Annotated in this window: 45 protein-coding genes (1 of these 45 running past the window's edge); 8 read left to right on the forward strand and 37 right to left on the reverse strand. The window is 34.4% G+C overall.

Annotation, left to right across the window (positions count from 1 at the left end; genetic code table 11):
- Positions 1 to 853: 853 nt before the first annotated feature.
- The 29 genes from ACFQ13_RS07520 to mnmE form a co-directional block, all read right to left on the reverse strand.
- On the reverse strand, positions 854 to 3,181 hold the full coding sequence (locus ACFQ13_RS07520) for a T9SS type A sorting domain-containing protein (RefSeq protein ID WP_386115806.1): 2,328 nt from the start codon (positions 3,179 to 3,181) through the stop codon (positions 854 to 856).
- Positions 3,182 to 3,292: 111 nt separating this feature from the next.
- On the reverse strand, positions 3,293 to 4,894 hold the full coding sequence (locus tag ACFQ13_RS07525) for a tetratricopeptide repeat protein (RefSeq protein ID WP_386115809.1): 1,602 nt from the start codon (positions 4,892 to 4,894) through the stop codon (positions 3,293 to 3,295).
- A 343-nt stretch (positions 4,895 to 5,237) separates the two neighbouring features.
- Positions 5,238 to 5,879 (reverse strand): DUF6266 family protein, encoded by a 642-nt coding sequence (locus ACFQ13_RS07530; RefSeq protein WP_386115812.1) that lies wholly within the window; start codon positions 5,877 to 5,879, stop codon positions 5,238 to 5,240.
- A gap of 125 nt (positions 5,880 to 6,004) precedes the next feature.
- On the reverse strand, positions 6,005 to 6,517 hold the full coding sequence (locus tag ACFQ13_RS07535; protein WP_386115815.1) for a DUF6943 family protein: 513 nt from the start codon (positions 6,515 to 6,517) through the stop codon (positions 6,005 to 6,007).
- Between the two features lie 1,111 nt (positions 6,518 to 7,628).
- Entirely contained in the window at positions 7,629 to 8,081 is a 453-nt protein-coding gene (locus tag ACFQ13_RS07540) for a heavy-metal-associated domain-containing protein (RefSeq protein WP_386115818.1), read from the reverse strand.
- A 36-nt stretch (positions 8,082 to 8,117) separates the two neighbouring features.
- Positions 8,118 to 9,893, reverse strand: coding sequence for an efflux RND transporter periplasmic adaptor subunit (locus ACFQ13_RS07545; protein WP_386115821.1), 1,776 nt, complete (start codon positions 9,891 to 9,893; stop codon positions 8,118 to 8,120).
- Positions 9,883 to 10,374, reverse strand: a complete 492-nt coding sequence (locus ACFQ13_RS07550) for a DUF305 domain-containing protein (RefSeq protein WP_386115823.1) — start codon at positions 10,372 to 10,374, stop codon at positions 9,883 to 9,885. Before ACFQ13_RS07550 ends, ACFQ13_RS07545 begins: the two co-directional genes overlap by 11 nt.
- Positions 10,375 to 10,395: 21 nt before the next feature.
- Positions 10,396 to 11,124 (reverse strand): heavy-metal-associated domain-containing protein, encoded by a 729-nt coding sequence (locus ACFQ13_RS07555; protein ID WP_386115825.1) that lies wholly within the window; start codon positions 11,122 to 11,124, stop codon positions 10,396 to 10,398.
- Between the two features lie 3 nt (positions 11,125 to 11,127).
- Positions 11,128 to 12,363, reverse strand: a complete 1,236-nt coding sequence (locus ACFQ13_RS07560; protein WP_386115827.1) for a TolC family protein — start codon at positions 12,361 to 12,363, stop codon at positions 11,128 to 11,130.
- Entirely contained in the window at positions 12,350 to 16,066 is a 3,717-nt protein-coding gene (locus ACFQ13_RS07565; protein WP_386115830.1) for an efflux RND transporter permease subunit, read from the reverse strand. The genes ACFQ13_RS07560 and ACFQ13_RS07565 overlap by 14 nt, the downstream gene beginning before the upstream one ends.
- 270 nt (positions 16,067 to 16,336) lie before the next feature.
- Positions 16,337 to 16,750 (reverse strand): HYC_CC_PP family protein, encoded by a 414-nt coding sequence (locus ACFQ13_RS07570; RefSeq protein ID WP_386115833.1) that lies wholly within the window; start codon positions 16,748 to 16,750, stop codon positions 16,337 to 16,339.
- A gap of 62 nt (positions 16,751 to 16,812) precedes the next feature.
- On the reverse strand, positions 16,813 to 18,765 hold the full coding sequence (locus tag ACFQ13_RS07575; protein WP_386115836.1) for a heavy metal translocating P-type ATPase: 1,953 nt from the start codon (positions 18,763 to 18,765) through the stop codon (positions 16,813 to 16,815).
- Positions 18,762 to 19,124: a DUF3703 domain-containing protein gene (locus ACFQ13_RS07580; RefSeq protein ID WP_386115838.1), complete on the reverse strand. Its 363-nt coding sequence runs from the start codon at positions 19,122 to 19,124 to the stop codon at positions 18,762 to 18,764. Before ACFQ13_RS07580 ends, ACFQ13_RS07575 begins: the two co-directional genes overlap by 4 nt.
- A gap of 54 nt (positions 19,125 to 19,178) precedes the next feature.
- Positions 19,179 to 19,595, reverse strand: coding sequence for a Fur family transcriptional regulator (locus ACFQ13_RS07585; protein ID WP_386115841.1), 417 nt, complete (start codon positions 19,593 to 19,595; stop codon positions 19,179 to 19,181).
- 2 nt (positions 19,596 to 19,597) lie between these two features.
- Positions 19,598 to 20,803: an efflux RND transporter periplasmic adaptor subunit gene (locus ACFQ13_RS07590; protein WP_386115843.1), complete on the reverse strand. Its 1,206-nt coding sequence runs from the start codon at positions 20,801 to 20,803 to the stop codon at positions 19,598 to 19,600.
- A 4-nt stretch (positions 20,804 to 20,807) separates the two neighbouring features.
- A complete protein-coding gene (locus ACFQ13_RS07595; protein WP_386115846.1) occupies positions 20,808 to 25,142 on the reverse strand; it encodes a CusA/CzcA family heavy metal efflux RND transporter in 4,335 nt (1,444 codons plus the stop codon).
- A 122-nt stretch (positions 25,143 to 25,264) separates the two neighbouring features.
- On the reverse strand, positions 25,265 to 25,660 hold the full coding sequence (locus ACFQ13_RS07600; protein WP_386115849.1) for a hypothetical protein: 396 nt from the start codon (positions 25,658 to 25,660) through the stop codon (positions 25,265 to 25,267).
- 63 nt (positions 25,661 to 25,723) lie between these two features.
- Positions 25,724 to 27,835 carry a Piwi domain-containing protein gene (locus tag ACFQ13_RS07605; RefSeq protein WP_386115852.1) on the reverse strand — a complete coding sequence of 704 codons (2,112 nt, stop codon included), beginning with the start codon at positions 27,833 to 27,835 and terminating at the stop codon, positions 25,724 to 25,726.
- A 17-nt stretch (positions 27,836 to 27,852) separates the two neighbouring features.
- The gene (locus ACFQ13_RS07610) at positions 27,853 to 28,770 is read right to left on the reverse strand and encodes an Abi family protein (RefSeq protein ID WP_386115854.1); all 918 of its coding nucleotides are present in this window, start codon (positions 28,768 to 28,770) and stop codon (positions 27,853 to 27,855) included.
- A gap of 201 nt (positions 28,771 to 28,971) precedes the next feature.
- Entirely contained in the window at positions 28,972 to 32,235 is a 3,264-nt protein-coding gene (locus ACFQ13_RS07615; RefSeq protein WP_386115856.1) for an Eco57I restriction-modification methylase domain-containing protein, read from the reverse strand.
- Between the two features lie 7 nt (positions 32,236 to 32,242).
- Entirely contained in the window at positions 32,243 to 32,542 is a 300-nt protein-coding gene (locus tag ACFQ13_RS07620) for a helix-turn-helix domain-containing protein (protein ID WP_386115859.1), read from the reverse strand.
- A 155-nt stretch (positions 32,543 to 32,697) separates the two neighbouring features.
- Positions 32,698 to 34,449 (reverse strand): DUF3987 domain-containing protein, encoded by a 1,752-nt coding sequence (locus ACFQ13_RS07625; protein WP_386115862.1) that lies wholly within the window; start codon positions 34,447 to 34,449, stop codon positions 32,698 to 32,700.
- Positions 34,446 to 35,354 (reverse strand): BT4734/BF3469 family protein, encoded by a 909-nt coding sequence (locus ACFQ13_RS07630; protein ID WP_386115865.1) that lies wholly within the window; start codon positions 35,352 to 35,354, stop codon positions 34,446 to 34,448. Before ACFQ13_RS07630 ends, ACFQ13_RS07625 begins: the two co-directional genes overlap by 4 nt.
- The gene (locus tag ACFQ13_RS07635) at positions 35,341 to 35,637 is read right to left on the reverse strand and encodes a helix-turn-helix domain-containing protein (protein WP_386115868.1); all 297 of its coding nucleotides are present in this window, start codon (positions 35,635 to 35,637) and stop codon (positions 35,341 to 35,343) included. Before ACFQ13_RS07635 ends, ACFQ13_RS07630 begins: the two co-directional genes overlap by 14 nt.
- Positions 35,634 to 35,933: a helix-turn-helix domain-containing protein gene (locus ACFQ13_RS07640; RefSeq protein WP_155087805.1), complete on the reverse strand. Its 300-nt coding sequence runs from the start codon at positions 35,931 to 35,933 to the stop codon at positions 35,634 to 35,636. The genes ACFQ13_RS07635 and ACFQ13_RS07640 overlap by 4 nt, the downstream gene beginning before the upstream one ends.
- A gap of 160 nt (positions 35,934 to 36,093) precedes the next feature.
- Entirely contained in the window at positions 36,094 to 37,041 is a 948-nt protein-coding gene (locus ACFQ13_RS07645) for a DUF6617 family protein (protein ID WP_386115871.1), read from the reverse strand.
- The gene (locus ACFQ13_RS07650; RefSeq protein WP_386115874.1) at positions 37,041 to 38,135 is read right to left on the reverse strand and encodes a phage integrase SAM-like domain-containing protein; all 1,095 of its coding nucleotides are present in this window, start codon (positions 38,133 to 38,135) and stop codon (positions 37,041 to 37,043) included. The genes ACFQ13_RS07645 and ACFQ13_RS07650 overlap by 1 nt, the downstream gene beginning before the upstream one ends.
- 6 nt (positions 38,136 to 38,141) lie before the next feature.
- Positions 38,142 to 38,561: a helix-turn-helix domain-containing protein gene (locus tag ACFQ13_RS07655; protein WP_386115876.1), complete on the reverse strand. Its 420-nt coding sequence runs from the start codon at positions 38,559 to 38,561 to the stop codon at positions 38,142 to 38,144.
- Positions 38,562 to 38,724: 163 nt separating this feature from the next.
- Positions 38,725 to 40,131 carry a tRNA uridine-5-carboxymethylaminomethyl(34) synthesis GTPase MnmE gene (mnmE, locus tag ACFQ13_RS07660; protein ID WP_386115879.1) on the reverse strand — a complete coding sequence of 469 codons (1,407 nt, stop codon included), beginning with the start codon at positions 40,129 to 40,131 and terminating at the stop codon, positions 38,725 to 38,727.
- A 155-nt stretch (positions 40,132 to 40,286) separates the two neighbouring features.
- Here mnmE and ACFQ13_RS07665 point away from each other — a divergent pair, with 155 nt between their 5' ends.
- On the forward strand, positions 40,287 to 41,423 hold the full coding sequence (locus tag ACFQ13_RS07665) for a redoxin domain-containing protein (RefSeq protein ID WP_386115882.1): 1,137 nt from the start codon (positions 40,287 to 40,289) through the stop codon (positions 41,421 to 41,423).
- Positions 41,424 to 41,544: 121 nt separating this feature from the next.
- Here the strand turns inward: ACFQ13_RS07665 and ACFQ13_RS07670 are convergent, their stop codons facing one another.
- Positions 41,545 to 42,198 (reverse strand): rhomboid family intramembrane serine protease, encoded by a 654-nt coding sequence (locus tag ACFQ13_RS07670; protein WP_386115885.1) that lies wholly within the window; start codon positions 42,196 to 42,198, stop codon positions 41,545 to 41,547.
- A 60-nt stretch (positions 42,199 to 42,258) separates the two neighbouring features.
- Between ACFQ13_RS07670 and ACFQ13_RS07675 the strand changes: the two genes are divergently transcribed.
- A complete protein-coding gene (locus tag ACFQ13_RS07675) occupies positions 42,259 to 43,149 on the forward strand; it encodes a lysophospholipid acyltransferase family protein (RefSeq protein ID WP_386115888.1) in 891 nt (296 codons plus the stop codon).
- A gap of 223 nt (positions 43,150 to 43,372) precedes the next feature.
- Here ACFQ13_RS07675 and ACFQ13_RS07680 read toward each other — a convergent pair whose 3' ends face one another.
- Positions 43,373 to 44,878: an aminotransferase class V-fold PLP-dependent enzyme gene (locus ACFQ13_RS07680; protein ID WP_386115890.1), complete on the reverse strand. Its 1,506-nt coding sequence runs from the start codon at positions 44,876 to 44,878 to the stop codon at positions 43,373 to 43,375.
- A 79-nt stretch (positions 44,879 to 44,957) separates the two neighbouring features.
- Positions 44,958 to 46,346, reverse strand: a complete 1,389-nt coding sequence (gene glmM, locus ACFQ13_RS07685) for a phosphoglucosamine mutase (RefSeq protein ID WP_386115893.1) — start codon at positions 46,344 to 46,346, stop codon at positions 44,958 to 44,960.
- A gap of 79 nt (positions 46,347 to 46,425) precedes the next feature.
- Between glmM and ACFQ13_RS07690 the strand changes: the two genes are divergently transcribed.
- The 4 genes from ACFQ13_RS07690 (at position 46,426) to ACFQ13_RS07705 (ending at position 52,052) form a co-directional block, all read left to right on the forward strand.
- Entirely contained in the window at positions 46,426 to 47,031 is a 606-nt protein-coding gene (locus ACFQ13_RS07690; protein ID WP_386115896.1) for an acyl carrier protein phosphodiesterase, read from the forward strand.
- Positions 47,032 to 47,242: 211 nt separating this feature from the next.
- Positions 47,243 to 50,500, forward strand: a complete 3,258-nt coding sequence (locus ACFQ13_RS07695) for a S41 family peptidase (RefSeq protein WP_386115899.1) — start codon at positions 47,243 to 47,245, stop codon at positions 50,498 to 50,500.
- A gap of 85 nt (positions 50,501 to 50,585) precedes the next feature.
- Positions 50,586 to 51,317 carry a hypothetical protein gene (locus ACFQ13_RS07700; protein ID WP_386115902.1) on the forward strand — a complete coding sequence of 244 codons (732 nt, stop codon included), beginning with the start codon at positions 50,586 to 50,588 and terminating at the stop codon, positions 51,315 to 51,317.
- Between the two features lie 384 nt (positions 51,318 to 51,701).
- Complete coding sequence (locus tag ACFQ13_RS07705) at positions 51,702 to 52,052, forward strand: hypothetical protein (RefSeq protein WP_386115905.1); 351 nt, start codon at positions 51,702 to 51,704, stop codon at positions 52,050 to 52,052.
- Between the two features lie 134 nt (positions 52,053 to 52,186).
- Here ACFQ13_RS07705 and ACFQ13_RS07710 read toward each other — a convergent pair whose 3' ends face one another.
- The 4 genes from ACFQ13_RS07710 to ACFQ13_RS07725 form a co-directional block, all read right to left on the reverse strand.
- Complete coding sequence (locus ACFQ13_RS07710; RefSeq protein ID WP_386115908.1) at positions 52,187 to 53,002, reverse strand: T9SS type A sorting domain-containing protein; 816 nt, start codon at positions 53,000 to 53,002, stop codon at positions 52,187 to 52,189.
- 184 nt (positions 53,003 to 53,186) lie between these two features.
- Entirely contained in the window at positions 53,187 to 53,948 is a 762-nt protein-coding gene (locus ACFQ13_RS07715) for an NYN domain-containing protein (protein WP_386115911.1), read from the reverse strand.
- A gap of 336 nt (positions 53,949 to 54,284) precedes the next feature.
- A complete protein-coding gene (locus tag ACFQ13_RS07720) occupies positions 54,285 to 54,431 on the reverse strand; it encodes a hypothetical protein (RefSeq protein ID WP_181858371.1) in 147 nt (48 codons plus the stop codon).
- Between the two features lie 361 nt (positions 54,432 to 54,792).
- Complete coding sequence (locus ACFQ13_RS07725; protein ID WP_386115914.1) at positions 54,793 to 55,233, reverse strand: DUF2452 domain-containing protein; 441 nt, start codon at positions 55,231 to 55,233, stop codon at positions 54,793 to 54,795.
- Positions 55,234 to 55,333: 100 nt separating this feature from the next.
- Here ACFQ13_RS07725 and ACFQ13_RS07730 point away from each other — a divergent pair, with 100 nt between their 5' ends.
- Entirely contained in the window at positions 55,334 to 55,522 is a 189-nt protein-coding gene (locus ACFQ13_RS07730; RefSeq protein WP_114309055.1) for a hypothetical protein, read from the forward strand.
- A 213-nt stretch (positions 55,523 to 55,735) separates the two neighbouring features.
- Here the strand turns inward: ACFQ13_RS07730 and ACFQ13_RS07735 are convergent, their stop codons facing one another.
- Positions 55,736 to 56,350 carry a fumarylacetoacetate hydrolase family protein gene (locus tag ACFQ13_RS07735; RefSeq protein WP_386115917.1) on the reverse strand — a complete coding sequence of 205 codons (615 nt, stop codon included), beginning with the start codon at positions 56,348 to 56,350 and terminating at the stop codon, positions 55,736 to 55,738.
- Positions 56,351 to 56,705: 355 nt separating this feature from the next.
- Here ACFQ13_RS07735 and ACFQ13_RS07740 point away from each other — a divergent pair, with 355 nt between their 5' ends.
- A protein-coding gene (locus tag ACFQ13_RS07740; RefSeq protein ID WP_386115920.1) for an AsmA-like C-terminal region-containing protein crosses the window boundary here: on the forward strand, positions 56,706 to 57,671 show its 5' portion. Its footprint extends 1,905 nt past the window's final position; 966 of the gene's 2,871 nt are visible here — the first part of the coding sequence; it begins with the start codon at positions 56,706 to 56,708; its stop codon lies off the right edge, out of view.

Consider the following 57,671-nt stretch of genomic DNA (forward strand, 5'->3'; position numbering starts at 1 on the left):
TTATAATTATACCCCAAACGTCAGTTCGAGTGGAATTGCACTTTTTAGCAATTTTATATCGAGAACCAATTAAAAAACAAATACCTATCAACGCTTCTCGATACAATTTGCTCATACTTCACAAATCACTCGAAGGGACGGAAAAGTTACATTAGAGCTAGAAAACAAAATAGTAATTACACCCCAAAACGTCAGTTCGAGTGAAATTGCATTTTTTAGCAATTTTGTATCGAGAACCAATAATAAAACCAGTACCACTCTGCGCTTCTCGATACTATTTGCTCATGTTTCGCAAATCACTCGAAGGGACGGAAAGTTTATAGTAGCACTAGAACACAGAATAGTAATTACACCTCAAACGTCAGTTCGAGTGAAATTGCGCTTTTTTGCAATTTTGTATCGAGAACGAAATTTAAAACAAATATCAATCAACGCTTCTCGATACAATTTGCTCATACTTCACAAATCACTCGAAGGGACGGAAAAGTTACATTAGAGCTAGAAAACAAAATAGTAATTACACCCAAAACGTCAGTTCGAGTGAAATTGCATTTTTTAGCAATTTTGTATCGAGAACCAATAATAAAACCAGTACCACTCTGCGCTTCTCGATACTATTTGTTCATGCTTTACAAATCACTCGAAGTGACGGAAAAATTATAATAGCACTAGAACACAGAATAGTAATTACATCCCAAACGTCAGTTCGAGTGGAATTGCTTTTTTTGCAATTTTGTATCGAGAACCAATTTTAAACCATACGACTTCATAAAAAAAAGGAACCCTAATTTAGCATCTTAACGATACCAAATTTAATGGGTTCCTCTTCAGTACAAGGGATAGTAATTAGGGATTAACGTGTTTTAATAAGTCGTTTTGTAAGACTTCCTGAAGTCGTTTTCACCTTCACCAAATACACACCAGTAGATAAATCACTGACGTTAATTTCCGAATTAGGATTATTTACCTGTTTTACTTTTTGTCCGGAAACCGAATAAATACTTACCGATTGCACGGCTTGTTCCGTTTTAATTGTAAAACTGTCTTTAGTAGGGTTAGGATAAAATGTTATCGGATTACGATTTAAAAGTTCTGAATTTACAGATAATGTAGACAACTCAATAGAATACTTCATCAGTCCTAAATCTTGAACTCCAAAATACACATCTACATCTGTATCTGAAAAGACAAATGCTGACGTTAAAGTAAAAGGGTGATTTAACATTTCAGCACTAATTTCACTCCAAGTTTGGCCTAAATCTGTACTCAATATAATTTTTGCTTTTGAAACCGGTAAGGGTACATTATAACCTTCAGAATAATAGGTCACGGCCACAATAGTCTCATCATCCACTGTAGAAAAGGCTACTTTATTTGTAAATTCCGAAGAAATTGAAACCCAAGAGTCCCCTTTGTTTTGAGATAAATAAATCCCATTTGTTGTAGATAGCACCAACTGATTTGCGTTTAACGGATTTTGAGCAATATCTATAATAACATGGTCACCGAAACCTAAAGTTTCAAGTCCAGAATTGCTTAAGGTCCAAGTCGCTCCATCATCTGTAGACTTATAAAAATTAATACCTTGACTCATAAACACTGTAGAGGCACTTTCACTATCTACCTGAACCGCTGTAATAACTTCTCCTTCTGATGGAACAGCTACAACTTCATCAACAATATTATCTAAATCGGCCAAGTTCAATTTATGCAACTCTATCCCCGTAGACATCCAAGTAATATCCGTATTCGCTATAGACGTAGAGACATCTTCAAGTATTAAGAAAAACATAGAGCTTGCAATAGCTACTGGGTTGGCGCCATGGTCTGAACTCACATTTATATAAGAGGTGTTTAAAGCTCTATTCCCACTAAATACACGACCAGGAACCACAGGATCTGCAATTGTTTTTACCGCAGAACCAAATCCTTGAGTTAGGGATTGTAAATAGTACTCATCTTCTGTGTCATTTTCGATATCGATATGATTAAAACCAGAACGTAAACCGTAATACACATGGTTTTCACTAGCAGAGGTATAAGCTGTTACGGTCCCTGTTGAATTTACAAAAGGATTCTCAACCTTAGTCAATGTTACCCCTCCATCAGTACTTAAAAACGGATAAAAATTGGTCGTTATTAAAATTTCATCTGTAGTAAAAGGATTAAAAGAGGCACTTAACCCGTAATAATAAGTTTCTGGATCTATCGTCGTATACACATGGTTAGTCCATGTTACACCATTATCCGAAGATTTTACAATTTCATTTTCTTCCAATACAATAATTTCATTCGCATTATTAGGGTTAAACACTATTTTATTAATATGATCTGTAGACATTGAGGTCCAAGTAATAGGTACAATAGCCCAAGTATCACCGCCATCTGAAGAACGGTATAAATCCTCAACATGAGTATCGTACCCATAACTAGTTCCTAATAAAATATCATCGGCATTATCCGGATTAAAAGCAATAGCATCATAGGTATTTCCTGGTATTTTATTCTCCCAATTTAATCCTGAATCTAAAGACACATACAACCCTCCTAGTTCTCTAGATGTTGCTCCACCACGCATTAAAAACAACTTAGTATCGTCATTTGGAGCTATACTAACATTATTTATAGAAACATTATCATGTAGTGGACTATAGTAAACAGAATTCCAATTCACTCCGCCATTAGTGGTGTAAAAAACTTCATGCGTATATGCACCAAGTAAAGAATAAGTGGTGTGCATTAAAACCACATCGTTGTCGCTGTTTGAAATATCATAAGACTCAATTAAAATATCGACCTCAAAATCATTAGGTGGAGAAAATGTTTGTGTAATAGAGGCCGTAGCCAAATCGAAAATGGCAATTTTGTTATAGGTCGTCCCCTCTGCCCTAACATTAAAACTTAGTGCAGTCCCCGCATTAATAAGTTTTAAATCTTTTAATACCGCATAGTTATCTATAGGATCTGAATATAGAATACTCCATGTATCACCCGCATCTAAAGAGGTAACAATATGATTGGTTTGCGTTAAGGCATACAACACATTTTCTTGCGTTTCACTATAAGTGACATCGAAAATTTGTCCATAAGCTTGGGCGGCTTCAAATTCAACTTGCGCATGGCCTTGAGTTGAAATGAATACTCCAAAGAAAAAGAAGAGTAAAGTAATTTGTTTTTTCATGATATCTTTAATTTAGATTAGGGTGCTAAATATAGAGCCATCACAGCATAAGAGGTCAATTTAAAGCGTGACATTCCGTGACATCGATACGCTTTTAGCGTGACATCCTTTTTAAATCTTAGATAAATAGGTATGAAGTGTTGTGTCTTCAGGAATATTTAACTTATTAGAAATACGCTCCTTACGCTTTCTACAAGACTGCGGTGTAATGTTTAAAAGCGAAGCAATTTCTTTATTAGTTAAATTCATATATAAATAAGTGATAAATCGAATATCACTTGGAGTAAGTGTATCATGTTTTTGTCTTAATCGGTCTAAAAAACCTGGATTGACTTCCTCAAAATGGGTAAAAAAGCTATCCCATTGGGTGTCTGTTTTAAGATGCTTTTTTAATTCTCTTATCTGTTTTTTCAACTCTGGGTTATCCGATATTTCCTTGTGTTTGGATAAGGATTTAATCACCTCTTCTATTAAACTATTTTTGCTGGAAAGGTACAAGGCCTTAGCTGTGAGTTTCCTGTTTTTTACTTCCAATTCGTTTTTAAGGCGCTCTTGTTCTAAAAGGGCTAAAGTTTCTTGTTCTCTCAGCTGCTTTTCAATAAGCAAATAGTCACTTTTTTCCTTGGCCAACTCAAGGTCTACAATTGTTTTGCGTTGTTTATGTTTTATTGAATTGCTTCTTAAAACCCAAAGAATAAAGGTGATCAGTAATAGAGAAATTCCGATTATACTATATAAAAACCGACGCTCTTGGCGCATAATTTCCTTGCTTTCTGACAACTCGTGCTTATAATTTTGAATTTGAAATTTGACCTTTTCATTTTCGAACAACTTTCTATTTCGCATTAGGGTCAATGAATCTGAAGCCATTATCACTGAATCTTTATAAACCAAAGCTTTCTCTAACACTCCCATTTTGCCATACAAGTCTGATAAATATCCGTATACCTCAGAGCGATTTTCCATGCTAGTATTTAAATTTCTGGCTTTAAGACCATAGGAAAGCGCTTGAGATAAATGGTTTTGCTTTTCATGGATTTCCGCTAAAATTAAATAGACAAAGACTTTATTTTCTATTTGCGATACGTCTTGAAGTTGCGATAATAAGTTTAAGGCAATTTTTTCTGAAGTAGTAAATTGCTTTTTCAGTAAAAACATCTCCGACTGTGCCATTTTAGCTTGAATGAACACTGTAGGGTCTTCCTTTAATAAAGGTAAAGCTTCTTCAATATAACTTTGAGCCGAATCGGGCTGCTTCATTTTATTAGACACTAAAGCCAAATTCACAGCATAGTACCCCACTTTTACACGATCTTTAATGGCCTTTGCCTTTTGGTAAGCCTTCTGAAAATAATGCTTAGCCTGTTCATTATCAAGCTCCTTAAAATACAAAATACCAATATTATTGAGCACCGTCATTTCTTGGCGTGGTCCTAAATGTTCTATCGCCACTTCATAAGCCTGCAAATAAAATATAACGGCTTCACCATAATCTGATAACAAATAATAATTGGCTCCTATATTTAGTGTAGACCGAAAAACTTGCTCATACCACTGATTTTTCTTCGCAATAGACTCTAATGATAAAAGTAATTCAATGGATTGTGAATGCTTTTTCTGAAACATAAGGTCAATCCCCTTATCAATTTGCTGATCTAAAATCTCAGGTGTTTCGGCCTGTGAAAACAAGGAAAGAGAAAGAACTAAAGCCATACAGCTTAAATAGATACGAAACGCTTTGGGCATATAATCTTAGCTTTTTTGCTAAATGTAAATAATTTTTAAGAAACAAGAGAAACGGATTCTTAAATCTGAAAAATTATGTGAGCTTGTATTTTAGGTTATGGAAAGATTGTTTACCTCCTAAACCACTACTTCCCAATACAATATTTAACTAACCCTATATTCATTGGTACTATTGCATTTGGGCAACAAATAGCATACAAAAAACACATAATAAGAGAAGATTAGTAACAACTATTAACAAATAGCTGAACAAATATAACATAAAAAAAACCGCTCGATTAGAGCGGTTTCTAAATAAAAACACCAAGCATTAATTAGCTGTACCAGAGCCTAAATAAATACTGTTTGATACTTGACTACCATCAGCAGTAATAAACGCCATAAATAGCTCTACTGTATCTCCTGCATAAGTTGTTGGGATTGGAACAATTTGAGTACCTACTGTTCTGTCCGCACCATCAAGTAAAGAAATAGATTCCTTTTTTGATGGATTATAAACCATCAACATTGCCTTGTCAGTAGCATTTGCGTTACCTTCAGCAGAGTTATCATCCCAACCAAAAGTTACTTCTCCAGAAGTTGATAAATCAGACGTTGGGTTTAATACACCAGATAAACCTCCACGACTCACTAAAGCGTTTGGATAGTCAACAACAAAGTTAGGTTCAGTACCTGTAATTGCATTATTCAATACATACGACATCGCTGCATTAAATTCTGTTTTCTTAACAGCTAATCCTTTATAACCTAACTTAATAAAAGGCTTTACAGCCTGTAAAAATTCTAAAGTGGCAGTAAACTTTGTTCTTTGGTTTACTTGACCAACAGTTCTTGGATTGGCTACACTTGAAGGTTTAATTCTAATGTAGTCAATTCCTTTCCAGCTTCCACCGATAACGTTTCCAACCTTACCTGAAAGCCCTCCTAAAATACCTTGAGCAATTTTACCCATAACATAAATAATTTAAATGAAACTTACTTTTCTTCGGACTTGGTACGGACTTAACACGAAGTTGTACCTTCCGATGAAATATAAGGCAAGTATTGTGCTATTGTATAGATATGGATTTTATTGCTTTAGATTGCTTCCTTTTGCATTTTAGAAAATACATTTTGAATATATGCTACTTTTAAATCTACCATTTTTGAAATGATACTGTTAAGTTCTGCTTCCTTTTTGCTAATTGCGGACACTATATTAATATGCTTTTGCAACTGAATTTCATCATAAAACAATGAAGTGTAACTATTTTTTAAAGTGTTTCTACAATCATCTATTGAGATAAACGGAATAACACTACCTTTTAAATAGTAAGCGTAAAAGCCGCCTATTTGTAACATCATAGATAGGTGAAAAAGCGCGTTTTTTTCTTCTTCGGATGAAGTTTTGACTACAAAACAATTAGGACAAGGATTGGTTAAGGGTTTTCCGCTGTTTAGTCCTTTGTTTAGTATAAAAAAATGAGGGTTTGAGTAAGTTCTTCCGACTTGGTGTGTTTTTAGTTCAAAAGTTGACATAGCTATCCAATTTAAAATTGCTTCGCTACGCTTCGCGCCATTATTTTTTTTGAAAATAAAAAAGATAGCCATAGAACTTGTGGCGTGGATAAGGCTGTCAAGGTTTTTGGATAAAAGTTTTTTGAGATTAATTGTTTAATGATTGTGAAAAATGCTTTTGAAAAAAGTTTTATTCAAAACCCGTAGGGCTTGACCTTTATAGCCTTGTGCGGTTGGCAGAGGTAGCCACATATATTTGCTTCCTTTTTTTATTTAATCTTTCTAATTGATTTAATCTTGATTCAAGTTATTTTAACTTTTCTGGGGAATTAACACTTAAAAAAATAGGTTTAGTACTGTATAGAGCGTTGGATGTAGCGCTTGTATGGGTAGCGTTTTAAATAGTTGTTTGATAAAACAGCATTTAAACAAGCTACTTATACAGGACTTTTAGACGATAGCTTATTGATTTTTTGAGGCACGAGAAAAAGTAATGTGCTATGGCGTATTACTACATACTATAAACCTATTTTTTTATTACCGCTTACTTGGGTGGTGGGGAAAAGTGGACTATAATATTTGTTAACAAAATGAAACAAACAAAGACTTGAGGTAAGGAATACGTGGACTTAACGATGGTTTTGTGCAGTTGAATGAGATAACGAATATTATTTTCAATTATCTTAATCCTTTAATTGTTCGACTGTTTAATGTTTGTTTAAAATGTAGTTATATGTTCGGAAGTGCGCGTTGGCTGTGTGGATATTTTACATAATGACAGTTATAGCGACGAAAATATAATAAAACGCCGTAGGCAACCATTGAAAGGATTTTTGCTCCTATAACTACGCATTATGTAACATAGCTTGGGATTGGTTTTATGGCGTAATAATTGGTTGAGCGTTGGCAATGGCTCTTTGCTTTTTTATTGTACCATTTTCTCAAACTAAACTATGTTAAATAAAACAAGCAATGTGCCATTATAGCGTTGGCTACAAGTATTATGACATAAAACCAATTATGCATTGGCGCGCGGAACAACACAAAAGACAGAGGATTTTGAGCTTTCGACAGGCTCAAGCCAGGGCAAGCGAAAAAACTGGGTTTTGGGTTGTGGGGAATAAAAAAGAGCCTTCCGAAAAAGACTCTTCTAATTACTTATATAGTGGTTGTGATTGAAATTGTTATCACTTTTAGTTTCACTTTACTGATTCATAGCCATTTCGTGGTCATATTTACAACAACCTGGTAAACCTTCGTAGGCTTCTTCACTCCCTGCCACTTTTTCGGTATCATAACCTGATGCTGCGATAGCATTATGAATTGCCATTGCATCTGTTTTGGTATCATCAAAAGACACATCAATCTTCTTTTTATCAACATCCCAAGTTGCTTTGGAAACCCCTTCTACTCCGTTAGCTGCTTTTTCGATAGTGTTTTTACACATACCGCAATTACCTCTTACTCCAAAAGAAAGGTCAGTCATTGCTATATCTTTTGAAACTTCAGTAGTTGTTGTTTCTGTTTCTTTTTTGGTTTCGTTTTTACAACTTGTAAAAACTACTGCTGCTATTACAGCTACACTTAAAATTACTTTCTTACTCACGTTGTTTGCATTTTTGTTTTTGTGTTCGTGATTTTTCTTTGAAAAGTTCATTTTTTAAAAATTTAATTGTTATTACTTGATTTATATTTATTCTATTACTTGTTTCACTTCTCCACAGGTTAGCATTGCTTCGCCAAAATATGGATTGATTACTTTTTCTTCTTTACTCAACCAATATGCTCCGTTATTGTTATCTGCCATTGGGCAAAATTTGACATAGACTTTTTCATCGATATCAAACAATTGTACAACATTAATTAAATGTGATGACAGGTGTTTAAAATAGCTTCTTTGTTGTTTCAAATCTGTAGTTTTTGAAATAGAGTTTGCATAAGATTTTATGTCGCCTGCTAATGACATCCAATGATTATGAGTTTTATCTTTTACTAATTTCATATCTACTTGACTTAAATTATCCAGTAAAGTATTGGCATTTTGAGATACTTTGTTTGTATTATCTTCAACTAACGCATTTTTTAAATTAATATAGCTTTCATAAACACTAATTAATTGTTGTTGAAATGCTTTAGGTACTTCCAAGCGTTCTGTCATATTAGTATGGTTACTTTCTTTCTTTGATGCATTAATATCCATTCCTAAATGTCCTTCGTGACCTGTCATTACTTTGCCACCATCCTTATTCATCATCGACTTCTTGCCTTGTAATTGAGCAGCTGCATCAACTGTAAATGTTCCATTGGTTACTACTTCATCACCATTATTTAAACCCTCTAAAACCTCATAATTATTACCGATTTGATTGCCTAATGTAATTTTACGCATTTCAAAAATTGGTTGATTAGGATTAGCTTTTACATACACAATAGAACGTTCTCCTGTCCATAACACAGCAGATGCAGGAATTGATAAGGTTTCTTTATCTTTATTCTTAACACCATCAATGCTTGCGGATACAAACATTCCTGGTTTAAATACATCGTTCTTATTATTTAAAACTACACGTAAGGTTACTGTTCTTGTTTTGCTGTTTAAAATTGGGTCGATAAAATCTACTTTACCTTTAAATTCCTTATTAGGATAGGCATTGGTTGTTATTATAACTTCCTGCCCTTTCTTAAACTGGTCAATCTGATTTTCATAGACATCAAAATTTGCCCAAACCGTGTTTAGATTAGCAATTTTAAGTAATGGTTGACCTTGTTTGATGTAATCACCTTGCTCTACTAATTTTTCGGTAACTGTACCTGAAACGGTTGCATAAACTGGGAAGTTTTCTTTTACTTTTCCTGTGGATTCAATCTGATTGATTTGATTGTCAGAAAGTTTCCATAATTTCAATTTATTACGAACCGCTTTATATAATGCCGGTTGTGATTCTTTTAAAGAGGCTGCTGTAATTAATTCTTGTTGAGCTGCATACAATTCGGGCGAATAAATGGTTGCTAATAATTGAGCTTTACGAACTTCTTCGCCTGTAAAACTGACATTCAAACGTTCTATTCTACCTGAAAAATAACTGACTTGTACTGCATTGGCTTTTTCGTTTTTAGCAATTTTACCAGATAATTTTATGGTATTACCTTCAATATTACTTGCTCCAACAATTGTTGTTTGAATATTGGCCAAAGCCATAGCATTTTTAGTTAATTTGAATTGGTCTGCTAACAAACCATCACTACCATTTTCGGCAGGAATTAAATCCATACCACAAATAGGACAATCGCCTGGTTCTGGTTGCATAATCTGTGGATGCATAGAACAGGTCCACATTTGATTGGTTTCTGCTACCTCATCGTGATTATGGTTTGTATCCTGTTTTGATGTGTCACCAAACAACAACCAACCTAATAAAAGACCGATAGCAAGTATGCCAATGTAAATTACTATTTTATTATTTTTCATTTTCCAATCGTTTAATCATTGCTTTCATTTCTTCGATTTCTTTCTTCTGTGCTTTAATAATATCGTCAGCTAACTTTTTAACTTCTGGGTCTTTTATATCTGCACGTTCACTTGTTAAAATAGCAATAGAATGGTGTGGTATCATACCTTTCATCCATAATACATCACCAACAGTTGATTTTTGGTCACGTACTAAACCTAATGCTCCAAGAAATAGCACAATGCTACCTAATACAATACCCAAATTCTTCTTTTTGTTTTTATACATATTCTTCATAAAGAAAAACATAATTAACGCCATTGTTGATATACCTAAACAAACCATGTAAAATCTTGTTAGACTAAACCATACGTGGTCAAATTCATAGGTATTCAAATACATAGTAATGTACATTGCTATAAAAGATGCTCCTAACATCAAAAAGAATTTTGTGTAATTGCTTATTCCGTTTTCGTTGTTTTTGTGTTCTTGTGTGTTCATATTTTTTTGATTTAATAGTAATTAAAAAATTAACATTAAGGTTGCCATTATAATCATAATAGCATTTTCGATAAATGTGGCTTCGGTCATTGGTAAGTCTAATGCAGTACCAAGACAAGCACATTTTATAGACTTTTTATCTAAAAGTGTTTTTGTTACTCCAAAAGTTGTAATACCTAATACAACAAGTGTAATGATTAAGGCAATATTGACTTCAAAACGCAGTAAGAACATTAATCCTAAAGCAGTTTCAATAAATGGGTATATTTTGCCATAAACAGGAACTCTTTTTGCCAATGGGTCATACATTCTAAAAGACTCTGGAAAACCTTTTAAATCTAGCATCTTAAAGAAACTGAATACGATGTAGAATAAACCCATAAAGTCAAGCATAAAGGCACTCCAACTCCAATTTTTATAATGCAATAATATACTTGCTACTGCTATATAAAAGATGATTAACAAGAGTGGTTTTAGTTGTTGTAATTTGCTTTTTTCTTCCACGGTTTCTGTAGCCATTGTTGAGGATGAAAACACATTACGTTCTTGCTTTTCAGATAAGGTATATTTTTCTGGCAATGCTTTTTTTAGAGTTTCGGTTTCAATGTGTTGCTTCATTGTTACTTCTGCTTCACCTTTTTCAAGGTTTACAGAAACATTAGTAACGTATTCTAATTCGCCTAAATTCTTTTCTACGGAAGCCTTACAGTTATTGCAAGTCATTCCTGTTATTTTATATGTGTGTTTCATAATTTATAGTATTAAATAATTAATAATTGTACTCTGTAAATAGTAGGTCTTCACAGATTCTATTTCACTTATTTGAAACTTTAATTGTAGTTCTTGTATGTCTAATACATCATTAAAGTCAATCCTTCCTGTTTCATAGCTTTTTATCAGTATTTGTTCTGCATCTTTAGCTTGTTTTATGTTTTTGATTGCTGTATTATGACTTATTCTTGCTGATATACGTTCCTTTATAGCCTTATCTAACAATGTTTCCAAAGAGTTTAGCCTTTCTTGTTTTTGAGATAGAATTTCTTGCTGTTTTAACTCATTTTGTTTGGTTTGAGATTTATATTTTTTATTAAAAATCGGGATTGATACCGAAACCATAGGCATCACAATATCTTTACCGTTATCCGAGAAATTCATATCTGGTCTTTCGGAAACGTTGATATAGTCTAATCCAAAACCAATCATAGGACTGCTTTCTTTTTGGTTTAGTAATTCTGATTGTTCAATGGATTGGTACAGTTTTTCATACTTCAACAATTCGGGATGCAAGGCTAAATTTTCAGTATTAATTTCAAAGTGTTCTGAAGGCATCATTAAACTATCTACCATAGTAACAGCAACATCATTTTCTCTATTCAAAAAATTATTAAGATTCGTTTGTTCTGCTAAAAACTGCTGACTTAAAACATCTTTTAGTTGTTGCATTTCATTTTGACGCATTTGCAATCGCAATACATCTACTGCTGATGCTTTACCAACCTCAACTGATGTTAAGGCTAATGTTTCATAGGTTTCTAAGAGTTTGATGTTTTCGGATAACACCTCTTGTTTTGCTTTGTTGGCGTATAAATTATAATAGGATTGGGATACCGAAGCCATTAGCTTTCGTTTGGCAATAACAATGTCTTCATATTTAGCATCTGCTAATGCACTCACGTAATTTTCTCGTGAAGTAATTGTACCAAACCAAGGCAACATTTGTTTTACTGATACCTTAAAACGTTGCGCTCCTGTTCGTGTTTCTGGCTCACTTATAAAGTAACCTACACCAAATTCGGTATTAGGAATTGTATTGACCTCATTTACTTTTTCTGAAACTCTTTTGTACTGTAACTCGAACTTTTGAATCTCTGGATTATTAGCTAATGCTTCGTCAATTAATGTTTCTAATTGTTGGGCATTTACAAAGAGACCCAAGAAACAAGAGCCAAGAGCCAAGACTAATTTTATATTGAATTTATTTTGTTTCATTTGATGCTCTTTTAAGTTGAACTTCGGATTTCCAGCTGAATAATACAGGAACTACAAATAAGGTAATTAAGGCAATCAACATACCTCCAAAACTTGGTATTGCCATTGGAATCATAATATCGCTTCCTCGTCCTGTGGATGTTAGTACTGGCAATAATGCCAAAATTGTTGTTGCTGTAGTCATTAAACAGGGTCTAATACGTTTTTCTCCTGCTTCTACTATAGATGCTCTAATTTCCTTTTTATTCTTTGGTGTGTTTCTATCAAAAGTTTGTGTTAAATAGGTTGCCATTACTACACCATCATCGGTCGCAATACCGAAAAGAGCAATAAAGCCTACCCAAACCGCTACACTTAAATTAATTGGGTGCATCTGAAATAAATCACGTAGGTTTTCGCCAAAGACATTGAAGTTTAAAAACCAATCTTGACCATAAAGCCATATCATTATAAATCCACCAGCAAATGCTACTGCAATACCTGTAAATACCATTAATGACGTTCCCACCGAGCGGAATTGGAAATACAGAATTAAGAAAATGATTGCTAATGCTAAAGGCACAACAACCGACAAGGTTTTTTCTGCTCTTAATTGATTTTCATATGTTCCTGTGAATTGGTAATTAATACCTTTTGGTACTACTAATTCTCCATTATCTATTTTTTCTTGAATTAAGGCTTGTGCATTTTCTACAACACTTACTTCTGCAAAGCCATCCAGTTTATCAAATAATAAATAGCCTACTAAAAAGGTATCTTCACTTTTAATGACTTGTGGGCCTTGTTCGTATTTTATTGTTGCCAATTCGCTTAAAGGAACTGGACTGCCTTTTTCAACTGGTACATAAATCTGTTTTAGATCGGTTGGATTAGCTCTTAATTCTCTTGGGTAGCGCACGCGTACACCATAACGTTCTCTACCTTCAACGGTTTGAGTTAATACCATTCCGCCAACTGCAACTTTTAAAACATCTTGTACATCTTGTATTGATATACCATAACGTGCAATTTTTTCTCTATCTATATCAATAAGTAAATAGGGTTTACCTACAATTCTATCTGCAAATACAGCTTCCTCTTTAACGCCATCAGCTTGTTTTAAAATCTCTTCTAACTGTACACCAAAGGCTTCAATCTGTTTTAAATCTTGACCTTTAACCTTTATTCCCATTGGTGCACGCATCCCAGTTTGCAGCATTACCAATCGGGTTTCTATGGGTTGTAGTTTTGGTGCTGATGTAACTCCTGGTAGTTTAGTGACTTTTACAATGTCATTCCAAATATCATCGGGTGATTGTATTTCTGGTCGCCAATTGCGGTAGAACTCGCCATCGTTGTCTTTTATTAGTTGAGATCTTTCGACTGCGCTCAAGGTGACATTTTCGGTGTTGTTAGGATTCGCGATGAATCGGCCATCTTTCATTTCAAACAAACCATCATCATTTATCCTATAGCGTTGACGCTCCCCGTTTTTATTCAGCATATACTCTGGTTTATACTGAATGATATTTTCGTACATTGATAGTGGTGCTGGGTCTAAAGCCGACTCTGTACGACCTGCTTTACCAACTACTGTTTTTATCTCTGGAATACTTGCTACAGCCATATCTAATTGTTGTAGCACCCTTTTATTTTCTTCTACACCAGAATGAGGCATTGAGGTTGGCATCAACAGAAATGAACCTTCATTTAAAGATGGCATAAATTCTTTTCCTGTATTCTTCATAATAAAAAAACCAGCAATTACAATCGCTGTTGGAACAGATAAAAACAATAGCTTATTATCTAAACACCACCTTAAAATACGTGTGTAGTATTTAATAAATAATGAGAAAACTCCTAATAAACCAAAGCATATAATACTTACAAAAATGAGATTCCAAAAGATACTTTTATCTACGCCTAATGGTCTCCAATATTCGGCTAACAAGAAAACTATAGCTGATACCGAAATGATGATATTTATAAAGTTTACTTGTTTATCTGTTATTCTATTTTTAAGGTTTAGAAGTGCTGTGATACCAAAACCAACTAATATTAATCCTAACCAATAACCATAAACTATAGCAACTAAGCCTAATGCTATTAAAACGCCATTTAAAACATATTTAAAATGTGTTTTAATGCTTTTCTTTTTGAATAAAAATGCTGCAAAGGGTGGAATTAAAAACAACGCTACAATTATAGAAGCTGTTAGTGCAAAGGTTTTTGTAAAGGCTAATGGTCTAAATAATTTTCCTTCAGCACCAATCATTGTAAATACAGGAATAAAACTAATTATTGTTGTCATTACTGCGGTTACGATTGCACCAGAAACTTCGGCTGTGGCGTTATAAACTACCGTATTTATAGATTGTGTTCCATCATCTTCATCAAGATGCCGAATGATGTTTTCTGAAAGAATAACTCCTACATCTACCATAGTACCAATAGCGATTGCAATACCAGAAAGCGCAACAATGTTTGCATCGACACCAAAGAGTTTCATTGCTATAAATACCATTAAAACTGCAACAGGTAATAGTCCTGAAATTAAAACTGAAGCACGAAGATTAAAAACCATAATGATAATGACCAAAATGGTAATCAATATTTCAAGAGTTAAGGCTTCATTGAGTGTGCCTAAAGTTTCTTGAATCAATTCCGTTCTGTCATAAAAAGGAACAATGGTTACTTGTGACGTTCTTCCATCTGATAATACTTTTGAAGGTAAGCCTGCACTTAATTCATTAATTTTATCTTTAACGTTATTAATAACTTCCATTGGATTTGCACCATAACGAGCCACAACAACAGCACCTACAACTTCTGCACCTTCTTTATCTAATATACCACGTCTTGTTGCAGGACCTAATGAGACTTTTCCAATATCTTTAATTCTTATAGCTGTGTAATTTTCAGAAGTGACTACAGCATTTTCTATATCTGAAATAGACTTTACATAACCCAAACCACGTACTAAATATTCCGCTTGATTGATTTCTAAAGTTTGTGCACCAATATCTTTATTACTTTCCTTAACTGCTTTAACTATTTGGTTTAGCCCAATATTATATTGACGCATTAATTCAGGATTCACATCCACTTGATATTCTTGAACGTAACCACCAATAGAAGCGACCTCTGAAACACCACTTGCAGATGATAAGGCATACTTTACATAGTAGTCTTGTATGCTTCGTAATTCGTGTAAATCCCAGCCACCAGTAATGTTTCCGTTTTCATCACGACCTTCAAGTGTGTACCAAAATATTTGTCCTAATCCTGTAGCATCTGGACCTAAAGCAGGATTAACACCATCAGGTAATAAGCCACTTGGTAAAGAGTTGAGTTTTTCTAATATTCTACTACGACTCCAGTAAAACTCGATATCTTCTTCAAAAATGATATAGATACTTGAAAAGCCGAACATAGACGAACTACGGATGGTTTTTACTCCAGGAATACCTAGTAAAGAAGTTGTTAATGGATAAGTGATTTGGTCTTCGATATCTTGTGGCGAACGACCATCCCACTTTGTAAATACAATTTGTTGGTTTTCTCCAATATCTGGAATTGCATCTACAGCTACAGGATTACTTGGTAAAAATCCTGTATCCCAATTGAAAGGTGCATTTACTGTTCCCCATCCTACGAAAAGGACGAGCAGTAGTACTGCAACGAGTTTATTCTCGATAAGAAATTTGATTGCTTTATTAAGCATATAGTTTGATTATTAAATAATTAGACATTGATGGAATACCTAATAAACCTCAAAATAATCGATTGAATTCGTTTCTATTTCCTTTATATTTCAAGATAAAATAAAACCGTAACTATGGCTATGCTTATATTTTCTATTTCATCTAAAGAAAATATAATTCAAATTCACTATCGCTCATTTTGAAATTCATTCGGTATATGAAAACACCGAATACAACAAATTATCCTTATGACACATAGCCATAGGATAAAACAGTCTAAAGTTTAAAAATCAAATTAAATAAGTCTCGTCAATCTTGAAGATTTGCTTGACGACGAGTGGTGGTTTGTATTCTTCGTAAGAAGATACATTTTTATCAAAACCTTCAAAGAGGTTGATGTAAGCGTAAACAAATGAAGCGATGAATACTTGTTGTTCAAAAGAAATTTTGTCTACTTTTAATTGTAATTCATCTTGACCATCAACTAGTAATTGTTCATCATTACAACAGTTTTTCTTAGTAATAGAGCAACCTTCAGTAGCAGGCTTTTCCATTTCCATACCGCAACCTTTTGCTTTATTGAAAATTGCAGTTTCTGCTAAAGTATCACCACAATAATGCATATTTACAGTAAATGACAACGTAGAAAATAACACTACGAGAGCCATTACCAAAGACATTATTTTATGTAATACTTGCTTCATACTAATTGCAAAGGTATAAAATTTTAATAACTATTGATTTTGTTTAACAGAAGGTTAGCTATTTAACTCCATTTCTTTCGCTGTAATCTAACAGCATTTAAGATTGCCAATAATGCTACTCCAACATCAGCAAATACAGCTTCCCACATTGTAGCTAAACCACCTGCTCCTAAAATCAGCACTATTACTTTTACACCGAATGCTAATATGATATTTTGCCATACAATCTTACGAGTGGAACGACTAATTTTAATGGCTTTTACCACTTTTGAAGGTTGATCGGTTTGAATAATAACATCTGCTGTTTCAATAGCGACATCACTTCCTAAACCACCCATTGCTATTCCTACATCACTTGCTGCTAAAACTGGTGCATCATTAATACCATCACCAATAAAAGCAATTTTGTTTTCGGGATTCTGTTTTAAAATGTCAACTTCATTCAATTTATCTTCTGGCAATAATCCGCCTTTGGCATTTTCAATATGTAATTCGGAAGCAACTTGTTGGGTAATGGAATCTTTATCTCCAGACAGCATCATAATATGCTTAACTCCAACCTTATGCAATGCTGAAATTGTTTCTTTTGCATCGTCCTTTAATTCGTCTGCGATGACTACATAACCTGCAAATTTTTCATCGATAGCAACTAAAACAATAGATTCTACAATCGTATCGGTTTCTTTTACAACTTCAATATGGTTAGCAGTCATTAATGCCTTGTTTCCAACTAAAACAGTTTTTCCGTTAACCATTCCCTTTAAGCCTTTTCCGGCTATTTCTTTAACGTCACTAGCATTAAAATCCCTGTCATCGGTTTTGTATTCCAATATAGCTTTAGCAATGGGATGCGTAGATTGTGCTTCCATCGCCATCAAATACTTCATAAATTCCGCTTCCTCCCAACCTATTGCTTTTACCGCTTTTATTTTGAAGACACCCTTAGTCACTGTTCCCGTTTTGTCCATCACCAAATGATTTATTTTGGTCATCGTATCTAAAAATGAAGCTCCTTTAAATAAAATGCCGTTTTTTGAAGCCGCTCCCAAGCCACCAAAATAGCCTAAGGGTATTGAAATCACTAAGGCACAAGGACATGAAATTACAAGAAATATCAAGGCTCTGTATAACCAATCCCTAAACACATAATCATCTACAAATAAGTAAGGAATAAAGGTCACGCCAATAGCCAAAAACACCACAATGGGTGTATAGATACGTGCAAACTTTCTAATAAATAATTCGGTTTTCGACTTACGCGCTGTGGCATTCTGAACCATATCGAGAATACGAGCAATGGAACTATCTTTAAATTCTTTGGTGGTTTCAATTTCAATTACTCCATCCATATTAATACTTCCAGCAAATACTTTTTCGCCTTTTGCAATAGTATCTGGTTTACTTTCGCCTGTTAATGCAGCTGTGTTAAATGAACCTTTGTCGGAAAGTAGAATCCCATCTAAAGGGATTTTTTCTCCTACACGTACTTGCACTTTTTCGCCAATTTCAACCGTTTCTGGACTTACAGACATATAATCATTGTTTCGATATACCAGAGCTTCATTTGGTCTTACATCAAGCAACGCTTTTATATTTCCCTTTGCTCTGTTTACTGCTGCATTTTGGAATAATTCCCCAACTGCGTAAAACAACATTACTGCAACACCTTCAGGATATTCGCCAATGATGAATGCGCCAATTGTTGCAATGGACATTAAAAAGAACTCTGTAAACACATCGCCTTTTTTAATACTTTCCCAACCTTCCTTTACAACAGGAAGTCCAACTGGCAAATAAGCAATACCATACCAAATAATGCGAATCCAATCCTTGAAAACGGTAACATCAAAATAGTCTAACCCAATACCTATAATTAGCATTGTAAAACTTATGATAGCTGGTATGTAGGCTTTAATTTTACTTGAGTTGCCACTATGATTGTGACCATCATCGTGACTATGTTGCTCTTCTGAATTTGGTTTTAAATCTCTTAATTTGACTTTCTTTTTTTTCATTTTGAATTGAATAAATTTTTAATATCATTAGGTATAGGCATACGTTTTAATGGTGGTACATTTGCACCTCCTGTATTGCCGATTGGCACGTGATTAATGAACGATTTCCAACCTCCAACAATTAATCTTATTATTTGTCCAAATACTTCTTTGGTGTTTTTTTGCATTAAGCCAAACTTTAGCATTAACCAATGTGAATAGGTATGCTGAATAGGATAAGATTGACCTATAATGTGGCTTCTTTCTAAATGATACCACGCATTAGTAAAATCACTTTTAGCCAAAGCAACTTCATATAAACCAAGTTCTTTATTATAAGCATCTTTTAAATACTTTGGTATTTTATAATTCAGTTTCATTATTATCTATTTTTATTATAAAAATATAATACTAATGCGTGCAATGGAAGTGCATTATTGGCAATTACATTTGTCGCAAGTCCCTTTTACTACCAAGTTTACATTTTCTGAAACGAACCCTTCTGGCACTTTAATTTGGGGAATTTTATGATCTGTTAAGCAAATGGTTTCATTACAGTTATTGCAATGAAAATGCAAATGCAAATCGGTTTCAATCTCGCAATTACAGCCGTTTTCACACAACGCATATTTAGTGATTCCTGTGCCATCATCTATTTGATGCACTATTGCTTTTTCCTCAAATGTTTTTACTGTTCTATACAATGTGGTTCTATCTGCTTTATCAAAAGCATTTTCAATATCACTTAATGTTACTGCTACTTCCTTTTCTGCAAGAAACTTATAAATTAATAAACGCATTGCCGTAACTCGAATATCTTTTGACCCTAATAATTGTTCTATTGTTTGCATAATTAATGTTCGTGTTCTGCTTCGCCTTTTTTCATTTCTGCTATAAGGTAATAGGCGTTATTATAAGCGAATTTTGTATTTGGTTCTATATCTTCAGAAAATTGAACTGCTATCCAATTACCATCTTTTTCTCCTAAAAGCACTTCAACTGGCTTAAAACTCCAATCGTCATTTTCTTTTTCTGCCGAAAACACAAAAAATCTATCGCCTTCTTTTACTATGGCACTTTCGGGCAACGCCATAGTTTTCGTGTTTTCAGTTTGGATTTTTCCTTGAATATACATTCCAGGAATTAGAATGCCTTTTTTGTTCTCAATTTCTGCGTGTACGTGCACTGCTTTAGGATTATCTTCGAAAGTTTTACTCACCGAATAAATTTCTGCTGTTAATTCTTCATCTTGCATTGTTTGTACATTAAAGGTTACTTTTTGACCTTTCTTAACTTTATACACATCTTTTTCAAACACCATTAAATCAGCGTGAACGTGATGTGTATTTACTATTTCAAAAAGTTCGGTTTGAGGTTCAACATACTGGCCTGTTTTTACTTCTACCCTTTGCACATAGCCCTCAATAGGACTGCGTAATGATATACTTTGAGCAATTGTTCCATTTCGTACTGATGACGAATTAATGTTTAATAATCTCAATTGAGCTTCCAAACCTTTAATCATTGCCTTTGACGCTTCATATTCTGCTTCAGCTCTCTGGTAATTTGCACCAGATCCTACACCTGCATCATATAATTTTTGTTGACGCTCATAATTCTTCTTTAAAAAATTACTATCACTATACGCATTTAAATAATTGGTTTGCATTTGAATAATATTTGGATGTGAAAGATATGCCACTACTTGACCTTTATTCACTTTGTCACCTTCAATCACTTCAATAGAAACTACATTAGCACCAATTACTGATGTTATGGCAGCTTCGTTTTGTGGTGGAACTTCTAAAGTCCCATTGGCTTCCACATAGCCACTTATATTGCGTGAGGCAATGGTGTCTATCTTCATTTTTAAGGCTTCAAACTGTTGTTGCGAAAGCATCACTTCTTCGCCTTCGTTATGGTCATCTTTTTCTTCAGTTTTTTGTTCTTCGTTATGAGAATTGCCATTGTCTTCTTTGTGGCTTTCTTTATTTCCGCAAGCAGAAACAAAAATGGATAACATTATTATGGCTAAAAATTTATATAATCTATTTTTCATTTTCTTATTGATTAAAATATTGTAATTGAAATGTGCTTTCTAAATAGTTTACTAAAGCTGTTTGTGCTTCCTGTTCTGATTGAATAGCTTCTTTTATAAGTTGTGTAAACACTGTGTAATCAATCTCTCCTTCTCTATAAGCAAACAAAGCACCAGTTTTTTGTTCTTTGATAAGAGGCAATACTTCATTTTTATAGAACTGCCAAGTTGTTTTCCATTTTTGGTAATTTTCTTTAGCTTGATTAAATTTAGATTGCACTTCCTTTTGCTTGAACTGCATATTTGATTCGGCAATTTGTCTATCAATTTTGGCTGTTCTAACTTGTGCTTTTGTTGTACCAGATAAAAACGGTATAGAAATACCAGCTTGATAGGTATAAAACCCTGAATTTCCGTTTACTTTTTGCAAACCACCTTGAAGGTTTAACTTAGGTAAATTTTCAGCTTTGGCAGCTTTAAAGTTTGCCTCTGCCTCTGCGAGTTGAAGTTGAGAAACAGTATATAAAGGGTGTACTTCTATACTAAAGGATTCTACATTTATTTCGCTCTCTATATCAATTTCATCTGAAACCGTATAAAAATCATCTGAAACCAACCAAAGGTTTAATTGTTGTAATGCAATAACATATTCACTTTTTGATTGCAAAAATTTATTCTGAATCTGTAAAGCTTGATTTTTGGCTGCTGCATATTCTAATTTAGAAATGGCTTCGACTTCATAATTTAGCGCTACTGCTTTTTCAAAGTTGGTGTAAATAGAATCTAACTCTTTGTATAAATTATAATTCCTTTTACTCTGTAAAGCATTTGCCCACGCCTTCTTTACTTCCAATTCTAAATCTAATTCTGAAAGCTGAAACGCTTTTTGAGCTAATTGAATGCGTTGCTCTAGTAATTTTCTCTTTGGTGCTATACCAAGTACATCAATATTCGATTGACCAACTCCAATAGTGGTGTAAATACCATTTCCGTTATTGATTTCTTCACCTCCCGTAAAAATTTGGGTAGTACCAAAATCGAAAGCAGTTCCTTTTAATTGTTGTTGCTTATCAATTTCGAGTTGTTGTTGTTTTAAACTTGGATAGTTTTCTTTAGCCAAGTTCACAGCTTCTTGTATCGAAATAATTGGTAACGAATCATTTATTTTTTGCGCATTTCCTGTTATTGGCAACAAAAACATAAAAGCCACCATAGCAGTAACTGTAATTACCTTTTTGTTAGCTCTAAAATTGAATGATTTGTTTTCTACCCAATGATATAATATAGGTAAAACAAATAAAGTTAAAAGAGTAGAAGTCAACAAACCACCAATGACAACTGTCGCCAATGGTCGTTGTACTTCTGCACCAGCAGATGATGAAATTGCCATAGGTAAAAATCCTAAAACATCAGTAAAAGCGGTTAGCATAATAGGTCTTATTCTTCGTTTTGTACCTTCTATAATTCTATCTTTAAGATTAGTAACGCCTTCTTCTTTTAATTCATTCAAACCACTAATCATTACTAATCCGTTTAATACTGCAACACCAAATAAAACGATAAAACCGACACCTGCCGAAATACTGAAAGGCATATCTCTTAACCATAATGCAAAAACACCACCAATGGTTGCCATTGGGATTGCGATATAAATCATTAAGGTTTGTGGAAGTGATTTTAATGCAAAATATATTAGTACGAAAATTAGCAATAATGCAATTGGTACAACGGTTTGTAAACGGTCGCTTGCTCTTTCCAGATTTTCAAAAGCACCACCATATCTAATGAAATAACCTGATGGCAGTTCTAATTGTGCATCTAATTTAGTTTTAATTTCTTCTACCAACGATTTTACATCACGACCTCTAACATTGACACCTACGTAAGTTCTTCTGTTCGTATTGTCTCTACTGATTTGCATTGGACCAGCTTTGTAGCTAACATCCGCAATTTCACGTAATGGAATTTGAGTGCTAGAAGGTAGATTAATGTAGAGGTTTTGAACATCTGTTATGTCTTTACGATTACGAGAACTTAACCTAACCACTAAATCAAACCGCTTTTCACCTTCAAAAATAACTCCTGCCGTACCTCCTGCAAATGCTGATTGTACAATTTGGTTTAAGGTATTTATTTGAAGTCCGTATTGTGCCAATTTATTTCTATTATATGAAATGGTCATTTGCGGCAAACCTGTTGTGGCTTCCGCTTTCATATCGCCAATACCTTCAGTACCTGCAATAATCTTGGATATTTCTTCAGCTTTTTGAGATAGCACATCTATATCTTCACCATAAAGTTTAATAGCAATGTCTTCACGAACACCTTCAAGCAGTTCATTAAATCGCATTTCAATAGGTTGTGTAAATTCATAGTTAACACCAGGAATTATTTCCACAGCTTCTTTTATTTTTTCAATGAGTTCATCTTTGGTTGCTACCGTTGTCCATTCGCCTTTTGGTTTCAGAATTACAAATACATCAGCTAAATCCATTGGCATTGGGTCTGTTGGTATTTCAGCAACACCAATACGACTGACTATTTTTTCAACTTCTGGAAACTTTGCTTTTACAATTTGTTCAATTTTTGTAGTCGTTTCAATCGTTTCCGTAAGTGAGCTTCCGGGTTTTAAAATGGCGTGAAATGCAATGTCGCCTTCATCTAATTGTGGAATAAATTCGCCACCCATTCTCGTGAACATAAAGACTGTAATTCCGAATAGCACGACTGCAATACCTATAATCCATTTCCCTTTTTGCAATGCCTTCACCAATAAGGGTTGATACTTATCTTCAACCCAATGCACAAATCTATCTCCATACGATTTTTTATCGCTTTTTGGTGCTCTTAATACCAATGCAGACATCATTGGAACGTAGGTTAAACATAGTACCATTGCACCAATCATCGCAAAAATAAAGGTCAATGCCATTGGTTTGAACATTTTTCCTTCAATACCTTCTAATGCTAATATTGGTAGAAATACAATTAGGATAATCAGCTGACCAAAAAAGGCAGCATTCATCATTTTTTTTGAGGCATTTGCTGCTACACCGTCACGTTCTTTGGAAGTCAATTTTTTCTTCTTATAGAGTTGGGAAGCAATTAGAAAAACGGTACTTTCTACAATAATCACAGCACCATCGACAATAATTCCAAAATCTATTGCACCCAAACTCATTAGGTTTGCCCAAACATCAAACACATTCATTAGTATAAATGCAAATAATAAAGACAATGGAATTGTTGAAGCAACGATTAAACCACCTCGCCAATTTCCTAATAAGAAAATAAGAACAAAAATCACTATTAATGCACCCTCAATTAGATTTGTAGCTACCGTTGAAGTAGTTTCTGCTATTAATTTGCTTCGGTCTAACAAAGGTTCGATAATGACTCCTTCTGGCAGCGATTTTTCAATTTGAGCCATTCGCACTTTTACATTCTCAATAACATCGTTTGAATTAGCGCCTTTAAGCATCATAACCAAACCACCAACTACTTCGCCTTCTCCATCTTGGGTTAAAGCGCCATAACGAATAGCAGCACCAAATTGTACTGTTGCAATGTCGCCAACGGTAATTGGAATATTGTTTGTGTTTTTAACCGTAATCTTTTTAATATCCTCTAAACTACGCACCAAACCTTCTCCACGAATAAAATTGGCTTGATGGTTCTTTTCAATGTATGCACCACCTGTATTTTGATTGTTAGCCTCAAGTGCTTCAAAAACATCGGTAATTGTTAAACCAATAGCTTTTAGTTCGTTTGGGTCAACAGCAACTTCATACTGTTTAATTTTTCCACCTATGGCATTTACCTCAACTACACCTTCTACCATTGCCATTTGACGTTGTACTATCCAATCTTGCATTGTGCGCAAATCAGTAACCGAATATTTGTCTTTATACTCTGGTTTTACTTTAAGTGTGTATTGATAAATTTCTCCTAAACCAGAAGAGATAGGTCCCATAGCAGGTTCGCCAAAACCACTCGGAATTTGTTCTTTGACTTCGTTTAGTTTTTCAGCTACTAATTGACGTGGTAGATAGGTTCCCATATCATCGTCAAAAACTATAGTAACTACAGATAAGCCAAAACGAGAAATGGAACGGATTTCCTTTACATCAGGTAAGTTACTCATTGCGACTTCCACAGGATAAGTAACAAATTGCTCAATATCTTCAGTCCCTAAATTGGGTGCTTGCGTAATGACTTGTACTTGGTTGTTGGTAATATCTGGAACAGCATCGATGGGCACTTGGGTCATACTCCAAATACCTGCTCCAACAATGGTAAGCGTAAGCAAACCAATAATGAATTTGTTATTGATTGAAAAATCAATGATTTTATTAATCATAGAAAATGTATTAATTCAGTTAAACTATTCGATACAATTCTGATTTAAAAAATAGAATTACTCGAAATGAAAAGAACCTTATAGGTTCAAAATTGGATATAGTTATCCTTTAAAAAACTGAATTATGCCTTTGGTGGCTGGAAAAGTGATTCTAAATATCTAGAAGTGAAGTTTACTTTATGTAAATTATACTGTTTTTTCTCTTCAAACTTTAGTCGATCGTTTAAAGCCAAATTATTGTTGGCAATAATTAATACTAAAGGATGACAACATTGATTTTGGGAATGGAAAGGTGTATTCTCCTTATCTGGGTTATGATGATGCCCTTCATTATTTGCCTCATTGTCAAAGTAATCTTCAGCTACATATTCAAGGAAAGAGTCGCCATAGACTTTATGTTCTTGATAATGGGTAATAACGTTTGAAATTTCTTTAATTGGGCCACAAAAGTCCATATCTATGCTTATCCCTTGAAAAAAGAATAAAATAGACATTGATATGGAAAAGAATATTTTCATATAATTTAGACAAATATACAAATTAATCAATGCACAAGTTGTGCAAATAAATTGATTGGTAAATTACAAAAACCATAATTTATTTTTTGCATCCTCTGGAACGCCATTATTAAAGCGAGGTGCTATTTGTGCTACCATTTCTGGATATTTTATTGTGATTGGTACATTTTGCTGTCGAAGTGATTTCCAATATAGTCTGCTGAATTGATAGACTTGAGTTAACAATTCTAATGCTACATTAGCATCTTCAAACGCATCGTCGTCTGGACTACTTACCTTAATTTTTATTGGAAACGGATAACCATCTGTATCTGTGTACCTCTGTGAATTAGCAGGGTAACGTGCATTATTAAACAAGAGGAATTGATTTTCACTTATTCGTATGTAAGTGCCACTTAATGGCATTAGTTTTTTGTTCCAATTAAGGTCATAAGCAATAATATCTTCTGCTTCTGTTTTATTAATATTTAGAATGTACAAAGGTATTTTTAACCCTAATGTGTGCATCCCTCTTATAATAGGTTTTAATTCCTCGTAACTCATTTCCTTATAGAAGTGAATGACTACTTTATCTGCTTCTGCAACGGATGTAAAATCCCTAATAGCTTTACAGATACTACCTGCTAACAGGTCAGTTTCTGTTTGGTCGAAATATTCAAACTTTCTAAATAAGCCATTATTTTGAAAACTAAAGGCACTTGCAATATACCGTCTGTTTTCGCCTTGATTGGTAAAGGCTCCTACTCCAATTACTAATTCTTTTTTATCGGTTACTGCTAACTTCCAAGGTGCACCACCTAATTTGGCGTGTATTGCCAATGCCATATTTTGTAACGAAAATTGAAAATTATATTGATTTTCTATATTCTCAACCATTTTATGATAGTCTACAACTTGGGTTACTATGCCTTCGTTTAAGAACAGTTCTTTTATTTGAACGTAAATGTCTCGGTCTTCGGGATTGGGTGTAAACTTGTCGAAAGGGCTTAAATAAAAAGCTGCATAGCGAACATTATCGTGGTCGAATGAAAGTTTTTCTAACTGTTCTGTAATTTCTGGAATTGGGTCGCTTTGGTTGGTAAATTCTATAAAGTGTTCTTTAGAAGTTGTAGCTTTAATATTTACGTAATCTTCAATCCCTTTGAAATACTTTTTTTGAGAGGTAACACCAAATTTAAGATTGTTATAAAACGTTTTAATTGCTTCTTTGTGTGAGCTATGATACACAAAGAAAAACTTAATGTTTTGATTGTTTGGTCTTTTGTAGGGATTAAGGTTATTCATTGCCAATTTAGGCACTAAATGTGTTTTTTTATTTCCATATTGGTCTTTACCAAACTCCAGCAAACCTAACTGTGGGTCTATGTGGTTGATTCGGTTACGTGGTACATCTATAAACGCATCATTTTTAAACGGAAATATGGCTTTAAACTCGTCTGTAAACAGGTAATTGGAAGCAAAATTATTAATAAGTGCTACATACTTTTGATATTTATTAGTGGGTCTTACTGGGTCTTCATTAGGTATATTTAATGCTCTTGCCAATGGTAAACTAAAAATTGGGAATGCTTTATCAAATTCTATGGTATTGTAAAATTCTTCCTTTTCCTCTGTGTCGAGGTTCATTTGATAGTTGATAGTTTTTTGACCATAAACACAACGCCTTATTAACTCTGTATCCTCAATATCCTTAACAGACGTTGTAAGGACTTTTGAGGTACCATCGTAAGAGACAATTAACTCTGGTAAGTCGGTGAGTTTTGCAAACTGTATTTTAAATGAAAATTTATAGTAGAGGTTGTTGTCTGCTGTATTCCCTTTTTTGGAAGGCATCCATACTTGTACATCGCCAACAAAGTTTTTTACTACTATATAGTCTTTTGATTGAAAATAGCTTCTTAACTGATGTTTTAAATATTGCTTATAAATTCTTAATTCTCTACCATCAACCAAATTAATTTTTATGCTTGGTGCATTCGCTATTTGATTAGTAAAGGTGGTATATATTTGGTCTGTTTGTGAAAGGTCTGTATCTGGAAACGCCTCTTTAATCTGCCTTGAAAACTTTGATTTATGGATTGGGTGACTACCTTCTGTCTCTTCTAACGAAAGAAAAATGGTAGGTGCGCTGTTAGGCCATTTAAAATTGAGTATGTTGGTTTTGAGGTGTTCCATAGATAATAGAATTTAATTTATTGCCATAATGGTTCTTTTTGCCAGTTGGTTTTCATTCCTAACGCATTAGGGTCTACATTAGGATATTTAACGAATAAATCATTTAATCGTGTAGTGAATTGGTTGTTAGGTTGAATGGTATTTAACAAATATTTCATTAAACACATATGTACATAGAGTTTACTGAACTCGTGTTGTTTGGGTACATTTTCATTATCTGTAATCCAAGGATTGGGTGGTTTTGGCAACAGCTTAACCGTACCTGGAAGGTTACGATTCCATAGACGTGAGTGATGCGCACAAAAGTTGCGTATTTGTGCTATGGATTGCAACCAACTTGGTAAATAGGTGTGATTTACTGCACCAAATTCTTTTGCTATACTATTTTTAGATTTTACCTTATGAGTTAAGTTGCCATATAGTTTTGATAAGTTCCCAAAACTTACTTGCTCTAAACTCTTCCAAGATGGTGGAAATCTTAAATCGTCTTTATGCTTTTTAAAATGGTTTTTAATGGTTACATCCTTACTTCTTGCTCTGGTAATTTCTTCTTCAATTTTTGCAAGAGTTCGTGTAAATTGTAATCTATCAATAAAAATTTCTGAATTACAGAACCACCAAGGGTCGATTTCGTGCGACAGGTTATAGATGAGTTTGGTACGTAAGCTGATTTCTATTTTTTCAATAACATCAAATAACAATAGGCGTAATTCTGCATCAAAATTATATAATGCTATTACATCTGCAAATCTACTATTGGGCTTAAAAATGTGTTGCACTTTATCTGCTTGCATTACATACCAATATTCCCCAAGACGATAGTAACTAATATTAGCCAAATATTTTTCGGCCAATGGTTCATTGGTAATTTCCAGACCTCTTTTTTGTAATTGCGCAATCTGTTGTTGTATGGTAATTGGCTTTTTGCTAAACATAGAAAGTGGTATTACTGTTTAACAAAAGAAAGGTATATAAAGCAAAAGACACACCCTGGGACGCTGTTCTAATGGGTAGCGTGGTGTGTACTGTTACTGCAAAAGTACAAACTTTATACCATATTTTACTATTTTTTACCATATTTTTTGGTTTCTATTAATAAGATTACCACGTCGCTACGCTTCTCGCAATGACAATTACTATGAGTTCTCTATTATATCTCTCTCCTCTTGTGTTAAACCATACAACTCATACACCATTGTATCGATTGTTTTTTCTGTTTGGTTAATTTGGGTTTGTAGGGCTTGGGCTTTTTTCTTGTTGTCTTCAAAAAGTTCTAACCACTCAAACCCGTCTTTTTTGGTCAATGGTGTGCCACCTGCTTTTTTAATGGCTTTGTTGAGTTCTTTTATAAAGTCTGCAAAGTCTAACTCGTGCCAGTTTTCGAGTTTGCGGGTTACAACTAATTCATTGAATTGATGTAATAAATAAGTTATGAATTTTGTTTTAATAAAGACAAACTCCTGAATTTCCTTTGAAATCTTATCATAGACATTCTCAACTTCTGATACTGTTTGCTCATCAGGTTCAACAAATGGTAATTGCGATAACAACACAGGTTTTACTTGTGCTAAAGTTCTTCCTGTTTCAGAAGAAAGAAGTCTATATAAGTAAGTTGAAATTTTTGAATTTAAAAATGCAGATAAATATTTATTTGAAATTTTTGAATTGCTATTGAACAAGTATAACCCATCGGTAGGATATATTCTTTCTTCATCGATTGAAGTAATTATACTATCTCCTGTTATGACACCTAAAACTTTACTTTCTTTCTCAAATATATTTTTATTTCTTGCTCTGTGTAAAGTGTAAAATGGATGTTTACCCTGCTTCACTTCTTTGCAAGTAATTCTTGGTAAATACTTCTCAATGTATTTATAAATATTAGGGAAATCCGAAGGATTATCTTCCTTTGTTAGGTAAAATAGATATTTATCTGAATCAATCGTATAATAGCGTTTTACATCTACACCACCTGTTACAGTTTTTTTAATAAAGTCTATTTCTAATTTTCTTTCTTTAATTATTTCTTGAGTAACAATAAATGCATCTTTTAAATCTGGACTAACACCTCTTTGTATTCCATCATCATCAATATAATCTTTTAAAGTACACTTCTTATAACGTTTTAAAAGTTCATACCCCTTTAAATTTTGTGTTGCGATTACTGTATTAGGAATAGAATAAAATAAGTCTTTCTCTACTTCATAGGTTTTTATAACGGTAATGTCGTCATCCTTATATTTATTAAAATTACCTACTATTATAGGCTCTATAGATTCCGTTTTTTCGTAAATTAAAATAGCTGATGGTCGAGCTACATCTTCAAAAATCCCATCTCCAACATTTAAAGCGATATTAAGATGTGTTTCATCTAATATTCTTTCTCGAAGTTTTGAATTATCCTTTTGATATAGGATAACATCAGGAACAATCATTCCAATAACTCCATCTTTGGTAATCAAGTCAATAGATTTGTCCATAAAGAACATAAATGAATCTATCATTCTTACTATTATAGCTTGATGCTTACTTTTAACAAATTTCAAATCTAATTCAGGAAATTTAGCTCCCCAAGGTGGATTCCCAATAATTACATCAAAACCACCTTTACCAAAAATCTGTGGGAACTGTTCTTGCCAATTAAAGGCTTTGTCTCCTGCTACGGTTTTACTGTCTATTAATGAGTTGCCACATTTTATATTATTGCTTAAATCGTTGAGTTTACGTCTTGGTTGTGCTGTACGTAACCATAGGGATAGTTTGGCAATTTCAACAGACTCTTCATTAAGGTCAACCCCATAAATATTGTTTTCTAAAATGGTGTTTTCTATATCGCTTAATATAAGTCCACCACCCAATACTTTTGCTTTTAACTCGTCGATGTAACGGTGTTCTTTAATGAGAAAATCTAACGCTTGGTTTAAAAATGCTCCAGAGCCACACGCAGGGTCGCAAATGGTAATTTGTAACAACCAGTTGCGATAGGTGTCTAACACCTCTAATAATTGTTTTTTGGTGTTTTGGTGTGTCCCTTTTTTTACTTCAAAATAGGCTTCTTCTTTAAAGCCTAATGCTTCTTTTTTCTCTTGGCAGAGTTTACCAACGGTATTTTCTACTATGTATTTGGTAATGTATTTGGGTGTGTAGAATACACCATCTTTTTTACGTTTACTCTTTTGCTTATCGAACTCGCCACCTTCAATTTCGGCATTAACGCTTTCAATCTCGTTGAGCGAGTTTTCAAAGATGTGTCCTAAAATATTAACATCTACTTGACTGCTAAAATCGTAATTAGCGAGTTTGTAGGTGTGCTTATAGAGTAATTCATCATCTATTTCTAAATTATCCAGAATGCTGTCCGTTTTAAACAAGCCACCATTGTAGGCAAAGATTTCAGAATTACCAATTTCACCTTTTCTCCCTTTATCTAAATAATTAAAATGTTTTTTAAATCTATTATACAATGGTTCTTCAACATCTAAATTCCTAATAATTTTCCATTCTTCTAAGCGCTTTAAGGTATAATTAGACTCTAATAATCCTCTATCCTCAGCAAAGAAAATAAACAGAAAACGGTCTATGAGTTTCTGTGATTTTTTGAACAGGGAAAGTTTGACGTTTTTTTCGAGGGATTTGAGTTCGTCTGCTTCTTGAGACATCTCGGAAAGCTTCGCTTCGGTATCTTCTAAACTTAAACTTTTAAGTTTTTCGGTAGTGCTCGATGTGACAGCATCACTTTTAATACGTTTTGCGTTACGTTTTACGAGGTCTCTAAAGAGTTCGCGCTTGAATAGAGAATAGTCGTTATAGAACTGCTTGGTAATTTTTTCTTCTTCTACTAAAGAGGCTTCTTTAATGGTTAGTGGTAGATTATTAAGAATGTTGTCTTTTTGTAAGCATAAGTACAATAAGGCAAATTCTTCTGGTGCTAACTGAAAGAGATTGAACTCTAAAAACTCGGTTGCATCATTAATATAAAATCGCAATTTCTCGAAATTGGACGTTACGACATACACACAGCCTTTTTGATTGGCTTTATAATCGAACGCTTGTTTACGGATGCTTTCTAAATCTTTGGTATTGGTTCCCTTTAGTTCAATTACACCAATAGCTTTAGTATCTTTTAAAATTGCTCCATCTGCCTTACCTGCACCCTTTTGGTTTTTAAACTCGGTAGTGATGTTGAAATCAGGTTTTGGATTTAGGGTGTAATCCAACACATTGACAAATAACTCGTCCAGAAACTTTGCCTGGTATTGTTCTTCTTTAGAGTTTTTAATATTCTCCTGAATGGTAATATTGTGAAAATACTTGGTGAATTTTTTATAGGCACGTCCCACTTTTAAGGCATCTTGTTGCGCCAAATAGGTTTTTAATACTGATGTTTGAAATAATGCCATTTAGAAGCTATTGTTTTTTGTTGGTTAATTTATTAATTTTTTCTTCTGTAATTTTGAGGATTTCCGTAATGTTGGATTCATCCTTAATCATATTGACAATTTTATCTGCCATCCAAAGGTTTAGCAATTCATCTTTATTTTTGTTTAAAACCTTTGCTAAATCTTCTACTTGTTCGCGTCTTGCCATACGATTTCCTCGCTCTATTTTGCTTAAATAGGCTACATCCATATTAAGGTTTGCAGCCATTTCACGTAGAAGCATATTGCGCTTTTCGCGTAATGAACGTATGTACTCTCCAAACTCCATAATAGCATTAATTAGACTTGTCAATATTTGTCTAATTTAAGAAAAGGAAAGAAAGAATTAAGAAAAAGATATAAACAGTTATTAACAGCAAATGAGGAAGTTAAGGATTTGAGGAAATCGTTTTACCTATATCCTTAAATCCTTAATATCCTTAATTACTCTTTTGTAGTATTTGAATACGCATTATGAGCTTCGCGATGTATTAAGCCAGCCTCTACAAATTTGGTAATGTAACCTTCCGCTGTTTTATGTGGTATGCTCTGTTTGGTTGCTAAATCTAAATAATCTTGTCGGTTAAACTGCTTTGGTAAATGCTCTAAAAAGCGTTCTTTTCTATTTAAGCGTTTTGTTGTTTTTTGCTCAATAGGTAAATCGTTAAACACTTTACTGCTATGTTTTACCAATATTGAAATTATAGTTATAGCATTTTCAAAATCCACATCTTCACATTCTTTAGTTGCATTAACATCACCATCTTCCATTATACGGAATGCTGTAAATAGCATCATTAATCGAAACGCAATTAAACCTAATCGTCTAATTGTTGCAATATATTCTTCGGGTTGTAGATTGATGTATTTGGTCTGTAATGATTCAAAAAAAATGTTGAATTGTTCTTGTTGTGACTTGGATAGTTGTACTTCAATCTCTGGATTGTTTTTAAGTGTTTTATACAAGCCTAAAAACTCATTACCTAATTGGTTATAGTAATCATCTAAACTTATAGTATTGTTATTTTGAAATACATTTTTCCAAGTGGGTTTTATATTCATATAATAAAACATAAAGCGACTGAACAATCCATTTTCAGCATTAGGAATTAAAGTGGCTACTTGTTTTGGTGTACCAGATAAAACGGTAGATAAACACGGTTTTTCAATATCTACATATTCTCTATCAGTTCTACGATAATAACTTATAGTTTCGTGATGGAATGCTTTACGAAAACCATCGGAATAATTACCGTAATCACTTTTAAAGGCTTGAGCTAATGTATCTCCTTCTGTTTCAAAAATTAATCCTCTGCCTTTGTTATCGGAAATTAATTGATATACACCTGTTACACTATTATTGGCAGGAATAAACAACATTCGCTCTGGTGGCTTACTTGGTTTCTCTAAATTTTCATCTTTGCCTTTATTCATATTATAGGTAGCTGTTTCCGTTTGGAATTGCTGCTTTAATACTTTGGCTTGCTCCCTTTTTAATTTGTGTACAGGCTCTACCAAATTTTTAATTTGGTTAAGTCTGCCTTTACCTGCAGATGCAGGTGCGGTTACAAATAAGTATAAATTACTATACACTTTGCGTTGGTCATAGATACCAAACAGTTTAGGAAAACAGGCACTAAAGGCTGTTAATGCGCCTAATAATAAAATATCTTTTTCTTCTGGACTGCTTGCAGGATTTACAACTTGTTGTAAAAACTGCGGAAGATTGCTATAAACAGTTTCTGAAATTGTTGGCATTGATTGTTTTGGTTCATCAACAACAGTTGCAACATTTGTTGCAACCTCATTGATGTGCTGTTGTTTTATAGGTTTTATACCCATTTGATGTGCGTGGTGATAAAACGTCGCTATTGTGATACCGTGTCCTTTAGCATTTAAGCATTTATCAAATTGTGCATCACATTCTTTAACATCGTAACCTGAATAATTTTTACTTATGCGATGAAAGTAATCTCTACCAGACTCTCCATATTCTTCAGCAAATGCAAAGCCTAAATCTCTCCAAGTTGCATAATTAACTGTTATATCCATACCAGCGTGTTCAATAGCTGTGATGTAAGTTTCTATATCATTATTAGCAACAGCAACAACGTTAGCTGTTGCTTTGTTGCTAATTGGTTTAGGTTGCTCTTTTGCTACTTCTAACCATTCTTTTGGATTAAATATTTTAGTCATAATGCTTGGTGTCTTTGGTGTAAAAAGGCTGTTGGGTCGTATGGTAAAAAACACGCTCTGGAAACGTCTTTACCTGACTGGTCTACCTCAATGTTATACGTTTGTTTAATGTAATTTGCTACTGCTGTAAAGTATTCTGAATGTGATACCTCTGAAATATCTATCCTAATAATCCATTTCAAGCCATCGCCAGATGGTGATGTAAATAGCATTTCGGTTTCAAAATATTCATCGTTTAGCAATTTTGATTTTAACTCTTGAAGGTTTTCTAAATGGTCAAAATCTATTGTCAATAAATTAGAATGTTGCAACAACTTTTTATCGTTACGTTTTTCAAAAGTTCCTGAAAAAGTGACGTAATCAAAGCGGTTAGCTTTGAATTTACGTGCTTCTTTTATATTGGTAATTGCTCTTAATTCTTCAGTAGTACTTTTGTATTTATCACTTGTTATTAGTGCAAATATTTGATGTAGTCGCAAAGTTTCCGAAGGAAACACATTGCGAACAGGTGCTTTGAAAAAGCTACAATTGGCATACCAGGTATCGTCTGGACCATTCAACCAATCTAACTCGTCTTTTTCCTTGACTTCTAAATTGAGATGCAACTCTTGATTAATCTTGAGTAACAAATCTTCTTCATTGGTTATTCTGAAATGGTATTGTGCAAAATCGAATACATCACCTTTAAAGTCTTCTAATTCAGTATCTCTATGCGTTGCAATAACACCATCAATATGAATACGTATGGTCTCTTTACCACCGTTAAACGGATTGCGAGTTATCCCACAGTCCCTTCCTTTTACAGAAAGGACTGTTGTTTCAGGATAATACTGTCTCAACACATAGGCATAGATTTTTAAACCATAATGGGTTTTGTCTAAAATTGCTTCTCTACTTATTTCCATCTTGCTTGAAATTATGGTTGTAGTAGTTCTCTTGAAGCAATTGCTCTATGTCAGCAACTTTGTAATAAAATTTACCTTTTACCTTACTGAAAGGCAACGTTCCATTGGTTCTTAAAGTTTGTAAAGTTCGTTTACTAATATGTAAAGTCTGCAATACATCTTGATTGTCAATCCACGTATCTTTTAGTACTTCTGCTCTCGATTGTCGTAACAATTCGATACGTGCTTTTAAGTCCTTAATGTCTTGTGAGAGTGCCAAGATTAAATCGATGATTTCCGTCATAACTTCACCGCTCCTTTCTTAATGAGGTAATCGGCAGCTTGCTGTTCGATTTCATCTTGAGAATCAACACGGTTACTTAATAACCATTGTTCTAATTCAACTCTGTTAAAATAAATTTTCTTACCATTCGGTTTATAATGTGGAATGGTTCCTGTACTTGTAAGTTTATATAAATGGGATTGTGATAATTCCAAAAACTTACAGGCTTCGTTAAAGCTCAATACGTTTTTTACAATAATGTTTCTGTCTAAAACGTGCTGTTCTATAATTTTGAGACGTTCTAATATTTCGTCCATAACTAATAAAATTTTAGTTTATAGTAAATGGACATCTGGCCAAATGTCATTCTTGTATTTCAAGAACAGGACAAAGGTTTAAAATTAGCTTTCCGATTTTAGTAAGAGTGTATAACAAGGGTAAGACAACAGTAAGATTTCTTACTATTCTTACTGTTTTTTATTGCAGTTGTTGAATGATTTTATCTATTTCTTCCTTTTCTTTAGGATTGTGAACTTTGTTTTTGTGAAGATTATTCGCCTTTAATAGCGTACCTGTTTTAGTAACAAATTTTCCAGAACGTTCTATTGCTGTGGGATTAAAACCATTAAAAAACGGTTTCAATTTTGTTACCAGATAACTAAACTGTGTTGTTTCGCATTGTAAATATATTTGCGATTCTGTATTTGCAAAATCTTTTGCTAATAACAGTTGGTGCAACTGTTCAACTGTTGTGCGGTTATCTAACAAATCTATTTTTAGATTTACTTGTTTAAGGACAGTTAGCAAGGTTGAGGTATCATTACTTTTATAACCAAATGAGGTTTTTGGTTTTGCTTTGGTTTTTGATTTTGTTTTAGCAGCAACTTTTTTAGTGGTGTTCTTTTCTATTAAGCTAACATCAAAAGTTTCATCATTAAAATATTTTTCTGCAATTTCAGAAATAGAGAATTTTGTATTTTCTGAAAACTGACCGTATTGCTCTTGTAGTTCAGCATACAATCTTATTACTGACACTTTTAAGTAGTTGATTATATAATTATCATCTTCACTTAAATCTTTTGTAATAGCTCTTGTATTAATATAAGTTGCAATATCATTTAAGTACTTATCATATTTATTATGCAGAATTGTAAAGCTGTATTTGTTTTCTGGTGTATTGGCGTTTTTAGGAAAATTAGTTACAAATGAAGCTATTGTTTTTTCTGTTTCATTGCATATAATTTTTTGGTAGTATTCTTTTTTCGCGTTAAAAGGCTTTTTAAAGTTTACATTAAAAACTGCGTTATTGGCTTTTGGATTCAATTTAAAATCAGACAATAAGTATTTAAAATCCTTTTCCTGTCTATTATCTCTATGTAAGCCATTGGTTATAGAAACCAAACTTGAAAATATGCTTCTTTTCATTATAAATCCAGTTGAATACGGTTAGCAGCTTCTTTCTTTTTATCATCAATTACCTTGGCATAAATCTGTGTAGTTCTCAACTCTTTATGACCTAATAACTTGGAAACAGTATAAATATCTGTTCCTAAAGTTAATTGTAAAGTTGCATAGGTATGACGCGCACAATGAAAGGTAATATTTTTAGTAATGCCTGCTTTCATCATCCATTGTTGTAATTTTAAGTTAGACCAGGCACTATAATGTAAACCATAAAATACTTTATCATCGGGCTTACCTTCTTCTTCTAATAGATTTCTTGCTTGGTCTGATATTGGTAAGGTTTCAACACCTTTAGTTTTTTTTTGTCTAAATCGGATATAATATCCCATTTCTTTAGAGTGCTGGATTTCTGACCATATTAGTTTTTCTATATCTGACCAACGTAATCCGGTTAAAGCTGAAAAAATAAAAGCACTTTTTAAAAGTGGTAACTCACATTCGGTGTTCACTGCTTTTTGTAATTCGTCAAGCGTTAAAAACTCTCGTTGAGGTTCTCCTTGCTTAAAGTACTCTACACCATTGGCTGGATTCACTTTTAAAATGCCATCTTTTACAGCTTGTTTAAGTGCTGCTGAAAATTTACCAAAATATGAATATTTTGAGTTTTGCGATAGTTGTTTACCTGCTCTACCAATTGCATCTTTATCTAAATACTCTTTAAAACGCTCAACAAAGGATTTGTCTATATCTTGAAAACTAACATCAGTTGGACAAAACTTTTTTAAATGCTTTAACATACTATTCCAATTCCCATAATTGCCAGAACTTGTATTTTTCTTTTCTGCCAAAGCTGTGATGTAAGTAATAAAACTACCCTTTAGCTTTTCAATATCTTGGAAACCATAGATGCCATTTTGAATTTCAATTTGTCGCTGTGCACAAATAGTTTCTGCAAGTTGCTTGGTTTTCTTGTTAACTTCTCTTTCGGTTTTGGTTTTAGGGTTAACCGTAAGATATAAACGTAAATATTCTGTTTTGCGTTTACCTTTATGATAGTAATCTAAATACAAACTTATTTTGTCATTCTTCTTGCGTTGTCTCAATGTTACTTTCATAGGATGCTAATTAAAAAGATTTTCTATTTGCCATCTGGCAACAATACGTTTTCTACCAAAAGGGACAGCTTTTAAACGTCCTTGTTGTATCATTCTTTGAATGGTCCATCTACTAACACCAATAAGTTGTGATGCCTCTGTAACACTTAAAAAATCTTTGTTATTTACAGCATTAGGATTTTGAGATACAACAAGCTCTTTTTGATGTTGCATATCATTTGTAAGAGTAGCTTGGATTTTTTCATTACGCTTTCTGGCTTTGTATGCTCTTTTAGCGCAAGTGTCTCCACAGTATTTAGTTACTGTTGTACGTGCTGTAAACGCATTTCCACAATGTTTACAAATTTTTGGGATGAATAAATTACTGCTCATAAATGGTGCTTTATGTAGCGTAATGGTGCAACGTGGTGCGTTATGGTGCATCATTTCGCCTATATCTTAGCCAACAGATTTGGGCAACAAATCTGTATTTAAGGCAACAGATATACAACAAATTTAGTCAAAAAAGGGAAAACAAACAACAAAAAAGAGAAGATAAAAACCCGTAAACACAACAATAACAAGGTATTAACAAGAAAAAGAAAGTGAGTTACTTCCCAATACAAAAATTAGCAAAAATGTTACCTAGTAGATCATCATTTGTGATCTCACCTGTGATCTCACCAAAATGGTACAACGCCTGACGGATATCTATGGCTAGCAAGTCGCCAGACAAGTTTGTTTCTAGGCCGTATTGTACTTTTTGAATTTCCTCAAAGGCTTTTAATAAGGCATCATAATGACGTGAGTTGGTCACTATCGTTTCATTATTTCTTAATGCGCCGGTGTTTATTAAATTCAAAAGTTGATCGGTGAGTTGCTCCACACCAAAGCCCGTTTTGGCAGAAATAGGAATTACATTAGAGGCTTGCGTTCTTAAAGCAGTTGAGATTTCACCTAAGTCGGTATCAGTAATCTGATCAATTTTATTCAACACCACAAGTAATTGCTTCTGTGGGAATTTATTTTTTACTTTTTCAATTTCTATTAGAAAGGATGAAATGGCCTCCTCACCTGCTGCTAATTGCAGACTACTGACTAAAAACATAACCACTTGGGCCTGTTCAATTTTTTCAAACGTCTTCTTAATTCCAATATTTTCCACGACATCTTTGGTCTCACGGATTCCTGCCGTATCTATAAAACGGAAACCCATTCCTCCTATTGAGATTTCGTCTTCAATGGTATCTCGCGTGGTTCCTGCTATTTCAGAAACAATAGCACGATCTTCATTTAATAAGGCGTTGAGTAAGGTCGATTTCCCCACATTAGGCTCACCAACAATAGCTACAGGAATTCCATTTTTTATCACATTCCCTACCGAAAATGAATCTATTAGTCGTTTTAACACAAAAACAATGCGCTCTATCAATTGTTTAAACTGCGTACGGTCTGCAAACTCTACATCCTCTTCAGCAAAATCAAGCTCTAACTCTATTAAAGAGGCAAAATTTAAAAGTTCTTCACGAAGCTTTGCAATTTCCGAAGAAAAACCACCACGCATTTGCTGCATAGCGATTTGGTGTGAAGCTTCGTTATCACTAGAAATTAAATCGGCAACAGCTTCAGCTTGACTTAAATCTAACTTCCCGTTTAAAAAGGCTCTTAATGTAAATTCACCTGCAGTCGCCATGCGGCAACCTTTTCTTAAAAAGAGTTGTATAATTTCTTGTTGAATATAAGAAGAGCCGTGGCAAGATATTTCTACAACATCTTCACCGGTATAAGAATTAGGGTTTTTAAAAAGGGATAACAATACTTCATCTATCGTCTTTTCACCATCCACAATATGGCCCAAATGAATGGTATGTGTGGCTTGTGCCTTTAGATCTTTACCAGAAACCGACTTAAACTGATTTGAGGCCAAGGTTAAGGCTTCAGGTCCAGACAAGCGTATTACCGCAATGGCACCACTACCCGATGGGGTTGCTAAGGCTACAATAGTATCGTTATGCATATTCTTAATTCTTTGCTACAAAAGTATTGTAAATTATGGGATTGGTTAAATATTATCATCATCAACTTCAGAGATCTGTTTTTAAGGTTTGCTATTACAGCTTTGTTTTTATATTTGTAACACCTTAAAACGACCAGCCTAAAAACAGTTCCAACATGAAAAAAATCTTAACCCTCACACTCATTAGTTTACTTTTTGTCGCTTGTAAAACAGAGCCCAAAAGAACGGATTACCTTATTGATGCTACTGCAAAAGGGGTTTACAACGGAGTGCGTGCCTACCTGAAAATCAAACAGCAAAACGGTCGCTCTAGAGTTATTGATACCGCCATTGTTGTGGATGAAAAATTTTCGTTTACGGGTAAAGTTATGACGCCTTCCTTATCGTTAATTTCTATTAATTCGGTGAAAGGTGATCTGAATTTTATGTTAGAAAATAAACATATCACTGTTGAAGTTAATAAGGATGATATCGCTGCGTCTGTTGTCACGGGTTCTGAATCTCATGCCGATTATAAAGCGTACCAAAAACAAATATTAGAACTCGTAGAAGAGGCAAAACAGTTGAAACAACAACTCCGAGACAAATCTATCAGAGATTCTATTTCTAAACTTTATGCTGTGGCCCAACAAAAACGTGCTGAAGCTCCATTAAAATTTATAGAAAATCATAGCTCTAGTTTTTATAGTCTCTCCTTAATAGAACAAGGCATCGGAAAAAACAATGTAGATATTGAACGCTATATGGCAGCTTATAAGCTTTTAGATTCTGAAATTAAAAACTCTCCAAAAGGCGTTTCTGTTAAAATAGGTCTCGATAAATTAATGGCCGACTTTTTAAAAACAGCCCAAGTTAATGTTGGAAAAATTGCACCAAATTTTGAAGCGCCCAATCCAGACGGTAAAATGGTGAGCTTAGAAGAGGTCAAAGGAAAAGTAACAATCATCGATTTTTGGGCATCTTGGTGTGCCCCTTGTCGTCGTGAAAACCCTAATGTGGTTAACGTATATAATAAATACCACAGTCAAGGTTTAGAAATTATAGGCGTTTCCTTAGATGGTTCTAGAAACCAAAGAGATCCTAAAAAGGCTTGGATGACCGCTGTAAAACAAGATCAATTAACTTGGACACATGTTTCTAGTCTTAAGTATTTTCAAGATCCTGTGGCGCAACTTTATAATATTAATGCTATACCAGCTACTTTTATTCTAGATAAACACGGTAGAATTGCTGCTAAAAACCTCAGAGGAAAAGCCCTAGAGCTCAAAGTTCAAGAACTTTTAAAATTATAAGCGCCATAAAACGCCATTAAAAAAAAGCTTAATAGTCCCAAACTATTAAGCTTTTTTTTGCTCTAAATGACCGCTACTAAAACGGCTTTTAGAGATCTAAAAATTTCAATATAAAAGCTTTTTAATGAAGTTTTCCTGTTTTATATAACACAAAAAGGATTAGAATAGGAATGGCTAAAATCCCGATATGCAATAATTCCGTTTGAAACAAGCTGGGCATCATAATTAAGGTGACCGCATAACCACCAATAGCGCCTCCAAAATGGGCATCGTGACCAATATTCCCAATTCTATTTTTCATACCGTAAATGGAATACAACAAATAACCAATTCCAAAAATATATCCAGGAATAGGAATCGGTACAAAAAACATATACAAACTCATTTCAGGACGTAATAAAATAGCAGCGTATAAAATTCCAGTCACCGCACCACTAGCTCCTATAGCACTGTACCAATCTTCATCTTTATGAAAATATAAGGACAAGAGATTTCCAAAAATAAGACTGGCAATGTAAATAATAACAAATTTAATCGCCCCTAATTCTGAAATTACAGCGCCTGCAAACATGTATAAGGTAAACATATTAAAGAGCAAGTGCGTCAAATCGGCATGTAAAAACCCCGAACTGATCATTCTTATTTGATCGCCTCTTTTTATGCTTCCTACATTAAATTTATACTGTTCAAAAAACAAACGATCTCCAAAACCTTTATAAGAAATCAGGGCATTTGCCGCAATAATTACAAGGGTTACAATACTTAAATTATACATAAATTCTAAATCTTATAAATCAAATATAATATATTTGCGCTTCAACCCTAACATTGTTTAATGCAACTTATTGCTTACATCATAATCTATCCGATTCTTTGGTTAATTTCTATATTACCTTTTAGATTACTCTATGGACTTTCAGACGTGATTTACTTTTTCGTTTACCGTGTTGTAGGATACCGTAGGAAAACAGTACAAGACAATTTAAGGTTAGTGTTTCCAGATAAATCGGAACAAGACATCGCTACAATAACAAGTCAATTTTACCACCACTTTTGTGATATGATGGTTGAAGCTATTAAATCTTTAACCATTACGGAAGCACAGATGAAAAAACGCTTTAAATTCACCAATGTAGAGCTCATTAATGATTTAGAAGCTAAACAACGTAGCATTATTTTAATGTGTGCTCATTACGGAAGCTGGGAGTGGATTTTTATTTTACAAAAACATGTAAAACATAAAGGGTATGCGGTCTATAAGCGACTTGCTAATAAGTATTTTGATCGATTAGTAAAACGTATACGAGCAAAATATAACTCTCACCTCATCACCACTAAAGAAACCTACAAAGTGCTTTTCGATTCTAAACGAAAAGGCGAGCTCACCATTAATGGTTTTGTTTCTGACCAATCGCCAAAAGCCAGGAAAGCTTTTCATTGGAATGAATTTATGGGCATAAAAGTACCGATGTATACGGGTGCTGAAATGCTTGCTAAACGATTGGATATGGCAGTGGTCTTTTTTAGTGTGAAACGCATAAAGCGTGGGTATTACGAAACCACTTTTACCACGATTACCGAAGCACCTAAAACCTTTGATGATTATGAAATTACAGATTTGTTCTTCAAAATGGTAGAAGAACAAATTAAAGAAGCCCCACAATATTATCTTTGGACACATAAACGCTGGAAACACCGCGATAAGATTCCTGTGGAATTTCAATAAGGAAATCTTACTCGTTTCTAATGCTCTTAGACGAATGAATACGGCTTATAAAGTCTCAGACCCTCACATTCTTCAAAAAAGACATTTAATAGCTTCCTATAAACCGTTAGTATCAGTAAAAATATATTGGACTAATTTTGGGCTAAACGCACCGTTTATTTAGCAAAAACACCCTAAACCAAAGTTTCACTTAAAGCTTAGGGTAGTAACGCTATATAATTCATTATAAATCAAACCAAGCATCAATATTTGTAGAGGCACAAGCCACATCGGCTACTGATTTATGAATAAACTCATTGTTAGATTTTGAGTATTCATAATCCTTTGACCATTCTTCATGTTGCTCAGCTAAAGCTATGATGCTTTCACAAACATAGTTGATTTCTGCATTTGTGGTTGTTGGGTGAATAGACATACGGATCCATCCTGGCTTACGTACTAATTCGCCTATTGAAATTTCATTGGTTAGCTCATGCGACATTTGCTGATCTACATGTAATAAGAAATGCCCATAGGTCCCTGCACAACTACAGCCACCACGTGTTTGTATACCAAAACGATCGTTTAATATCTTAACGGCAAGATTAAAATGCAAGTCATCAATATAAAAAGAAATAACGCCCAAGCGCTCTTTATGCTGACCGGCTAGAATGTTAATATTGGAAATCCCTTCTAACTTATCAAAGATAATATCCACCAATTCACGTTCGCGTTTCAGAATATTTTCTACTCCCATTTGTTCTTTTAAACGAATAGAAAGCGCTGTTTTTATGGTTTGTAAAAAACCTGGAGTACCACCGTCTTCACGGTCTTCAATATTGTCTATGTATTTATGCTCACCCCAAGGATTGGTCCAGCTTACCGTACCTCCACCAGGACAATCTGGCACCATATTTTTATACAGTTTTTTATTAAAGACTAAAACCCCAGAGGTTCCAGGGCCTCCTAAAAATTTATGAGGAGAAAAGAATACGGCATCTAATTGAGCTTCGCGATCTTCTGGATGCATATCCATAGTCACATAAGGTGCTGAACAGGCAAAATCCACAAAACAAACCCCACCATGTTGGTGCATTAATTTTGCGACATCGTGATGTGGAATTTGAATCCCAGTAACATTAGAGCCACCAACAATAGACGCTATTTTAATGGTACAGTCTTTATACTGCTCTAACAAGGTTTCTAAATTCTTCAAACAAAACAAACCTTCCTCATTCGGCGGAACCACCTCTACTTTTGCTACGGTCTCTAACCATGTCGTTTGATTAGAATGGTGCTCCATATGCGAAATAAAAACGACAGGTCGCATTTCATCTGGAATATTGGTATAACTCTTTAAGTTTTCAGGTACTTTTAAACCTAAAATTCTCTGAAACTTATTAATTACACCAGTCATTCCGTTTCCAGAACAGATTAAAATATCATCAGCATTGGCATTAACATGGTCTTTAATAATATGCCTTGCTTTGTGGTATGCTTTAGTCATTGCCGTCCCCGAAACCGTAGTTTCGGTATGGGTATTAGCAACAAAGGGACCAAATTCATTACATAATTTTTCTTCAATAGGGCGGTATAAACGTCCTGAAGCCGTCCAATCTGTATAAATTATTTTTTGCTCACCATAAGGCGAGTTAAACATTTGATCTTGCCCAATGATATGCGCTCTAAACTGACCAAAGTAAGATTCTAATGCTGTGGCTTCTTCTGTATGTGTTTCTAAAATCATCATTCTATCATTTCAACAATTAAAATCGCTCTTAATTGTTATAATTACTTCCGCTTTTGTTATGCTTCAGTGCTAACTCTGACTAGAGATTAGCAATCGTTTTAATTTCTGCTATAAAACGATCAGCTAAGGTATCTGCAGCCTCTTGGGTTGGCGCTTCCGTATAAATTCTAATAATAGGCTCAGTATTACTTTTACGTAAATGCACCCAACTGTCTGCAAAATCAATTTTAACCCCGTCAATGGTGGTTAGCTTTTCATGACTGTAGTTAGCTTCCATCGTTTTTAAAATACCGTCCACATCTAAACCTGGCGTTAACTGAATTTTTTTCTTACTCATAAAGTAATTTGGGTATGACGCACGCAAAGCACTCACGGTCATTTCCTTTTCTGCTAACAAACTTAAAAATAGTGCTACCCCGACTAAAGCATCACGTCCGTAATGTGAATCTGGATAAATAATTCCACCGTTACCTTCACCTCCAATAACTACATTGTTCTTTTTCATTAAGGTCACTACATTAACTTCACCAACGGCACTCGCTTCATAAGTTCCTCCATGTTTTTCAGTCACATCGCGTAAGGCTCTTGTAGAACTCATGTTACTTACTGTATTTCCTGGAGTTTTACTCAGTACATAATCGGCACAAGCCACCAAGGTATATTCCTCACCAAACATCTCTCCGGTTTCATCCATAAAAGCCAAACGATCCACATCAGGATCTACCACAATACCAAAATCGGCACGTTCTTTAACCACGGCTTTAGCTAAGTCTCCTAAATGTTCCTTTAAAGGTTCTGGGTTATGAGGAAAATGCCCTGTAGGATCACAATATAATTTTACAGGTTCAACTCCCAAACGTTCTAATAATAAAGGAATGGCAATACCTCCTGTAGAGTTTACACCATCAACAACCACTTTAAAATTAGCAGCTTCAATGGCTTTTTTATTGACTAAAGGTAATTTTAAAACTTCATCAATGTGTAAATCGATATAAGCATCATTCACGGTAATTTTCCCTAAATCGTCCACTTCTGAAAATTCCATAGCGTTAGAGTCGGCTATATTTAAAATTTTCTCACCTTCTTCACCGTTTAAAAACTCGCCTTTAGCATTCAATAATTTTAAGGCATTCCATTGTTTAGGGTTATGACTCGCAGTTAAAATAATACCTCCATCCGCATGTTCCATAGGCACCGCTATTTCAACAGTTGGTGTTGTAGACAAACCTAAATCAACCACATGAATTCCTAGGCCTACCAAGGTATGCATTACTAAATTCTGAATCATTTCACCAGAAATACGTGCATCGCGACCAACAACAACTCTATAATTGTCTTTACGACGTTGTTGCTTTATCCACGTTCCATAAGCTGCAGCAAATTTAACCGCATCTATAGGGGTTAAATTTTCATCAACTGCACCACCAATAGTACCACGAATTCCAGAAATCGATTTTATTAAAGTCATAAAAAAATAGTTTTGTACAAATATAAAGAGATATCCCGTTTTTCACCATTATGTTATTATGAATTTGTAATTTCGAAATATGAACTTTTTAGCCCATATCTACCTCTCAGGAAACCGAAAATACCTTGCCATCGGAAATTTTGTTGCCGATGGAGTTAGAGGCAAAGCCTACCAATCTTATCCTGAAAAGATTCAGGCTGGAATTCTACTGCACCGTCAAATTGATACCTATACGGATGCACATCCTATTTTTAGGCAATGTACAAAACGGTTACATAAAGGCTATGGGCATTATAGTGGTGTGATTATAGATATCTTTTTTGATCATTTTCTGGCTAAAAATTGGGCCTCCTACTCTTCCATTCCCTTAGAGCTTTATGTGGCCAATTTCTATGACGATCTCATGGAAAATATCACTATTTTACCTCCACGATTTCAAACGCTTACTCCTCTAATGATTAAGGACAACTGGTTATTAAGTTACGCCTCTATTGAAGGGATCCAAAAGGTTTTAAATGGGATGAACAAACGCACTAAAGGCTTATCTAAAATGAATGAAGCCACCAAAGAACTTCAATTATTTTATGATGAATTTGAACAGGATTTCACCCTTTTTTTTGAAGATTTAATGGATTTCAGTACTGTTAAACGTTTAGAAATAGAACAAGCCTTTCAAATTTCTTAAGGGTTCCCATTTCTTCAGCTTTCGCTTTATTCTACACGATTCCACACCACAATAATCTCATTTTATTCCTATTACAGGCTATAAGACACAAGATCACTTAAACCGACTATAAGTTTTTTTAGGCTGATTTCCTATATCATAGCGGGTGATATTGTATATTTAGATGTTCCAAAATGCAACCTCAACTTAGCACTCTAAAAAATACAGCCGTATGAAATTCTTTATGCTCTCTTCCGCTATGCTCTACTCATTTTTAATGTTCGCGCAAGGCACACAATTATTAAGACAACCCACCATGCATGGCAACGATGTGGTCTTTGTTTACGCTAACGATTTATGGAAAGCTTCAGTCAGTGGAGGAACAGCCCTTAGGTTAACTAGTGGTGAAGGCTACGAGTCTAATCCGCATTACTCAAACGACGGCAGCCAAATTGCTTTTACAGCAGAATATGATGGTAATGTTGATGTCTATGTTATTCCTTCGGAAGGAGGAGAACCAAAACGCTTAACGTTTCATCCTGAAGGCGACTACGTTCAAGGTTGGACTCCAAACGGAGCCGTTTTATTTCGTTCTAGTCGTGAGCGTCAGCCCACTATGACGAGTAAATTCTTTACGGTTTCTACTCAAGGAGGATTACCTGTAGCCCTCGATATTCCAAGAGCGGCCTATGGCGAATTATCACCCGATGGTCAGTATTTAGCTTATACTCCAATTACAGGTTGGGATGCAGAATGGCGTAATTATCGCGGTGGACAAGCCATGCCAATTTGGGTGGTGGATTTAAAAACGAAAGCCTTAACTAGAACCTCACAACCTACAAAAGAGCGGCATTTAGATCCGGTGTGGTTAGAAGGTCTGGTCTATTTTATGTCTGAGCGCGATTACACCATGAATATCTGGTCTTTTAATCCCGTAACTAAGGAAGAAAAACAAATCACCTTTCATAAAAAATTCGACGTTAAAAGTTTAGATGCTAGCCAAAACCAATTGGTTTATGAGCAAGGCGGTTATCTTCATATTTTCAATCCAACTTCAGGAAAAAGCAACACCTTAAATATTGAGGTTAAGGCCGATTTAAATTTCTACAGAACCAAATGGGAAACCGTAACAGCCCCGCAATTAAGTCATCCTAACTTATCGCCAAACGGCCAACGTGCTATTTTTGAACATCGCGGGGAAATTTTTACGGTTCCTAAAAAGAATGGCAGTTGGATAAACCTTACCAAATCGCCTGGTGTGGCAGACCGAAATCCGATTTGGTCTCCTAAAGGCGATAAAATTGCTTGGTTTTCTGATAAGAGTGGCGAATATCAATTAATGATTGCGGATCAAAATGGGCAAAACATAGAGGAAATTCCATTACCAAATCCTACCTTTTATTTTAAGCCCGACTGGTCACCAGACGGAAAACATTTAGCTTACACCGATACGCATTACAATATTTGGGTTCTTAATTTAGAGACTAAAAAAGCGAAAATTGTAGCCACAGATCGTTATGCTCATCCTAATAGAACGATGAATCCGGTATGGTCACCAGACAGTCAATGGATTGCGTTTTCTAAACAAACCGAAAGTCATTTTAAAGCCCTTTTTGCGTATAACATTAGCAATAAAAAAACCATTCAGCTTACAGATCCTTTAGCCGATGCCATTAGTCCTGTTTGGGATGTTTCTGGAAAATACCTGTACACACTAGCGAGCACCAACTACGGATTGCAGTCCGGTTGGTTAGATATGAGTAACTACGATGCTGCAGCCACATTAACGCGGCACTTATATGCCATTGTTTTAAATGCTGAAGATAAAGCTCCTAATCTTCCACAACGGGATATGGAAACCGAAGCTCACAAGACAGAAGAACAACAAAAAGACCAATCTAAAGCGGAAGACGACAAATACATCCCAACCGTGACTATTACAGAAGAAGGGATTTTAGATCGTGCTGTAGCGCTCAACTTACCGGCTAGAAATTATACCGAACTTATAAAAGGGCCTAAAAACACGGTCTTTATTGCTGAAGCGATTCAGAATGAAGAAGGCCTTAAAATCTATAGTTATAATATAGAGCAACAAGAAAAAACGGACTATGCCGATGGCGTTGTTCAAATGATAACTTCTGAAGATCGTCAGTCTACACTATTGTTAAAAAAAGGCAGCTGGTTGTTATCAGATTCAAAAACAACCCCAAACCCTGCAAAAGATCAACTAGCCACAACCTTAAAAATAAAAATAGATCCTAAAGCGGAAGCCCACCAAATTTTTAAAGAAGGTTGGAGATTTATGCGCGATTTTCTCTATGTAGATAATGTACACGGTGCGCCTTGGGATAAAATTTACAAATGGTATGCCCCTTGGATATCTCATGTAAGACACCGTACCGACCTCAACTACGTGGTTGATATTATGAGTGGTGAAGTTGCTATTGGCCATTCTTATGTGTATGGAGGAGATTTCCCTGATTTAGATCGTGTTCCTGTAGGCTTATTGGGTTGTGATTTCATTTTAGACAAGGGCTATTATAAAATTTCTAAACGCTTTTCTGGTGAACGTTGGAATCCCGATATTAAAGCCCCATTGGCACAGCCTGGACTTCAGATTCAAGAAGGCGATTATATTTTAAAAATTAATGGCGTTCCGCTAAACCAAACTGTAAATCCATATCAGTTATTAGAACAAACCGCGGGTCGTGAAATAACCATAACCGTAAATTCTAAACCTTCATTAAAGGATGCCAAAACCCTGTTGGTAAAACCGGTTGCTAATGAAGGCGCTTTAAGGACGACAGCGTGGATTGAAAATAACCGAAGAATTGTCGATGAGCGTTCTAACGGGAAATTAGCTTACGTTTATATCCCCAATACAGGTAAAGAAGGCTTTGAGGCCTTTAACCGCTACTACTTCTCACAGCAAAATAAAAAAGGAGTTATTATTGATGAACGTAATAATGGCGGGGGCTCAGCAGCAGACTATATGATGGACATTATGTCTCGAGAACTTTATGGTTATTTCAACAGTAAAGCCAACGACAGAAGACCATGGACCTCTCCTATTGCCGGAATTTGGGGCCCAAAAGTGATGCTCATAAACGAACGTTCTGGATCTGGAGGCGATTTATTACCTTATATGTTTAAGATGAAAAACATAGGCCCTTTGATAGGAACCCGCACTTGGGGTGGACTTGTAGGCACTTGGGATACCCCACCGTTTATTGATGGTGGTGGCATGGTGGCGCCGCGTGGTGGTTTTTACGATGTGGATGGAAAATGGGCTGTAGAAGGTGAAGGTGTTGCGCCAGATATTGAAGTTATTCAAGATCCAAAACAAACTTCTAAAGGCACAGACCCACAACTTGAACGTGCTATTGAAGAAGCCCTAAACTTATTAAAAACACAGGAATTTGAATTACAACCAGAACCTAAAGCGCCCGTACGCTGGAAACGCCCAGAAGGTTACGATGCTGACCATTAAATAACAGTTAAAAATAGCACGGTTTACGGCGACTGTAGGCTGAATTAAATATAGTAACTTTGCAACCCTAACCAATACAACAAACGTGGCATTACCATCTCAGCTTAAAAAGATTTTTAAAATTATTGGAGGTATTATTATATTCTTCACCCTTCCTACTCTACTCCTTTATGGTTTTGTGTATTTTAAATATAACGAACCCCTACCAACAGGTGTAGAAGGAAAAAAAGCCGATGAATTGGCCTACAACATGCTTTCAGCATTAAATGATGTTGCCTATAAAAATACCGATTATTTAGAATGGAGTTTTAGTGGAAGACATCATTATAAATGGTATAAAACCCAACAAAATTGCGAAGTCAGTTGGGACAAGATCACGGTTATTTTAGATTTAAAAAATCATGATAATTCATCAGTCTTTGTTGCCGGTGAAGCGTATAACGGTATTGAAAAACACGATTACATCCATAAGGCAGAGGGTTATTTTAATAATGATTCGTTTTGGTTAGTGGCCCCGTATAAAGTATTTGACTCAGGCGTTAAGCGCAGCATTGTAACTACTAAAGACAACAAAGAAGCCTTACTCGTTACCTATACGTCAGGAGGCTCTACACCAGGCGACTCCTATTTATGGCATTTAGATGACACGTACAAACCTGTTAGCTTTCAAATGTGGGTCGATATTTTACCCATAAAAGGTTTAGAAGCCAGTTGGAGCGATTGGACAGAAACCGAAAGTGCTGCCCAACTTCCTACATTCCATAAATTACTCATTTTAGGAATAGAACTGACCGATATTAAAGGCTTAAAATTATAAGATCTACAAGGCATTAATTCTGAAGTTAATCAACTGTTTTTCATTGCTAAAAAGCCTTCTTATCGCAATAAAAATAAGACTAAAAAAAAGTAATATTTCCCTATCGAAATATTGCTTTTTTTATTTCAGAATATTGAAGCTTGATACATATGAATTCAAGCCCTATTAAAAAGCGTAGGTACTGAGGCTTTTTTCAGCTAAAAAACTAGATGGATTCCTCCAAAATTAAAGCGTAATTTTCAGTAAAAAAGAAGCGCTAACATTCAGATTTACAACCTTTAATAACGCCCCTCCCAAAAAATGTTAATAATTACAAAAAACACTAAATAAGGCGTAAAAATCTTGCTATTTTTGCCAATATCAACAATTTAAACCTTATTAATTATGAAAAAACTACTTTTTACACTTTTATCTTTAGGTCTATTTATAACAGGATTTGCACAAAACACACCACAAATTGGTGATAATCTAATGGTTAAGTCGCCTGCTTCACAAAGTTACAAGCACATCGATTTTCCGAAAGCCAATATCCTTATAAAAAGAGGTGTTGTAACACGCTATAAATCTGTAGAAAATGAGGCCGTAGTTATTGACAAAATAGAGACTAAAAATGATGGTAGTGTAACGGTGACTTTAAAGAAAAAAGATGGTTCTAAATTCTTTGGATTCTTAGACCATGTAGAAGCTGATTATTCTAAAGCGATTGACGCTGGAGAACTGATGGCAGCTTTATAATAAAACAACATATTTTAAACCAAAAAAACTTAGTCTATTCGACTAAGTTTTTTTGGTTTAATAAAGTGCTTCAAGAAGAACTTTAAACTAAATTAAACGTAAATCTTACATTTTACGCCTTCTATACTTCTACTCTATTGTTTTACAACTCTAAAACTATGTTGTCCTTCTTCAGAAAACAATTTTACAATATAAACACCAGAAGTAAATTCAGATAAATCTAATTGTAATTGAGAAGCTTCTATATTTTTACGCAAAACCTCTTGCCCAACAATATTGTAAACTGTTACACCTGTTAAATCAGATCTGTAATCGATGTTTAAAACGTCCTTTGTAGGATTAGGATAAACAGCTAAAGCATTACGCTCAAAAGTCTCAGTACTTAATGTGGCTAAATTCAATGTAAAATCTAATGCTTGACCGAAGCCTGATTGAAGAGAAAATCCACCAACGTTAAATTTTATACCACATGGATCAATCACCGCCGGAGAAACGTCATCCCTATATGTTTTAGTAATTCTAATACGTGTTTCACCTAAAACAGCATCAGTTGGCACTGTAATATCTAAAGACACAGATTCATCATCGGTACCATCGGTATCAAATAGAGTTCCTACGGCGTAAACCTCACCATCATCATCTAAAATATCATTCTGATTCCAATCTATAAAAGCAACAATATCAGCTTCAAATGCTCCTACTGTATTTCCTTTTACTTCAATAGTGTAAATTTCCCCAAGAGACAGGCTAGCCACACTAGACGTTGCATCTATTAAAACAGAACTAACATCTGTATTTACGAAGTTAACATCTGCAAAGCTTACCATTGAAATTTCCTCTACAGACACATCTTCTTCATCTGCAATCTCGCAATATGGAGCTGGAAAGGTTTGAGCTTGTAAGCCTAAAGCTATGAATAATAGGGCTGCTGATAAAGTAATTTTCTTCATATGTTATTAAATTAAAAGGTTAACTAGCAATTTATGCTAAAAAAAAATCACTTCTTCAAACTACACCTCTTTTAACACAAACAAATATTTTAACAGATAAATTAACAAAAACACAAAACTCTCGTCACTACAATAAAAAAATCACAACCATAAGCTAGAATTAAAACTTTAACCTAAATAGATTTTACTTCTTTTTTCGCTTCGGTTTTTCGTCCTTTAGTTTTACATAAATTAATTTAGACCGCCCTCTTGAATCTTCACGACGTTCAATTTCAAAATCGGGAATAGAATTAATTAATGGTGTTAATTTTTGAAAACCATAGTTTCTTGAATCAAAATTAGGCTGTTTCTTCTGCAGTAAACTCCCCACATCACCTAAAAAGGCCCAACCGTCATCATCAGCAACATCATCAATTGTGGTGGCAATGAAGTTAATTTCTTTTTGCGTTATAGTATCGTAATCATTTTTCGGTGAGGTTGGTGCTGTACTTGATTCTGAAGGACGTTCTTCACGCTGATTTTTTAGAATTTCAATGTATATAAACTTATCACAAGCCACTATAAACGGATTTGGCGTTTTCTTTTCGCCAATACCGTAAACTGCCATACCGGCTTCACGCAAACGTGTTGCTAATCGTGTAAAATCACTATCACTAGACACCAAGCAAAACCCGTCTACTTTTTCAGAATATAAAATATCCATAGCGTCAATAATCATTGCGGAGTCGGTTGCATTTTTCCCTGTGGTATAGCCATATTGCTGAATAGGTGTAATGGCATTTTCTAAAAGGACATTTTTCCATTTTGAAAGGTGGGGCTTGGTCCAATCCCCATAGATGCGCTTAATTGTAGGGTTTCCGTATTTGGCAATTTCTTCCATCATCTCTTTTACATAAGCCGACGGAATATTATCTCCATCAATGAGTACGGCTAATTTTATATCCATAAGTATTCTTTTCTAATTTTAAATTGTACCTAAAGATAAGGGCTTTCAAACAAAATAGACGCTGCAATTGGTTTTGATTTTAACTCATACGCATTGGAAGACCTAATGTTTGTTTTATTCTGAAGATATTATTGCGGACTTTACCAGTAAAAATTAAAGCCCTAGCCCAAATAAGAAAAGCGAGGTTTATAGTTAAAGCATAAAAAAATGTTCATAAAAACCACATGACGAAATGGTAATAGAACAATTCTTTTTTAGCTGAATTTATGGCATGCTTAAGCCCTCTAAATCAAAATTTAGGGGTGCTTAATAGGTTTTAACACTACAACTAAAGTCTTAAATAAACAGAAACATGTCTTCATCATTAGAACTTGTATCTGTGTCTAAAGTATTAAATTCATCAAAAGGGTCGATAGTGTTTTCGTCTTCTGAAATTGGACTTGTTTTGTGTAGCCGGTTTTTAAATTCTTGTAGTAGTTTCATAACGCGTCATAGATTTATTTTAAATATACGACTTGAACGATATTTTGGATGTCCAAAAACACTATAATAATTGCAAAATCAGATATTTAGCATTCTATTAACGTTTAAGTGTCAATAAAGAAACATTAGACGCCTTATAAACTGAAAATTTCATCCTGATTCACTTCCGACCGCCTCCATAAAATCATGAATAGATCTCTATATTATTTACAATTGATGTACAACTTTTACGCCTTCAGATTAAAAAAACAGAATCCTAATCTCTGTATCTAAGCCTCTTAATTTTGAAGAATCCCTATTCAAATCCATCTCATATGTCATCTAAAACTGCATTAGGCTTACTATGTAATGACAAAACAAATTACACCGAAGCTTCAGTGGCTTGAAGTCCTGTATTGGGATCAACTTTTTTCCAAATCAGTTCACTGTTCAGCATAAAACTCCCGATATGGTTAAAATTACAGTCTTGCGGAGCGATGATGGATAAAAAGGCCTGTTCTTTTTTATCGCGATACAAGTGGTAAGTTTCTCCCACCAACGGTTCAAAAGTGTAGCGCGAATTATAAACGAGCGTATTGTACTCCAGCACTTCCATCATTTTATCGTACTCCGCCTTTAGCTCGAGATAGCGCGCTTGAATTTGTTTATTTGCCTTATTGATATTTCTCGTTTTCCAAGTAGAATTATCGCTAACTTTTATAGAAGGAGCGCCTACATTAGTCGCATAAGGTTTTAAGGCCGCATCATACTTCTGGGTCTCTTCGTTAAAAACAACTTGATCGGGTTTCTTGGCTTTAGACATCGCTTTCTCTCTTTTTACAAAGATAAAACGACTTTAAGCCCATTAAAATGAAAAGGCTGTATTTTTTTATTTAATTTAGAACCATAATTAAATCACCTGAATGAATTTCACTAAAAAAATAGGCCCTTTAAACCTCTTTATGTTAGCACTTTGTTTGTTAATTATTGTGGTGGCCGAATACTTATTTCTTAGAGGCGATGAGCTACATGCCATCTTTATAGGCCTGTGGGCCCCTACCATACTCGGATTAGTCATCTTTATAAAACAAATATTCAATGGAGGCAAATGATATAATTTTCTCGTTTTCAATATTTGTTTCGGTATGTGTAGTGATATGGGCTGTATTACTTATCCGTGCTTACAATAAAATTGATCGTAAGGATTAAAACGTCTTTACCATACAACGACTTTAAACAAAAAAATGTGGGACCTCCACGAGCTACCACATTTTAATTCACTTTTTAAAACTTTTACCGCTAAAAGTATCGGTCTAAGAACGTCCTTAGATCATCTTGAAATCTAAAAACAATTCGCCTTCAATAGAAGCTTGCAAATGATCGCCTTTTTCAACAAATCCTGCACCACTCGCTGGAGTTCCTGTGAAAACAAGATCACCTTCTTCTAGGGTCATAAACGAAGAAACATAAGCAATGATTTCAGCAAAACTATAGATCATAAGTCCGGTGGTTCCTACTTGCTTTTGTTCACCATTAATTTTTAGATCGAAATTAATAGCTTTAAGATCGGTAAAATTAGATACAGGTTGAAATGCAGATACAGGCGAGGCGCCATCAAAACCTTTAGCTAAAGCCCATGGGCCTTTATTCTCCCTACTGGCACTCAGTACATCCTTTGCCGTATAATCAATCCCCACAGCCAATTCAGAAATATAAGATTCTGCGGCATCTAAAGTAATGTCTTTCCCTCGTTTTCCTATTTTAGCCACTAACTCTACTTCATAAGCTAATTGGTTGGTGATTTTAGGAAAATCGATATCGGAATTACCGGTAACTAAACTAGAATCTGGTTTCGTAAATATTGTTTGTGCTCCTGTTTTTATAGCACTAATTTCTGATATGCTGTTGACATAGTTTTTGCCAATACCTATTATTTTCATACGGTTTTATCTTTCAAAATTAATTAAGACTAAAGATATTAAAAGCCTTTGTAATTTTGACTAAAAAATAAGCCCGCTATTAAAATTTATTTTTAACCCCATTAAAACACAAAACCTTATTACTCATCGGGTTTTAAGAAAAATGGTATCGTGACCTCATTTACCTCTAATGCGTTGTCATAGCATCCCAAGCGACACCTATCCTTTATAATTTTCCTCTCATTTAGAGATGAATGACTAAAACCTTCACACGACTTTAACACAGTAAATTGCTATAATTCCCTTCGATACAATTCCGTAGGATTAAAATAAGATTAATTTTGACGGCTAATTCTTTAATGTTAGTCGCACGTTCATGGAAAAGACCAATACAAACCGCTGGAAAAAAATTCTGAAATGGAGTTTTATAGTATTAGGATTGCTTATCATTAGCCTTTTTGCTATTCCTTCATTATTTAATGATGTTATTTCTAATGAAATAAAAAAAGGGATTAACAGCAATTTGAGTACCGAACTTCAGTTTAAAGACTCTAACATTTCATTTTTTAATCACTTTCCTTCCCTAACCTTTTCATTTGAAGATGTCAATTTAGCCAGTGCTAAACCTTTTGAACAAGACACCTTGATTAATGCTAAGGAATTAGGATTTGGCGTCAATGTGTTTAAACTCATTTTTTCAGATAAAGTGGTCATTACTGAAACCTACCTTACCGATAGTAATATCTATTTGATTAAAGATGCCTTTGGAAGAAGCAATTATGACATCTATAAAACTACAGATACAACTGCCGTTGCAAAAGATACAACGGCGTCTGATTTAAATCTCAACCTGAGACGTCTTAAACTTGAAAATGCATCGATTCACTATATTGATAATGACAACGGATTAACCTTTAGTTCTAACGGACTTAATTATAATGGCCGTGGCGGTATTGTAGATGGCAAATTAGAATTGGGATCTCGATTGGATATCAATAGTGTTAATATCACCTTTAATCATACCGATTATTTGAGCGGTAAAAAAATAGAAGCCAAAGCCTTTACCATCTACGACACCGAAAACTTATCGGTAGCTTTAGATAAAAATTCCATCTCACTCAATGATTTAAAAGTGAATTTCAACGGAAACCTCGATGTTTTTGACAACGGAATTGCCTACAACCTACACTTCAAAACTGAAGATGGCTCATTAGAAAAAGTAATGAGTGCCTTACCTCCAAAATATTCAGATTGGTCTAAAGCAGTAACGCTTAAAGGCGATTTAGACGCTACATTTAACCTAGCAGGGTATTCGGGTACGGTTCCAGAAGCCTCAGCTGTA

Origin of the sequence: Winogradskyella rapida (genome assembly GCF_042675845.1) — a bacterium.
Lineage (GTDB): Bacteria > Bacteroidota > Bacteroidia > Flavobacteriales > Flavobacteriaceae > Winogradskyella > Winogradskyella rapida.

Excerpts from the sequence above, each read along its gene's own strand:
- ACFQ13_RS07575 (WP_386115836.1), bottom strand. The coding sequence starts at position 18,765 with ATGAAAAAAAAGAAAGTCAAATTAAGAGATTTAAAACCAAATTCAGAA.
- ACFQ13_RS07605 (WP_386115852.1), bottom strand. The coding sequence starts at position 27,835 with ATGGAACACCTCAAAACCAACATACTCAATTTTAAATGGCCTAACAGC.
- ACFQ13_RS07610 (WP_386115854.1), bottom strand. The coding sequence starts at position 28,770 with ATGTTTAGCAAAAAGCCAATTACCATACAACAACAGATTGCGCAATTA.
- ACFQ13_RS07690 (WP_386115896.1), top strand. The coding sequence starts at position 46,426 with ATGAACTTTTTAGCCCATATCTACCTCTCAGGAAACCGAAAATACCTT.
- ACFQ13_RS07650 (WP_386115874.1), bottom strand. The coding sequence starts at position 38,135 with ATGAAAGTAACATTGAGACAACGCAAGAAGAATGACAAAATAAGTTTG.
- ACFQ13_RS07730 (WP_114309055.1), top strand. The coding sequence starts at position 55,334 with ATGAATTTCACTAAAAAAATAGGCCCTTTAAACCTCTTTATGTTAGCA.
- ACFQ13_RS07520 (WP_386115806.1), bottom strand. The coding sequence starts at position 3,181 with ATGAAAAAACAAATTACTTTACTCTTCTTTTTCTTTGGAGTATTCATT.
- mnmE (WP_386115879.1), bottom strand. The coding sequence starts at position 40,131 with ATGCATAACGATACTATTGTAGCCTTAGCAACCCCATCGGGTAGTGGT.
- ACFQ13_RS07655 (WP_386115876.1), bottom strand. The coding sequence starts at position 38,561 with ATGATGCACCATAACGCACCACGTTGCACCATTACGCTACATAAAGCA.
- ACFQ13_RS07570 (WP_386115833.1), bottom strand. The coding sequence starts at position 16,750 with ATGAAGCAAGTATTACATAAAATAATGTCTTTGGTAATGGCTCTCGTA.
- ACFQ13_RS07530 (WP_386115812.1), bottom strand. The coding sequence starts at position 5,879 with ATGGGTAAAATTGCTCAAGGTATTTTAGGAGGGCTTTCAGGTAAGGTT.
- ACFQ13_RS07735 (WP_386115917.1), bottom strand. The coding sequence starts at position 56,350 with ATGAAAATAATAGGTATTGGCAAAAACTATGTCAACAGCATATCAGAA.
- glmM (WP_386115893.1), bottom strand. The coding sequence starts at position 46,346 with ATGACTTTAATAAAATCGATTTCTGGAATTCGTGGTACTATTGGTGGT.
- ACFQ13_RS07620 (WP_386115859.1), bottom strand. The coding sequence starts at position 32,542 with ATGGAGTTTGGAGAGTACATACGTTCATTACGCGAAAAGCGCAATATG.
- ACFQ13_RS07695 (WP_386115899.1), top strand. The coding sequence starts at position 47,243 with ATGAAATTCTTTATGCTCTCTTCCGCTATGCTCTACTCATTTTTAATG.
- ACFQ13_RS07525 (WP_386115809.1), bottom strand. The coding sequence starts at position 4,894 with ATGGCTTTAGTTCTTTCTCTTTCCTTGTTTTCACAGGCCGAAACACCT.
- ACFQ13_RS07725 (WP_386115914.1), bottom strand. The coding sequence starts at position 55,233 with ATGTCTAAAGCCAAGAAACCCGATCAAGTTGTTTTTAACGAAGAGACC.
- ACFQ13_RS07715 (WP_386115911.1), bottom strand. The coding sequence starts at position 53,948 with ATGGATATAAAATTAGCCGTACTCATTGATGGAGATAATATTCCGTCG.
- ACFQ13_RS07545 (WP_386115821.1), bottom strand. The coding sequence starts at position 9,893 with ATGAAAAATAATAAAATAGTAATTTACATTGGCATACTTGCTATCGGT.
- ACFQ13_RS07585 (WP_386115841.1), bottom strand. The coding sequence starts at position 19,595 with ATGCAAACAATAGAACAATTATTAGGGTCAAAAGATATTCGAGTTACG.
- ACFQ13_RS07615 (WP_386115856.1), bottom strand. The coding sequence starts at position 32,235 with ATGGCATTATTTCAAACATCAGTATTAAAAACCTATTTGGCGCAACAA.
- ACFQ13_RS07550 (WP_386115823.1), bottom strand. The coding sequence starts at position 10,374 with ATGAACACACAAGAACACAAAAACAACGAAAACGGAATAAGCAATTAC.
- ACFQ13_RS07560 (WP_386115827.1), bottom strand. The coding sequence starts at position 12,363 with ATGAAACAAAATAAATTCAATATAAAATTAGTCTTGGCTCTTGGCTCT.
- ACFQ13_RS07535 (WP_386115815.1), bottom strand. The coding sequence starts at position 6,517 with ATGGCTATCTTTTTTATTTTCAAAAAAAATAATGGCGCGAAGCGTAGC.
- ACFQ13_RS07705 (WP_386115905.1), top strand. The coding sequence starts at position 51,702 with ATGAAAAAACTACTTTTTACACTTTTATCTTTAGGTCTATTTATAACA.
- ACFQ13_RS07590 (WP_386115843.1), bottom strand. The coding sequence starts at position 20,803 with ATGAAAAATAGATTATATAAATTTTTAGCCATAATAATGTTATCCATT.
- ACFQ13_RS07565 (WP_386115830.1), bottom strand. The coding sequence starts at position 16,066 with ATGCTTAATAAAGCAATCAAATTTCTTATCGAGAATAAACTCGTTGCA.
- ACFQ13_RS07640 (WP_155087805.1), bottom strand. The coding sequence starts at position 35,933 with ATGGACGAAATATTAGAACGTCTCAAAATTATAGAACAGCACGTTTTA.
- ACFQ13_RS07645 (WP_386115871.1), bottom strand. The coding sequence starts at position 37,041 with ATGAAAAGAAGCATATTTTCAAGTTTGGTTTCTATAACCAATGGCTTA.
- ACFQ13_RS07540 (WP_386115818.1), bottom strand. The coding sequence starts at position 8,081 with ATGAACTTTTCAAAGAAAAATCACGAACACAAAAACAAAAATGCAAAC.
- ACFQ13_RS07630 (WP_386115865.1), bottom strand. The coding sequence starts at position 35,354 with ATGGAAATAAGTAGAGAAGCAATTTTAGACAAAACCCATTATGGTTTA.
- ACFQ13_RS07635 (WP_386115868.1), bottom strand. The coding sequence starts at position 35,637 with ATGACGGAAATCATCGATTTAATCTTGGCACTCTCACAAGACATTAAG.
- ACFQ13_RS07665 (WP_386115882.1), top strand. The coding sequence starts at position 40,287 with ATGAAAAAAATCTTAACCCTCACACTCATTAGTTTACTTTTTGTCGCT.
- ACFQ13_RS07720 (WP_181858371.1), bottom strand. The coding sequence starts at position 54,431 with ATGAAACTACTACAAGAATTTAAAAACCGGCTACACAAAACAAGTCCA.
- ACFQ13_RS07555 (WP_386115825.1), bottom strand. The coding sequence starts at position 11,124 with ATGAAACACACATATAAAATAACAGGAATGACTTGCAATAACTGTAAG.
- ACFQ13_RS07625 (WP_386115862.1), bottom strand. The coding sequence starts at position 34,449 with ATGACTAAAATATTTAATCCAAAAGAATGGTTAGAAGTAGCAAAAGAG.
- ACFQ13_RS07600 (WP_386115849.1), bottom strand. The coding sequence starts at position 25,660 with ATGAAAATATTCTTTTCCATATCAATGTCTATTTTATTCTTTTTTCAA.
- ACFQ13_RS07670 (WP_386115885.1), bottom strand. The coding sequence starts at position 42,198 with ATGTATAATTTAAGTATTGTAACCCTTGTAATTATTGCGGCAAATGCC.
- ACFQ13_RS07675 (WP_386115888.1), top strand. The coding sequence starts at position 42,259 with ATGCAACTTATTGCTTACATCATAATCTATCCGATTCTTTGGTTAATT.
- ACFQ13_RS07580 (WP_386115838.1), bottom strand. The coding sequence starts at position 19,124 with ATGAAACTGAATTATAAAATACCAAAGTATTTAAAAGATGCTTATAAT.
- ACFQ13_RS07710 (WP_386115908.1), bottom strand. The coding sequence starts at position 53,002 with ATGAAGAAAATTACTTTATCAGCAGCCCTATTATTCATAGCTTTAGGC.
- ACFQ13_RS07680 (WP_386115890.1), bottom strand. The coding sequence starts at position 44,878 with ATGATGATTTTAGAAACACATACAGAAGAAGCCACAGCATTAGAATCT.
- ACFQ13_RS07595 (WP_386115846.1), bottom strand. The coding sequence starts at position 25,142 with ATGATTAATAAAATCATTGATTTTTCAATCAATAACAAATTCATTATT.